Annotated in this window: 57 protein-coding genes and 1 pseudogene (2 of these 58 only partly in view); 26 read left to right on the forward strand and 32 right to left on the reverse strand. The window is 47.3% G+C overall.

Going from position 1 to position 57671, the window contains the following annotated elements; genetic code table 11:
- From ovoA to P8P30_03300, 4 genes are all read left to right on the forward strand, one after another.
- On the forward strand, window positions 1-251 hold the 3' portion of the coding sequence (ovoA, locus tag P8P30_03285) for a 5-histidylcysteine sulfoxide synthase (GenBank protein ID MDG1286570.1). The gene continues 1123 nt to the left of window position 1, outside the view; 251 of the gene's 1374 nt are visible here — the last part of the coding sequence; its start codon lies beyond the left edge, outside the window; the stop codon is at window positions 249-251.
- Between the two features lie 6 nt (window positions 252-257).
- Entirely contained in the window at window positions 258-767 is a 510-nt protein-coding gene (locus P8P30_03290; GenBank protein ID MDG1286571.1) for a GNAT family N-acetyltransferase, read from the forward strand.
- Between the two features lie 951 nt (window positions 768-1718).
- Entirely contained in the window at window positions 1719-2333 is a 615-nt protein-coding gene (gene umuD / locus P8P30_03295) for a translesion error-prone DNA polymerase V autoproteolytic subunit (protein ID MDG1286572.1), read from the forward strand.
- Between the two features lie 31 nt (window positions 2334-2364).
- Window positions 2365-3573, forward strand: a complete 1209-nt coding sequence (locus P8P30_03300) for a Y-family DNA polymerase (GenBank protein MDG1286573.1) — start codon at window positions 2365-2367, stop codon at window positions 3571-3573.
- A gap of 624 nt (window positions 3574-4197) precedes the next feature.
- Here the strand turns inward: P8P30_03300 and P8P30_03305 are convergent.
- Window positions 4198-5049 carry a hypothetical protein gene (locus tag P8P30_03305; protein MDG1286574.1) on the reverse strand — a complete coding sequence of 284 codons (852 nt, stop codon included), beginning with the start codon at window positions 5047-5049 and terminating at the stop codon, window positions 4198-4200.
- 466 nt (window positions 5050-5515) lie between these two features.
- Here P8P30_03305 and P8P30_03310 point away from each other — a divergent pair, with 466 nt between their 5' ends.
- Entirely contained in the window at window positions 5516-5722 is a 207-nt protein-coding gene (locus P8P30_03310) for a hypothetical protein (GenBank protein ID MDG1286575.1), read from the forward strand.
- Between the two features lie 18 nt (window positions 5723-5740).
- On the opposite strand, the gene P8P30_03315 is transcribed toward P8P30_03310, so the two are convergent.
- The 4 genes from P8P30_03315 to P8P30_03330 all read right to left on the reverse strand — a co-directional run bounded on the left by P8P30_03315 (window position 5741) and on the right by P8P30_03330 (window position 9600).
- Complete coding sequence (locus tag P8P30_03315) at window positions 5741-7519, reverse strand: hypothetical protein (GenBank protein MDG1286576.1); 1779 nt, start codon at window positions 7517-7519, stop codon at window positions 5741-5743.
- A 109-nt stretch (window positions 7520-7628) separates the two neighbouring features.
- Window positions 7629-8780, reverse strand: coding sequence for a site-specific integrase (locus P8P30_03320; GenBank protein ID MDG1286577.1), 1152 nt, complete (start codon window positions 8778-8780; stop codon window positions 7629-7631).
- Window positions 8781-8886: 106 nt separating this feature from the next.
- On the reverse strand, window positions 8887-9135 hold the full coding sequence (locus P8P30_03325) for a hypothetical protein (protein MDG1286578.1): 249 nt from the start codon (window positions 9133-9135) through the stop codon (window positions 8887-8889).
- A gap of 192 nt (window positions 9136-9327) precedes the next feature.
- Window positions 9328-9600, reverse strand: coding sequence for a hypothetical protein (locus P8P30_03330; protein MDG1286579.1), 273 nt, complete (start codon window positions 9598-9600; stop codon window positions 9328-9330).
- A 160-nt stretch (window positions 9601-9760) separates the two neighbouring features.
- Between P8P30_03330 and P8P30_03335 the strand changes: the two genes are divergently transcribed.
- Together P8P30_03335 and P8P30_03340 are read left to right on the forward strand one after the other, a co-directional pair.
- Window positions 9761-12046 carry an AAA family ATPase gene (locus tag P8P30_03335; protein MDG1286580.1) on the forward strand — a complete coding sequence of 762 codons (2286 nt, stop codon included), beginning with the start codon at window positions 9761-9763 and terminating at the stop codon, window positions 12044-12046.
- Between the two features lie 69 nt (window positions 12047-12115).
- Complete coding sequence (locus P8P30_03340; protein ID MDG1286581.1) at window positions 12116-12733, forward strand: TRIC cation channel family protein; 618 nt, start codon at window positions 12116-12118, stop codon at window positions 12731-12733.
- Here P8P30_03340 and P8P30_03345 read toward each other — a convergent pair.
- The 11 genes from P8P30_03345 to P8P30_03395 form a co-directional block, all read right to left on the reverse strand.
- Entirely contained in the window at window positions 12730-13530 is an 801-nt protein-coding gene (locus tag P8P30_03345; GenBank protein MDG1286582.1) for a succinate dehydrogenase iron-sulfur subunit, read from the reverse strand. The genes P8P30_03340 and P8P30_03345 overlap by 4 nt on opposite strands.
- Window positions 13531-13574: 44 nt before the next feature.
- Window positions 13575-14384, reverse strand: a complete 810-nt coding sequence (locus P8P30_03350) for a M48 family metallopeptidase (GenBank protein MDG1286583.1) — start codon at window positions 14382-14384, stop codon at window positions 13575-13577.
- Entirely contained in the window at window positions 14381-15193 is an 813-nt protein-coding gene (locus P8P30_03355) for a M48 family metallopeptidase (GenBank protein ID MDG1286584.1), read from the reverse strand. Before P8P30_03355 ends, P8P30_03350 begins: the two co-directional genes overlap by 4 nt.
- 32 nt (window positions 15194-15225) lie before the next feature.
- A complete protein-coding gene (sdhA, locus tag P8P30_03360; GenBank protein ID MDG1286585.1) occupies window positions 15226-17025 on the reverse strand; it encodes a succinate dehydrogenase flavoprotein subunit in 1800 nt (599 codons plus the stop codon).
- On the reverse strand, window positions 17022-17420 hold the full coding sequence (sdhD, locus tag P8P30_03365; GenBank protein ID MDG1286586.1) for a succinate dehydrogenase, hydrophobic membrane anchor protein: 399 nt from the start codon (window positions 17418-17420) through the stop codon (window positions 17022-17024). The genes sdhA and sdhD overlap by 4 nt, the downstream gene beginning before the upstream one ends.
- Window positions 17417-17815 carry a succinate dehydrogenase, cytochrome b556 subunit gene (gene sdhC / locus P8P30_03370; protein ID MDG1286587.1) on the reverse strand — a complete coding sequence of 133 codons (399 nt, stop codon included), beginning with the start codon at window positions 17813-17815 and terminating at the stop codon, window positions 17417-17419. Before sdhC ends, sdhD begins: the two co-directional genes overlap by 4 nt.
- 219 nt (window positions 17816-18034) lie before the next feature.
- Complete coding sequence (locus P8P30_03375; GenBank protein ID MDG1286588.1) at window positions 18035-19069, reverse strand: aspartate-semialdehyde dehydrogenase; 1035 nt, start codon at window positions 19067-19069, stop codon at window positions 18035-18037.
- Between the two features lie 11 nt (window positions 19070-19080).
- Entirely contained in the window at window positions 19081-19479 is a 399-nt protein-coding gene (locus tag P8P30_03380; GenBank protein MDG1286589.1) for a hypothetical protein, read from the reverse strand.
- A 2-nt stretch (window positions 19480-19481) separates the two neighbouring features.
- The gene (gene leuB, locus P8P30_03385; GenBank protein ID MDG1286590.1) at window positions 19482-20594 is read right to left on the reverse strand and encodes a 3-isopropylmalate dehydrogenase; all 1113 of its coding nucleotides are present in this window, start codon (window positions 20592-20594) and stop codon (window positions 19482-19484) included.
- Window positions 20594-21193 carry a 3-isopropylmalate dehydratase small subunit gene (leuD, locus tag P8P30_03390; protein ID MDG1286591.1) on the reverse strand — a complete coding sequence of 200 codons (600 nt, stop codon included), beginning with the start codon at window positions 21191-21193 and terminating at the stop codon, window positions 20594-20596. Before leuD ends, leuB begins: the two co-directional genes overlap by 1 nt.
- A 143-nt stretch (window positions 21194-21336) precedes the next feature.
- Window positions 21337-21672: a 5-carboxymethyl-2-hydroxymuconate Delta-isomerase gene (locus P8P30_03395; protein ID MDG1286592.1), complete on the reverse strand. Its 336-nt coding sequence runs from the start codon at window positions 21670-21672 to the stop codon at window positions 21337-21339.
- 55 nt (window positions 21673-21727) lie between these two features.
- Here P8P30_03395 and P8P30_03400 point away from each other — a divergent pair, with 55 nt between their 5' ends.
- The 3 genes from P8P30_03400 (at window position 21728) to P8P30_03410 (ending at window position 24849) form a co-directional block, all read left to right on the forward strand.
- Complete coding sequence (locus P8P30_03400; protein ID MDG1286593.1) at window positions 21728-22681, forward strand: RluA family pseudouridine synthase; 954 nt, start codon at window positions 21728-21730, stop codon at window positions 22679-22681.
- 86 nt (window positions 22682-22767) lie between these two features.
- A complete protein-coding gene (gene rpoH, locus P8P30_03405) occupies window positions 22768-23643 on the forward strand; it encodes an RNA polymerase sigma factor RpoH (GenBank protein ID MDG1286594.1) in 876 nt (291 codons plus the stop codon).
- Between the two features lie 348 nt (window positions 23644-23991).
- A complete protein-coding gene (locus P8P30_03410) occupies window positions 23992-24849 on the forward strand; it encodes a hypothetical protein (protein MDG1286595.1) in 858 nt (285 codons plus the stop codon).
- Window positions 24850-24933: 84 nt separating this feature from the next.
- On the opposite strand, the gene P8P30_03415 is transcribed toward P8P30_03410, so the two are convergent.
- Window positions 24934-26256, reverse strand: coding sequence for a calcium-binding protein (locus tag P8P30_03415; protein MDG1286596.1), 1323 nt, complete (start codon window positions 26254-26256; stop codon window positions 24934-24936).
- Between the two features lie 381 nt (window positions 26257-26637).
- Here P8P30_03415 and hppD point away from each other — a divergent pair, with 381 nt between their 5' ends.
- The 8 genes from hppD to P8P30_03455 all read left to right on the forward strand — a co-directional run bounded on the left by hppD (window position 26638) and on the right by P8P30_03455 (window position 34183).
- Complete coding sequence (hppD, locus tag P8P30_03420; GenBank protein MDG1286597.1) at window positions 26638-27717, forward strand: 4-hydroxyphenylpyruvate dioxygenase; 1080 nt, start codon at window positions 26638-26640, stop codon at window positions 27715-27717.
- A 97-nt stretch (window positions 27718-27814) separates the two neighbouring features.
- Window positions 27815-28963, forward strand: a complete 1149-nt coding sequence (locus tag P8P30_03425) for a homogentisate 1,2-dioxygenase (protein ID MDG1286598.1) — start codon at window positions 27815-27817, stop codon at window positions 28961-28963.
- Entirely contained in the window at window positions 28941-29264 is a 324-nt protein-coding gene (locus P8P30_03430; protein ID MDG1286599.1) for a DUF4286 family protein, read from the forward strand. Before P8P30_03425 ends, P8P30_03430 begins: the two co-directional genes overlap by 23 nt.
- A gap of 32 nt (window positions 29265-29296) precedes the next feature.
- Window positions 29297-30289, forward strand: coding sequence for a fumarylacetoacetate hydrolase family protein (locus P8P30_03435; GenBank protein ID MDG1286600.1), 993 nt, complete (start codon window positions 29297-29299; stop codon window positions 30287-30289).
- A gap of 128 nt (window positions 30290-30417) precedes the next feature.
- Window positions 30418-31080 (forward strand): maleylacetoacetate isomerase, encoded by a 663-nt coding sequence (gene maiA / locus P8P30_03440; GenBank protein MDG1286601.1) that lies wholly within the window; start codon window positions 30418-30420, stop codon window positions 31078-31080.
- 71 nt (window positions 31081-31151) lie between these two features.
- Window positions 31152-31526: a response regulator gene (locus tag P8P30_03445; GenBank protein MDG1286602.1), complete on the forward strand. Its 375-nt coding sequence runs from the start codon at window positions 31152-31154 to the stop codon at window positions 31524-31526.
- A gap of 3 nt (window positions 31527-31529) precedes the next feature.
- Window positions 31530-32903, forward strand: a complete 1374-nt coding sequence (locus tag P8P30_03450) for a PleD family two-component system response regulator (protein MDG1286603.1) — start codon at window positions 31530-31532, stop codon at window positions 32901-32903.
- 116 nt (window positions 32904-33019) lie between these two features.
- Entirely contained in the window at window positions 33020-34183 is a 1164-nt protein-coding gene (locus P8P30_03455) for a hypothetical protein (protein MDG1286604.1), read from the forward strand.
- Here P8P30_03455 and phaC read toward each other — a convergent pair whose 3' ends face one another.
- Window positions 34184-35941 carry a class I poly(R)-hydroxyalkanoic acid synthase gene (gene phaC / locus P8P30_03460; protein MDG1286605.1) on the reverse strand — a complete coding sequence of 586 codons (1758 nt, stop codon included), beginning with the start codon at window positions 35939-35941 and terminating at the stop codon, window positions 34184-34186. It abuts the gene before it with no gap.
- 177 nt (window positions 35942-36118) lie between these two features.
- Between phaC and P8P30_03465 the strand changes: the two genes are divergently transcribed.
- The 4 genes from P8P30_03465 to recJ are packed head-to-tail and all read left to right on the forward strand — an operon-like array spanning window position 36119 to window position 41585.
- Window positions 36119-37264 (forward strand): hypothetical protein, encoded by a 1146-nt coding sequence (locus P8P30_03465; protein MDG1286606.1) that lies wholly within the window; start codon window positions 36119-36121, stop codon window positions 37262-37264.
- 37 nt (window positions 37265-37301) lie between these two features.
- The gene (locus P8P30_03470; GenBank protein MDG1286607.1) at window positions 37302-38516 is read left to right on the forward strand and encodes an LL-diaminopimelate aminotransferase; all 1215 of its coding nucleotides are present in this window, start codon (window positions 37302-37304) and stop codon (window positions 38514-38516) included.
- Window positions 38513-39811, forward strand: a complete 1299-nt coding sequence (locus P8P30_03475; GenBank protein MDG1286608.1) for a homoserine dehydrogenase — start codon at window positions 38513-38515, stop codon at window positions 39809-39811. The genes P8P30_03470 and P8P30_03475 overlap by 4 nt, the downstream gene beginning before the upstream one ends.
- Complete coding sequence (gene recJ, locus P8P30_03480; GenBank protein ID MDG1286609.1) at window positions 39804-41585, forward strand: single-stranded-DNA-specific exonuclease RecJ; 1782 nt, start codon at window positions 39804-39806, stop codon at window positions 41583-41585. The genes P8P30_03475 and recJ overlap by 8 nt, the downstream gene beginning before the upstream one ends.
- Here the strand turns inward: recJ and P8P30_03485 are convergent.
- From P8P30_03485 to P8P30_03530, 10 genes and pseudogenes are all read right to left on the reverse strand, one after another.
- Complete coding sequence (locus P8P30_03485) at window positions 41582-42412, reverse strand: ATP-binding cassette domain-containing protein (protein MDG1286610.1); 831 nt, start codon at window positions 42410-42412, stop codon at window positions 41582-41584. The genes recJ and P8P30_03485 overlap by 4 nt on opposite strands.
- Window positions 42409-43179, reverse strand: a complete 771-nt coding sequence (locus P8P30_03490) for an ABC transporter permease (GenBank protein ID MDG1286611.1) — start codon at window positions 43177-43179, stop codon at window positions 42409-42411. The genes P8P30_03485 and P8P30_03490 overlap by 4 nt, the downstream gene beginning before the upstream one ends.
- A gap of 22 nt (window positions 43180-43201) precedes the next feature.
- The gene (gene alr / locus P8P30_03495) at window positions 43202-44308 is read right to left on the reverse strand and encodes an alanine racemase (GenBank protein MDG1286612.1); all 1107 of its coding nucleotides are present in this window, start codon (window positions 44306-44308) and stop codon (window positions 43202-43204) included.
- Window positions 44309-44310: 2 nt separating this feature from the next.
- Window positions 44311-45228, reverse strand: coding sequence for a mechanosensitive ion channel (locus tag P8P30_03500; GenBank protein ID MDG1286613.1), 918 nt, complete (start codon window positions 45226-45228; stop codon window positions 44311-44313).
- Between the two features lie 160 nt (window positions 45229-45388).
- Window positions 45389-45784: pseudogene (mscL, locus tag P8P30_03505) on the reverse strand (large-conductance mechanosensitive channel protein MscL).
- Window positions 45785-45846: 62 nt separating this feature from the next.
- Complete coding sequence (locus P8P30_03510; GenBank protein MDG1286614.1) at window positions 45847-47307, reverse strand: replicative DNA helicase; 1461 nt, start codon at window positions 47305-47307, stop codon at window positions 45847-45849.
- 501 nt (window positions 47308-47808) lie between these two features.
- Window positions 47809-48507, reverse strand: coding sequence for an SURF1 family protein (locus P8P30_03515; protein ID MDG1286615.1), 699 nt, complete (start codon window positions 48505-48507; stop codon window positions 47809-47811).
- Window positions 48508-48858, reverse strand: coding sequence for a DUF983 domain-containing protein (locus P8P30_03520; GenBank protein MDG1286616.1), 351 nt, complete (start codon window positions 48856-48858; stop codon window positions 48508-48510).
- Window positions 48816-49631: a cytochrome c oxidase subunit 3 gene (locus P8P30_03525; protein ID MDG1286617.1), complete on the reverse strand. Its 816-nt coding sequence runs from the start codon at window positions 49629-49631 to the stop codon at window positions 48816-48818. Before P8P30_03525 ends, P8P30_03520 begins: the two co-directional genes overlap by 43 nt.
- A 3-nt stretch (window positions 49632-49634) precedes the next feature.
- The gene (locus tag P8P30_03530) at window positions 49635-50204 is read right to left on the reverse strand and encodes a cytochrome c oxidase assembly protein (GenBank protein ID MDG1286618.1); all 570 of its coding nucleotides are present in this window, start codon (window positions 50202-50204) and stop codon (window positions 49635-49637) included.
- A gap of 306 nt (window positions 50205-50510) precedes the next feature.
- Here P8P30_03530 and P8P30_03535 point away from each other — a divergent pair, with 306 nt between their 5' ends.
- Window positions 50511-52160 carry an alanine/glycine:cation symporter family protein gene (locus P8P30_03535; GenBank protein MDG1286619.1) on the forward strand — a complete coding sequence of 550 codons (1650 nt, stop codon included), beginning with the start codon at window positions 50511-50513 and terminating at the stop codon, window positions 52158-52160.
- A gap of 120 nt (window positions 52161-52280) precedes the next feature.
- Here the strand turns inward: P8P30_03535 and P8P30_03540 are convergent, their stop codons facing one another.
- From P8P30_03540 to P8P30_03555, 4 genes are read right to left on the reverse strand one after another with little or no spacing between them, the layout of a single operon-like run.
- Entirely contained in the window at window positions 52281-52481 is a 201-nt protein-coding gene (locus P8P30_03540; protein ID MDG1286620.1) for a hypothetical protein, read from the reverse strand.
- A 4-nt stretch (window positions 52482-52485) separates the two neighbouring features.
- On the reverse strand, window positions 52486-53778 hold the full coding sequence (locus P8P30_03545; GenBank protein ID MDG1286621.1) for an HlyC/CorC family transporter: 1293 nt from the start codon (window positions 53776-53778) through the stop codon (window positions 52486-52488).
- Window positions 53779-53790: 12 nt separating this feature from the next.
- A complete protein-coding gene (aroB, locus tag P8P30_03550; protein MDG1286622.1) occupies window positions 53791-54858 on the reverse strand; it encodes a 3-dehydroquinate synthase in 1068 nt (355 codons plus the stop codon).
- The gene (locus tag P8P30_03555) at window positions 54855-55391 is read right to left on the reverse strand and encodes a shikimate kinase (protein ID MDG1286623.1); all 537 of its coding nucleotides are present in this window, start codon (window positions 55389-55391) and stop codon (window positions 54855-54857) included. The genes aroB and P8P30_03555 overlap by 4 nt, the downstream gene beginning before the upstream one ends.
- Window positions 55392-55463: 72 nt before the next feature.
- On the opposite strand from P8P30_03555, the gene P8P30_03560 reads away from it, so the two are divergent.
- The 3 genes in view from P8P30_03560 to P8P30_03570 are tightly spaced (each overlapping or abutting the next) and all read left to right on the forward strand, a layout consistent with a single transcriptional unit that may run on beyond the window.
- Window positions 55464-55613 (forward strand): hypothetical protein, encoded by a 150-nt coding sequence (locus tag P8P30_03560; protein MDG1286624.1) that lies wholly within the window; start codon window positions 55464-55466, stop codon window positions 55611-55613.
- Window positions 55591-56907 carry a hypothetical protein gene (locus P8P30_03565; GenBank protein MDG1286625.1) on the forward strand — a complete coding sequence of 439 codons (1317 nt, stop codon included), beginning with the start codon at window positions 55591-55593 and terminating at the stop codon, window positions 56905-56907. Before P8P30_03560 ends, P8P30_03565 begins: the two co-directional genes overlap by 23 nt.
- Window positions 56904-57671 carry the 5' portion of a tyrosine recombinase gene (locus P8P30_03570; protein ID MDG1286626.1) on the forward strand. Its footprint extends 138 nt past the window's final position, so only the first 768 of its 906 coding nucleotides appear in the window; its start codon is at window positions 56904-56906; its stop codon lies off the right edge, out of view. The genes P8P30_03565 and P8P30_03570 overlap by 4 nt, the downstream gene beginning before the upstream one ends.

The raw sequence follows: 57671 nt of genomic DNA on the forward strand, positions 1-57671 counted from the left end.
TTGCTGATGGGTTCTACGATATTATTGGCAATGTGTGGCAATGGACGGCTACTGAGTTTGATGGTTTTGAAGGCTTCGAAGTGCATCCTGCTTATGATGATTTTTCAACTCCAACATTTGATACGAAACATAATGTATTTAAAGGCGGTTGCTGGGCATCTACCGGTAATTATGCCATCAAAGATTCTCGCTATGCTTTCCGGAGGCACTTTTTCCAGCATTCCGGTTTACGCTATATTGAGAGTGCGTAGCCTAGTATGAATTTTGAGATTATTGAGCCAAACGAAGTTGATTTGTTAGCAATCTCTGATTTGTATCGTGAATGTTTTAAAGCACCCGACAAAGGTGAAAATTGGACCAAAGAAAGTGCTTATCAGTATTTTCAGGAACGTTTGTCTGAGAAGTCAATATTTGCAGTTTTGAAGAATGAAGTAGAAGAAATAATAGGCGTCTGCTGTGGAAGTCTTTTCTTGGATAGCTTTATTTCTAATGAAATTACGGTCGAGGATGTTGATTCATTTTACATTTCTCTTATTGCTATTTCACCTGCCGAGCAAGGTAGGGGATATGCTACAAAGATGGTTCAACGTTATTGCAGAATGTTACGCCAGCAAAAGCATACAAGTCTTATCGTGAGGTGCAGAGTAGAAAATCTACCTATTCAAAGTATTCTTCAAAAAAATGATTTTGTTGAATTTAATCGATATCAAGCAGAATTAGGCGGTATTGTATGTGAACGAGTAATGCTTATTAATCAGTTTTCTTAACTTGAAAAGTTGCTGGAAGTATAAGCAGCTGAAAATTCTATCTTTTATATTAAGCGCGTCCGAAACTGCCTAGCGATGCGCGGGTTTTTCGATGTAATCATGAGCAAAATGCGTCTGAAACTTCCCACTCTTGCGCGACATCCATATAGTCTCTCAGGCGAGCTTGGCTCTTGCTTTTAACGTGTTTTAATTATAGTAATTTCAATACACCTTGCCCTTGATGGCACACAGTCACTTCTTAGAAGTGACTGAAACTTTCTGCCCATACGTACTTGAAAAAAACATGAGCTGTATGTCTAGACAGGATAGACTTTGTGTGGTCGCAAAAGTCCAAAACATATTCATATTTTGATGACCACAACATGACTTGTGATGAAGATTTAAGTGTGAGTTAGGCCGTCTCAGTCGTATGTTAAGTGCGCCCGGAACTGCCTACCTATGCGCGGCTATAGTGACATTGTTTAGAGCTTCCTGCGTCTGAAACAGCCTATTGATGCGCGGCAAAATAATTGAAAGATATCATTTCTATATTTACCGCGTCTGAAACTGCCTACCCATGCGCGTTTATGTTTGATAGGTTTATTATAGCTTCCCGCGTCCGAAACTGCCTACCGATACGCGGCTTTTAGAGGTAATCATGAGCAAAGCGCGTCCGAAACAGCCCACCCATATGCGGTAAATTCATCAATCGCTTATGTTTTGAAGCTTACCGCGTCTGAAACTGCCTACCCATACGCACTTGAGAAAATATGGTGTATATGTCTAGACAGGATAGACTTTGCACATTGGCAAAAGTCCGAAACACCTTAATGTTTTAAGCCTCACAACATAACTTGTGAATGAGAGGAGTAGCTCTTTTCTAGCCCTAATTATAGAGCCTGCAAAGCTAGATAATTTAGATTTATATCTTTGTAACTTGATTGTTGGCCGTAATTCAAAGTAGATAGAATCATGTCAAAAAAAATACATGGTGGAAAACGTAAAGGAGCAGGGCGGAAAGCTGGTTCTAATAAGTTTGGCGAGCCCACATTACGAATGCGAATCCCTGAATCAGCAAAACCGACAGTCGATAAAATCTTAGAACATGTGATTGAGATGAATAAACCTCAACCTAGCAATATCGAGTTAGTTACTCCCGCTATTGCTAGAACTGCTGTTTCTAGGCCGCTTTTTAGTTCGCGCGTTCCTGCTGGTTTCCCATCACCTGCCGATGACTATGTAGAGTTGCACCTAGATTTGAATGAATATGTTGATGCAGATAATCCTGCAGTTTTCTATTGCTGGGTTGTCGGTGAAAGTATGACAGGCGCAGGAATTTTCGATGGAGACTTGCTAGTGGTCGATAAAAGCTTAGAGGCGAAGCATAATGATGTAGTGGTTGCTGTCGTCAATAACGAGTTAACCGTAAAGCGATTGTATAAGCGCGGCGGAGAAATTTCCCTACATCCTGAAAATCCTAATTTTCCAGTTATCACCTTCAGTGGTGATATGGAGCTAACGATATGGGGGGTTGTTTCCAATGTCACACGCAAGTTACGTCGCTCCGAGACGAATCGCCCTAGTTGATTGTAATAACTTCTACGCATCATGTGAGCGTGTGTTTAGGCCAGATTGGGAAGATAAGCCCATTGCGGTTCTTTCAAACAATGACGGCTGCATTATTGCGCGTTCAAACGAGTTAAAAGCCGCTGGCATTCCAATGGGTGCGCCTTACTTCAAATTCAAAGAACAGCTTGAGCAGATTGGAGCGATTGTCGTCTCTAGTAATTATACGCTCTACGGTGATATGTCAGCGCGTGTAATGAATATGCTAGGCCGATACACCCCAGACCTCGAAATCTACTCTATAGACGAGGCTTGGCTCGATTTAACGGGGTTTGATACTGCCACGCTCGACGCTTATGGCCGTGAGATTGTAAATGCCACCTATAAAAGCACAGGCATTCCTGTTTCAATGGGAATTGCTCCCACCAAAGTTTTGGCGAAGCTAGCTAATCGAATCTGTAAGAAATCCACCTTGTCAGGTAGAGTGTTTAACCTCGGCAGCGCAGATAACATTGAAGAAATACTAGCCGAGTTTGAAGTAGGCGACGTGTGGGGCATTGGCCGCCGTTTAGCAGAAAGGCTAAATGCACATGGAATTTACTCAGCGTTGGATTTACGTGATGCTGATGCCAAAGAAATGCGGAAGCGTTATAGCGTGGTGATGGAACGACTTATTTTTGAGCTGCGCGGCATACCCTGTTTAGAATTTGAAGCACCCGAACCAAAGCAAGAAATTATGGCATCACGCTCTTTTAGTCAGCGTGTGACAGATAAGGAATCGCTTATTGAGTCAGTTTCTTTTCACGCCACTCGCGCCGCTGAAAAACTTCGTAAGCAAGGTTCGGCCTGTGGAGTGATGCGGGTTTCGATACGCTCTGGCCGACATAATCCGAATGAGCGATATTTTGCCAAGGATGCAGTCGTGCGTTTCCCAGTTCCAACCGCAGATACGCGCCGCATGATTGCTGCCGCGCGATTATGTATCGAGCAGATATATCGACCAAATGTTCGCTACGCAAAAGCAGGGGTTTCAATCATGGATATTTGCTATGCTAGCGAAGTGCAGGGGAATATCTTCGAGCGCCCAGATGATAGTAAATCACAGTCGCTAATGACCGCGCTAGATAAGCTAAACGGTGAATATGGGAAGCGTACCCTTCACTTTGCAAGTGAAGGGATTAAGAAAACATGGGATATGAAGCGCGATAGAATGACTCCTGCTTATACGACCCGCTGGGCTGATGTTCCGAGTGTGAGCTAACTGATATAGTAAGTCTTCACACCTAGGTCTACGTTTAATGGAAAATGGAGTAATTAATTGCTAGACAGGATAGACTTTGCGTAGGCGCAAAAGTCCAAAACATGTTCATATTCTGATTCTCACAACATAACTTGTGAGAAGGCTGAAGTACGATTTAACAACCTGCTTTAGGGGGCTGATACGTCGGAGAATGCTAACCTAAGTTTCCAAGCGCGTCCGAAGCAGCCCACCCATGCGCGGTAAATCCATCAATCGCTTATGTTTTGAAGCTTCCCGCGTCTGAAACTGCCTACCCATAAGCGACATCCATACAGTCTCTCAGGCGCGCTTGGCTCTTGCTTTTAACGTGTTTTAATTATAGACATATCAATACATCTTGCCCTTGATGGCACACCGTCACTTCTTAGAAGTGACTGAAACTTCCTGCCCATACGTATTTGAGAAAATCATGAATTTTATGTCTAGACAGGATAGACTTTGCATGGGTGCAAAAGTCCAAAACATGCTCATATTTTGATGATCACAACATGACTTGTGATGAACTTTAAGTGAGAGTGAACCCGCCTCGGTTGTACGAACTATTTTTATAGTTAATACTATATCTCAAAAGCGTTAGGTGAATGCTTAGTCATCGTTTTTAGACTCCATAACAGTTATTTTATCCGACAGTGATTGACTTGCTTTTTTTCTGCCATTTGAGGCGGACGTTTTAGTTAAATATACTGTTTCAGCATTAAGCATATTCTGAATATCACTTTTATTTGTATCTACAGTCCATCTAAGCCCTTTGAGCATTCCATTTTTGTTCATAAAGAGCAGGAAGTTTACATGGTCAGGTGGCCGATTGGTTGAAAAAAGTAATGGGCTACTAAGTAGACCTAGTCCTCTGGTCGAAACTTCACCTGATTGAGTTAGGCTATTCATGTCCAAGCTAGCCTGTATTTCTAATATACCATCCTGATAAGTAGATTCTGTTGAGTATTTCGCTTTTTTGAAGTCTTGATTAGATGTGTGGAGTGTTATTTCTAAAATATCTTTGTTAGGAATGACAAGAGAAGATGTTTCTCCACCAATTCCCCAAGACCCTGAAAAGTCACTGCTGGCAAGGTCTTGTGGTAAAGATGCTGCTGATGCAAGAGCTTCATTCATTAAATTCCGTTGAAGAGAAATAGCCTCTGCAAGTTTTTCATTAACTGCTTCGTTATTCTTTTCCACTGACTCAATTTTTTCATAAGCTCCAATTACTATGGTTTCTCGTTGTTGCTCCTTAGTTAAATGTTCCAAACATTTTTTTGCTTTTTCTATGAAGCCAGCGTCAGCATAGGCTTTAGCTAAATTAGCGCTTACATATGAGCTATCTTTCTTATTGTGAGCACCATAGAGTAATGCAACTTGCTCGCCATTTGCGTCGAGGCTGTCATAAATTGTTGATAGATTGTTAGAGGTGATTGAATCAACAGGGCTTTGTCGCCTCAAGATAAGGTAATGGTGATACCAAGGCAGCTTTTACAGGTACAGCTTCAGCAGCATTGCTGGGAGCTTTGTATACCGCAAAAACTCATATAGAAATTATGCACTTACCGTATACGCAATGGTCTAGTTTTTCGTGGTTGGGAATTGTTGCTACTTTCTTTCTGAGTATTTCAATAATAATGTCATTGTTGGCTATCCGTCCTCGATTGCGAAGCACTCAATCTAAAGGGTATATATTTTGGGGGAGTATAGCTGCATACAAAGAGATGAACGAGTTGCGAACCTCATTTCATTCTCAATCTGCGGAAACTCTAAACGACCACTTGTTACATCACCTATTTGATCTTTCTACCAAAGTTGCAGTTCCTAAATATCGCTCTATTTCTTTGTGTATTGCTGCGTTAGGTATCGGAGGAGCCATGACTATGGCTACATTACTGGTGGTACTGGCAATGATATTTTCGTATTTATGAACAGCACCACAGGCTATCACACCATCACTGACTTCCAGCAAGGTGATACGTTGAGCATTCAAGGCCAAGATTTCTCAAACCTCATAGGTGCTGCTGTATCGGATGCTAACGGCACGTTTCTGTTGTTGGGTGATGATAGTGGAATTGTGCTCGCTGGGGTGAGTGTAGCTGAATTGGGGGTGGGGGATTTCTTCTTCTTTTAGGATGTGTGTGAAGATAAGTTAGGCGCCACGGTCAAAGCCACCAATGCCGTTGCCTAGGCTGCCAATGTATTTTGCCGTATGTTTGCCGATAATAGAGCTGTCACCTCGCACAACAGCATCAACGGTTAATAATGCTGCAACTGTTGCGACGATACGTGCAAACCATCGTTTTTTAGGCTTGAATTCTTTGCCTTGAGATTCAGCTTGTTGTTTCTTTTCGGCTGTTTCCTTTTCACCACCAGCAACAGCGTAGGTAGCGCTTCCCAGACCAATCGCTCCGAAGAGCACTTGTTTTACATTTAAAAAGCCTGAATTAGAGGTATCTTTTTCTTTCTTAGGCTTCTTCGGGGGCTCCGTAGCTTTAGGGGGTTCTGTAGCTTTAGGAGGTTCCGTAGCTTCGTCATTCCCGCTGGCTGCTTCAGCAAGATCGGGCGAAGTTTGTGCTAGGGGAGTTGTCGCTGCCTTAAAGTCTGCCTTAATTTCTTCAATCTTGGCATCATTTTTAGTGACACTATCGTCCCAGAGCGCGTCGTTATATTCTTCTGAGGAGGGCGGAATATCTAAGTTTGCTTCTGAGGGCGTTGGCTGCTCCGCCTGCGATTTTTTGGGCTTCTCAATCACAAGCGAAGGGTCATCTATTTGTGCTTTTAGTTGGTTTAGATCGATAAGTTCTAAATCCTTAATTTTCGGCTTGAACGCATCGATATGCGCGCGTAACTCTTCCTTTTGCTCGGTATTATGTTTGAGGTCAATATCGACCAGATAGTGAAGTGCTGGTATAAGCGTTTCTTCAAGGGGTAATATATTTCCATCTTCATCAAGCCGTTTGGAGTCCAACTTATCCCTTAGGTCTCTCCAATAGATGGAGGCAAATCCAAATTCATCTATATTTGCTGATTTAAATAATTCATTAAGAGTTACTTTAATATTATTGTGATCAGCCTCATAAAGGGGTTTATATTTTTGATAAAGCTCTCGCTTTTCTTCATCAGATTCTAAATGTTGACTGTAATAATCAGCAGAGTGATTAAGCGAAAATCCCACACTAAAAAGGTCACTGGCGGTACTCTTACCACCCATTGACCCTATATAATCTAGTTTTTTGCCATCTGTATGTGTATAAAGGGTTAAATAGAGGTCACGTAAATGGCTTTGTACTGGCCAGTTTCTGTTACTTTGAGATGCATCTTTTAATTTTGGGTCAAGTTTAGTTGCTAGGTCAAATTCTTTATCGAGCCCTTCTGCAACCTGGTTTCGTACGTCTAAATAATATTGACCCATTTCTGGCTTGGAGGCGGCTTGTCTATCCAATAAATGTAAAAGCAGGTGGGCGTCTTTTAGGTAAGATTTTTCACCTTCTATGAAAAACATATCATACTCTTTGACGGCTTCATAATGTCCATCTTTATTGGGATAAGAGTCTGTAAAGTCGAGCTCCTTGTTTAAATCTTTGAGATAGTTTTCAAGTGGCCTTTTAATTGGAGGATGGTCAGTTTTTGATGAGGTGTCGCCCAATAGTTCAGTTTGCAAAACAAAATCTTTGGGGAGTAGGTTTTTAATTCTATTTCTGGTTAAGCTTCCAGCTTTATAATTTTCGTAATGTTCGGTTAGATAGGCGTCAATCTTATCTATACCGCGAAGTTCATTCGTTGCAGGTTTGGAGTTTTCAACTTTAGGTTCCTCTGGCTTATCCACCGTAGGCTTCACCATCTCTTTAGGTTTCTTCTTAAATCGATCCCCAAAACTCATAGACTTCGCTTTCTTTGTTTCAGAGGGCAGGGGGGAGAGTCTTTCCATCACCCTTATTAACCTCAGATTTTTCGCCAATGTAATAATAGTAGCAGCTGTAGGTTACCGTTTGATGACAGAAAAGGTTCTTTGGGAGGGTTTCTCAGTGGTGCCTATTCTAGGAGGTGTATTTGTCAGCTGTACCGCAAAGATTATGAATCGATTGTACTGCTTCGCTCATTGATTTCCGAACTGGCTCAACCGTTAGGCGTGAATATATTTGAGTGGCTACAAGGCTTTTATGACCTAGCGATTGCCCTATAATATGTAGGCTTGTTCCGTTGATTGCCTGATAACTACCTAAAGTTCGGCGTAAATCATGCAATCTTAAATTCTCTATACCTGCGCGCTCCAAAATACGACTCCAACCCTTCTTTGGGTCGTGTAAGTGGCCAGTTTTACTATTGGCTGAAAATACATATGGCGAAGCCGTTTGGCGGCTCTTCTCACGTTCGTACAAAATGCTTAATGCTTCATCAATGAGAGGGATACGAAGCACTTCGCCGTTTTTAGATTCTTCGATGCGCCAGACCCCTCGTACTAAATCCAAATCAGCCCAACGCAATGATAGTACATTCTGACGCCTCGCACCTGTGTAGAGGCTCAAATAAACGTAATCTCGTACATCAAGATTACCTTCTTCTTCGAGTGCTTTGAAGAAACGAGGAATCTCATCTTGCAGTAAAAACCTGTCGCGTGATTTTTCTTTAAATTGTTTTACACGAACAGCAGGATTAATACCCTCTAACAAGCTCCAATGAATGGCTTTGTTAAAGACTGTTTTAAGCAACGCTAAAATACGATTCGCCATATAAATTTTTGTTTTACCAACAGTCGTGTGAATCTGCGTAATATCACTCACATTTATAGCCGAGAGCCTTTTTTTGCCGAGGGTCTTAGTGATATGATTCGTATAACATTGCACATCACCCTTTACAGAATATGGCTTCTTATGTGGAATTGCATGACGCTCTAAATAAATTTCGAAAAGTTCATCTAATGTAAGTTCTAGCTTCTTCTTATTACGTTCTGCAAAAGGGTCATCACCTTGGGCGATTGTGTTTTTAATATCGAGTGCCATATTACGCGCGTTCTCAACCGATAGGTCGGGATAGTTGCCAAGGCGATAGCGCTTGGATTCTCCTTCAATTTTCTTTCGAATGTAGAATGTTTTTGTTCCTGTCGATGTTACAACAAGGTTCAAATTTTCTAATCTCGTATCGTGATATGTCTTACGTTTTCCTTTTGGCGGTAAAGTCCCTAACGGCACCTTTCTGTCGGTGGGTGATAGTGGTGGGGTTATTTTAGCTGGGGTAAGTGTGTCTGAATTGGGTGTGGCAGATTTCTTCTTCTTTTAAGAGGCGTGTGAAAATAAATTAAACGTTGCGGCCAAAGCCACCAATACCATTGCCTAAACTGCCGATATATTTTGCCGTATGCTTTCCAAGGATGGATTGATCGCCACGCACGACTGCGTCGATAGTTAACACTGCTGCCACTGCTGCAACGATACGTGCAAACCAGCGTTTTTTGGGCTTGAATTCTTTACCTTGAGATTCAGCTTGTTGTTTCTTTTCGGCTGTTTTCCTTTCGCCGCCAGCAACAGCGTAAGCGGCACTTCCCAAGCCAATTTCTCCGAAGAGAACTTGCTTTACATTTAAGAATTCCGAGCTAGGTTTTTCCTTCTCGGGCTCCTCTTTCTTAGGCTTCTTAATCTCTTCCCATGATTTCTGAGGTGATACAAGATGCGTGCCTGTTTTTGCGCCCGTTTTACTATCGGGAAATTTGAAGCAATGGTTATCCCAATCAATAAAACTCTATTTTAGTGTGAGTATTTCTGATAGGCGGCAGCCCGTGAATAAAAGCAAGCGGATGAGGTTTGTCACGCTTAGCATTTCCGTTCGATTTTGATCGCATTCATCCAGTAAAGCAAAGAGACGATCAATCTCTTCCTGATTTAAAAAGCGCTCTCGTGATTTCTCAGGATACTTTTTTATCGGTCTACATGGGTTATCTTTGGATGGAATCCATTCTTGCTCAATCGCGCAATTGATGCTGCTACTAATGGCCACCAACAGACGATTTGCCACATAAGGTCGGTCTATGTCCCCCCCCTGAGTGTTTTAGTTAGTTAACTTATTATAATTACGAAAAAACCGCTTTCTGATTGAACTTCAGCATACTAGAGAGTAGCTTTCACTCCATAATAATTAAAGTTATTTTAAGTGAAATGTTAGGACAACAGCGAAAATGGCAGAAGTTATTTATCAGTTTGAAAATAAAGAGAGAAAATTGGAATCTGATTCTGATAGCCCAATAGACATAAGAGATGTCATTGCTACTCTGCACCGTAATCAAAAACTGATTGCAATATGTGTTGCTATCACCTTAGTGATTGGCGCTTTTTATGTTGTTGTCACTCCTTTGAAGTATGAAGCCACGGTCTCGATTCTTATTGATCCACGCCAAAAAATGGTCGTTCCAGACATGCTGAAAGAAGTGATGAGCTTTAAGGAAAACCTTATTTTGGATAGTCAGATTGAGATAATGCAATCAGATCGGCTAATCGAGAAAGCCGTTGAGCGCATCGGTCTTTTTAAGAGCAACCCAGAAGAAGAAGAAAATCGAATCAAATATAAGGGTGCAGTATCAGGTGATGTTTCAGATAAAAAAGTAACCGAAGAAAACATGCGTATACAAAATACGCTTGATGAATTCCGTGGCGGTTTGAATGTATCACGTGAAGGGAAAACTTATATCTTGAAGGTTAGTTATACGTCGCAACATCCTGAAATGTCTACTGCACGTGCAAATCTTGTTGCAGATACATATTTAGAAAATGAGATGGCTATTCAATTTGAAACATCCAGACGAACTCATACATGGCTCGACGAGTGGGCAGAGAAAACACGAAATGAATTGAGTGCGGTCGAAAAGGAAATAGACAACTATAAAACACAAAGAAATATTGTAGAGGCACACTGGAGTGATTCTGTATCTAGCCAGCAGCTCTTAGAGTTAAATAAGAATTTATCTGATGTGCGCATTGAAGCTGCGCATGCTAAAGCGCGTTATGAAACTTTAATGAAGGTTATTGAAGTAGGCGATACTGATACGATAACCAGCGATTTGGTAAAAAACACTGTGATTAATGACTTACGCAACAAGTATGTCTCCCTCTCGCAGAGCGCAGCTAATATTAAGCGCAGTGGAGGAGGGGATTACAAACCCTATAAAAGTTTGATACGGCAGATGAGTGATGTGCGAAAGTTCATGATCGAGGAATATAAGCGTGTCGCGAAAGGGTATAAGAACAAACATGAAATTGGGTTATCAAAACAGCAAGTGCTACAGAAAGAATTGGATATGTTGACGAGTAGCTCTCTCGTTAATCAAGAAAATCACATTGAGTTAAGGCAACTGCAGTTACGCGCCGAATCGATCAAAAATCTGTATACTAAACTACTCAATAATCTAAATGAAAAAACCGAGCTTCAGTCTGCTCCCTTTGCTCCAGGACGTGTCATTAATTATGCAAAAATTCCACGCAAAGCAAGTTGGCCCAAAATACCAGTCATCATGTTTTTTGCTGCTGCTATTGGATTACTAATGGGAATCAGTTTGGCGTTTGCTAAAGAATATTTAAACAAATTTATCTGGAGGGTGGAAGAGCTTGAGCAAGCAACGCATCGGACTTGTTTTGGCCTGTTGCCAAAACTTGATCTGAATGAGAAGGAAAAGGGGAGGGCAATAACGCTCGCTGATTGCAGAGATGAACTCCAGCAAGGGCGCCCGTCGTTTAACTCAACCGCTTTTGATGAACTGACGCAAATAATAGAACAACAAACCAGTGTCACAACAGAAGTTATGAGAAAGGTGCAATTGGCTATTAAAAGTTTTGCTCCGGAGAAAAGTGGAAGTGTCATCTCATTTGTCTCCGCTAATCCAGGGGATGGAAAATCATTCACGTCCTGTTTTCTTGCTAAGCATCTCGCAAACTCAGGTGCAAAAGTCGCGTTGATTGATTGCGATTTTAGGCGACCTACTCTTACAAACATGCTGTTTCCCACTGCCGAAATTGGCTTTTACGAAATGGCTTCACAAATGGATAGGGGGGAGAGAGTTAAGAGCGATCAGGACATTACCTCAATATTCCATAAAACAAGCACAAAGCAGCTTTTCTTTGTTCCGGCAAAAGGTGCTAGCACCAGCGTTACCAATCTAGATATGATTTCCTCTAATAGAATGCAAAACCTGATTACTCTTTTGAAACAAGAGTTTGATTATGTGTTGATTGACCTTCCACCCGTTGTCAACACTGTCGATGCACGCGCAATTTCACATGTAGTTGATCATTTCATCTTTCTCGCGCGTTGGGGGAAAGTCCACTATCATACGGTACATGGTGCATTAATGCGTGCGCCAGAAGTATACGAAAAGACGGTAGGAACATTACTCACCCAAGCAGATCTCTCATTGGCAAACCGATACGGTTATGGTTACGGGTCTTATGATAATTACGAATCACATGGCTAGTTATTGTCTTTTGAGGCATAAATTGGGAGTCGGCCAATTAGGAGAAATAAAGTAGGCGTTATATCGGATATGTTGGATATTTTTGTGATTGCCTCGTTTATTGGCACGGTTGCGTTTGCCTTAAGTGGCTTTTTAATTGGTGCTTCTAAAAAGATGGATTGGATGGGAGTGTTTATTCTCGCCATGCTGACGGCCAATGGGGGTGGGGTGATTCGTGATGTGCTGGTCAATCAAACACCCAAGCTTCTGACCGATCTATCTGGATTCTTCATTGTAGTTGTGGTGTTCATCGTGGCGCTCGTGTTTAAGCTTGGACGTTCTGCGAAGATTGAGAAAAGCCGCTTATTTGTGTTGAGTGATGCACTGGGGCTGGTCGCCTTTAGTATGACGGGTGCATTGGTGGGCGTTGAAGCTGAGCTTAATGCGTTTGGCGTCGTAGTGCTTGCCTTCATCACGGCAGCGGGCGGCGGCATTATCCGTGACGTTTTGGTGAATGAAGTGCCCGCGTTATTCAGTAGTGATTTCTATGGCAGTGTCGCCATCCTGGCGGGGCTAGGCGTGTATTTTCTACATTATTTTAACGTAGCCAATAACCTGACACTAGCCGCGTTGCTTGCTGGAGCGTTGGCGCTTCGCCTTTGTGCCTATGTCTTTAAATGGAAATTACCGCGAATATCAGGCAATTAAATCTGACGCTCTACCAGTAGCTTTTTGATTTCAGTGATCGCCTTTGCCGGGTTTAATCCTTTAGGGCAAGCCTTGGTGCAGTTCATGATCGTATGACAGCGATAGAGCCGGAAGGGATCTTCCAAATCATCGAGGCGTTCGCCTGTGAACTCATCACGGCTATCAGCGATCCAACGATAAGCTTGAAGCAGGATTGCAGGGCCGAGGTAACGGTCTGAATTCCACCAGTAGCTTGGGCAAGAGGTTGAGCAGCAGAAGCAGAGGATACATTCGTACATGCCATCTAACGCTTCACGGTCTTCAGGAGATTGTAGGCGCTCAGAGCCGGATGGGGTAGGGCTTTGTGTTTTGATCCACGGCTCGATGCTTTCATATTGCGCGTAAACATGTTTGAGATCTGGTACCAGATCTTTCACCACAGGCATATGCGGCAGCGGATAGACTTTGATATCGCCATCGATTTCATCAATGCCTTTTGTGCAGGCGAGCGTATTCGTACCGCCAATATTCATCGCACACGAACCACAGATACCTTCACGGCAAGAACGGCGGAAGGTTAGGGTGCTGTCCACTTTATCTTTAATATAGATCAAGGCATCTAGAATCATGGGACCACATACATCGAGATCGACTTCGTACGTGTCGATTCGTGGGTTTAGCGGTTCGCCATCTTCATCCACATCATCAGGATTCCAGCGGTAAATATGGAATAATTTGATTCTTTTCGCCTCGCGAGACGCTTCAAAATATTCACCTTCAACGGGGCGGGAGTTTGTGGGGAGTGTAAATTCAGCCATAAGGGGTACTTTAGAGGGGGTTGCGTTAATTTTATACTAAAATCTTAGCCTTCTTCAGGTTTAAAATCAGGCAAAAGGGTCTGACCATTTTTTTGTTTCGTTTTTATCTCAGATGCGGTCTTGCCGAGTAATAGATAACGCTCTGCAGTCGTTGGATGAGAGCTGCCAACATAAATCCCTTTTGGGTTTAATGTAGCCATACGGCGCCATAAATTAGCGGCTTGGTCAATATTGAAACCGGAACGTTTAAGGATATACATACCGATATAATCGGCTTCTTTCTCGAAGCCTTGGCTGTATTTCATCACCGCGCTTTGTGCGCCAAGTTTACTAAACATGCCGCTTGTATTCATGCCTTGTGAATTTGCCAATGTATCGACGGCAAGGCCGAGTAGGCCGCCAACGGTCGCATTTTGCCCGGCTTTGCTTGGATGCGCCATAATCGCATGCGCGTATTCGTGGCTTAGCACGGTTGCGAGTTGGTTATCCGTTTTAGCGAAGGCCATCATGGCGGGAGTTACCACGATTTTTTTGCCATCGGTATAGGCGTTTACGGCGTCTGTTTCTTTATCTTCTAAGTGGAAGGGAAGGTTGCAGGCTTTTGCGCCGAGCTCTCTGCAGACGGTGCTACCGGCATTGAAGATCGGCTTAGCTACGCGCTTTAGGCGTGCTTGCATCGCTGCAGTTGCTTTCGTAGCGGTCTGCGTTGGGTTGCGTGTTTCCGCATCGATAATGCGTTTTTGCGCCGCTTGTTCACGCGCCAGCTCAGCTTTTGAGATGGTGGGCGTTTGGGAGGTGGCGGAAGCACAGGCGGTCAGTAAGAGCGCAAGTGCGAGTGTGGTTAAATGTTTCATGAGTTATCGGAGCCTTTATCATTTTTCATGCGTGGGAGCAGCGCTTCCCCTCTTTTACGCCTTTGTTCAATTTCGTCGACTGTTTTCTTCATCATCACGAAGCGTTCTGGCGAGGTAGGGTGGGTGGTTTCGGTATAAATAGCATCAGGGTTGACGGCTGACATCAAGCGCCAAACTTCACCGGCCTGGCCAATTTTATAGCCCGCGCGGTTGAGGATATAGAGGCCAACATAATCGGCCTCATTTTCATAATTTGCTGAGAAGGAGAGCAGGCTCATTTCAGCGCCGATTTGTCCGAAGCCGCCGCTGGTGTTAATCCCTGCACCTGCTGTAGCGGCATCGAGAATGGAGCCCAAAATCGTACCACCCATGATGTTCGTTTCCTGATCATCCAAATGCCCCATGATGCTATGCGCGAATTCGTGGGCGATGATGAAGCCGAGCTGATCATCGCGTTTGACAAGTTGCATTAAGCGACGGCTGATGACGAGTTTATGGCCATCTGCATAAGCGTTGATGGAATCATCTTTGCTGGCGCCAAGTTCGACGTGAAAAAGGCAGCGCTGGTCTTTCTCAATTGTCTCTTGTTTCCGCAATGTGTTGCAGAGTTTGATTGCTGCAGGGCCCACGCGTTTAGCGATACGAGAGAGACGTTGATCGAGTTTCGTCTTCGTCGGCAGGCGGTCGTAAATATGTGAAAAGTCATTCTCGTAGAGATACTTTTCTTGATAGGCTTTTTCAGCTTCGATATCGGCAGTGCTAATTTCAGGCAATAGTGTTCGTGGCTGCGCACAGGCAGTGACAAGCATTAGAAAGACTATGCTGAGAGAAAAGCGAGGCATTAGTAAACCCGTTTCTTCGGCGGAACGACCTCTACTTCATCGGTTAGGGTGTTCATATGTACAGGGCGGAAATCGATCTTCACGTTTCCTTTGCCATCAAGCCAAGTCAATGTGTGCTTATGCCAATTCTCATCGTCACGATCTTGGTAATCATCGCGAGCGTGCGCGCCACGGCTCTCTTTACGGTTAAGCGCAGAATCCATCGTCACCACGGCTTGAGAGAGTAGGTTATCTAGCTCCAGCGCCTCGACAAGATCAGAATTCCAAATCATGCTCTTATCAGACACATTGATGTCATCAAAACTCTGCCAGATTTCAGCAATCTTGTGAGAACCTTCGGCCATCGTGTCTTCGGTACGGAAGACGGCGGCGTGTTTTTGCATGGTTTGTTGCATGCTATCGCGAATCTCTGCTGTGCGAAGCTTGCCATCCGCATGACGGATTTTATCAAAACGTTGCAGGACATAATCCGTCGCATGCGCGGGTGCGGGTGGTAATTTAGCACCGGGTTTGATAATTTCTTTCGCACGTATTGCGGCTGCGCGACCAAATACAACGAGATCAAGTAGCGAGTTTGAACCAAGGCGGTTCGCACCATGAACCGAGATACATCCAGCCTCACCAATCGCCATCAAGCCCGGAACAACCGCTTCGGCATTTCCTTTTTGCTTCGTGACAACTTCGCCATGCATGTTGGTTGGAATACCGCCCATATTGTAATGCACGGTTGGGATAACAGGGATTGGATCTTTGTTCACATCGACACCGGCGAATACTTTGGCTGTTTCCGAAATACCCGGCAGACGCGCTGCTAGCACTTCAGGTGCTAAGTGGTTTAGATGCAAGTTGATGTGATCTTTCTTCGGGCCGACACCGCGGCCTTCTTGAATTTCCATCGTCATCGAACGGCTGACAACATCACGACTTGCCAAATCTTTGGCAGACGGGGCGTAGCGTTCCATAAAGCGTTCGCCCTCGGAGTTGGTGAGGTAGCCACCTTCGCCACGCGCACCCTCGGTAATCAGGCAACCTGCGCCGTAAACTCCGGTCGGGTGGAACTGAACGAATTCCATATCTTGTAGCGGCATTCCTGCGCGAAGCACCATACCGCCACCGTCACCGGTGCAAGTGTGAGCTGACGTGCAAGAGAACCATGCGCGGCCATAGCCGCCGGTTGCAAGTACGACCATTTGTGCGTTAAAGCGATGCAGCGTTCCGTCATCAAGGTTCCACGCCATCACGCCACGGCATGAGCCATCATCATCCATCAATAAATCCACCGCGAAATATTCGATGAAGAACTGCGCTTGGTTTTTAAGCGCTTGTTGGTAGAGCGTGTGTAAGATTGCGTGACCGGTGCGGTCAGCTGCGGCGCAGGTACGAACGGCTGCTGGGCCTTCGCCATACTCCGTCGTCATTCCGCCGAAGGGACGTTGATAGATTTTACCTTCAGCCGTACGCGAGAAGGGCACGCCGTAATGTTCCAGCTCAATCACAGAATCCATGGCGTTTTTGCACATATATTCGATCGCGTCTTGGTCGCCGAGCCAGTCAGAGCCTTTGATCGTATCGTAAAAGTGCCAGCGCCAATCATCTTTGCTCATATTGCCGAGCGCTGCGGATATTCCGCCTTGCGCCGCTACCGTGTGGCTACGCGTGGGGAATACTTTACTGATACATGCCGTTGAGAGGCCCGCATTGGCCATGCCAAATGTTGCACGTAAGCCAGCGCCACCGGCGCCAACGACAACAACGTCAAAATCGTGATCAATAATTTCGTAAGATTGGGGAAGGGTCATACCGGAACTTCGTTAAAGAAATGGAGTTGAATTACGGCCATCAAACAGATCAGGCCAAACAAAATATGCAGCGCTTTGCTAAGGATGAGCAAACTGTTGCGTGAGAAAGCTTTATGCACGTAATCTTCAATCACGACTTGGATGCCCAGCTTAGAGTGCCAGAAGCCAAAGATGATGAAGAGCGCTAAGAAAGCCGCGTTAAAGGGCGATTTAAGCCAAATATTGAGTGCCGTACTATCATGCCCCATCGCCAGGCAAATAAGGCTGACCACAAACCAAAGGCCTAGGGGAATGAGTGCCAGTGCCGTCGCGCGTTCGGCAATAAAATGCGAAGTGCCAGACTTTGCCGAGCCTAAGCCGCGAGCTTTTTTGATATCAGAACGTAGGTTGCTCATACTGTGCCTCCCATAAGGACATAAATCCATGTCGCAGCGGTGAGGCCGAGGGTCACACCCAGTACGAGGAACCCGCCACGTTGAGCATCTTCAATTTCGAGCATCATGCCTGCATCCCAAATGAGATGGCGGATGCCGTTAGCGAGGTGGTAATAAAATGCCACGCTCCAGCCAAATAGGAATAACATACCGATAACGCTACCAGCCATGTCGTAAAAGCCATCCAATCCAGCGGGGTTGTAAGCCGCATGGTAGAGCCAGCAGGTAAGCGGCAACAGACCAAGACTAAGCGCAAAGCCAGTCATACGGTGAAAAATCGAAAGGATCGAAGTCATTTGCGGTTTGTAAATCTGCAAATGCGGCGAAAGCGGGCGAGATGATGTTGTTTTTGTCATTGTCCGCGCAGCATAGCTAAGGCAAACAAAGTTACAAGTCAGGTTTTTAGGATAAACGAATGTAACTTCAACTTTCGCGAGTGGTGATGTTGAGATGTCATGGAAAATGGAATGCCCATAAGTAATGTCATGCCGTCGCATGACGGCATCCAGAAGCAATTTTATGGCTCTCCATTTGTCCCTGGACCCCGTCATGCGACGGGGTGAAAATCATCTGAATTAGGCAGCGGCTTGTGGCTGCAATTGATATTTAAAGATGAGTTCTTCGGCAATTTGCACGGCGTTGAGGGCTGCGCCTTTGCGGAGGTTATCGGATACGACCCACAGGGCGAGGCCGTGCTTAACGCTCTTATCTTCGCGCAGGCGGGAAACAAATACGGCATCTTCGCCAACACAATCAAGCTGCGTTGCGTAGCCGCCATCTTGCATGCGATCGACCAGCATTATGCCATCGGCTTCGGATAGGATATCGTGCGCTTCCTTAGCGCTGATGGGTTTTTCAAATTCGACATTGATAGATTCGCCGTGACCTACAAATACGGGCACACGCACACACGTCGCTGAAACTTCAATATCTGGATCGAGGATTTTCTTGGTTTCGACAATCATTTTCCACTCTTCTTTCGTATAGCCATCATCCATGAAGCTATCGATATGAGGAATCGTGTTGAAGGCAATACGCTTGGTGAAATTCACCGGATCTTGCTGCTCATGCACATAGATTTTCTTGGTTTGTGTGTAGAGCTCGTCCATCGCGCCTTTACCTGCGCCGGAAACCGATTGGTACGTGCTGACCACGATACGTTTGATTTTCGCGACATCATGCAACGGCTTTAGGGCGACCAGCATTTGAATGGTCGAGCAATTCGGATTCGCAATGATATTACGTTTGCTGAAACCTTTAAGCGCCGTTGAATTTACTTCAGGTATGATAAGTGGAACATCTTCGTCCATACGGAAGTGGGAGGTGTTATCGATCACGACACAGCCCGCTGCTGCCGCGCGAGGGGCGTGCTCAGCCGAGATTTTTCCGCCTGGAGAGAAAAGCGCGATATCTGTATCAGAGAAATCATAATCTGTAAGAGATTGCACTTTGAGAATTTGAGTCTCGCCGTAGCTGACTTCTTTTCCTTTAGAAGCAGAGGAAGCGAGCGCCACCACTTCCTTCGCCGGGAAGTTGCGCTCGGCAAGCGTTTTGAGGATTTCGCGGCCAACGTTACCGGTGGCGCCGACGACGGCAATTTTATAAGACATAATTCTCTCTTCTATTGGTCACAAATGTGGATGGTGTCGTCCAATGCGAGTGCATTGGCAGCTTTAAGTTGGGCCGCAACGGCGCGTGAACAGCTTTTGACTTTGCGGATGATAGGGGCGTTCATGTAGCGTTTTCCTTCGCTGCGCATGAGGGCTTGGGCTTTGTCGCGTTTCCCTGCCTCACAAAGTTGGGCAATCTGTTGATGAAGCTTTTGGCCCTTTTGCTCAAGTTCAGACAATTTCGTATGATCAATTGTTGCGCAATTTTTCATCTGGTCGATTTGCTTATTGAGGTCGCCTGCATCCATGCCTTGGAGCTGCTGAATTAGCTGCTGCTGTAGGGCGGGGCGTTCCTGCGCATTCACTCCAAAGGCAAAGAGAGCGAGTATGGCGATAAGAAAAACCTTCATGATTATGCGGCTTTCTGTTGCTTGTTGGCAAGGGCTTTGAGGATGGTGTCGCCCATTTCCTCGGTGCCTAATGGCTGCATTCCATCTTGCATGATGTCGCCGGTGCGGTAGCCATCAGCCAGTGCGCTATCGACAGCAGCTTCAACCGCATCCGCTTCTGCCATATAGCCGAAGCTATAGCGAAGCATCATCGCGAAGCTTAGGATGGTGGCAATTGGGTTGGCAAGGTTTTGGCCTGCAATATCCGGTGCAGAGCCATGAACAGGTTCATACATGCCGGGCGTTTTTCCGTCTTTTTCTGCACCCAGAGAGGCAGAAGGCAGCATACCAAGTGAGCCCGTGAGCATTGCCGCGCAATCCGATAAGATATCGCCGAACATATTGCCGGTGACCATCACATCAAACTGTTTAGGATTGCGCACGAGCTGCATCGCGGCATTATCGACATACATATGGCTGAGTTCTTGATCGGCATATTCGGATTTATGCAATTCGATCATTTCTTCGCGCCACATTTCTGTGCATTCGAGCACGTTGGCTTTATCGACCGAGCACACACGGCCATCACGTTTCTTCGCGAGGTCAAAAGCGACGCGTCCGATACGGTGGACTTCATTCGTGGTGTAAGTGTAGGTGTTATAGCCCATGCGTTGGCCGTCATTGAGGGTTTTTACGCCGCGAGGTTCGCCGAAATAGATACCGCCTGTTAGCTCGCGCACGATCATAATATCAAGACCGCTAATCACCTCATGCTTGAGTGTAGAAGCTTCAGCTAAGGCTTCAAAGCACATAGCAGGGCGTAGGTTGGCGAAAAGTTCAAGTTCTTTACGTAAACCGAGGAGGCCTTTTTCAGGACGAACGGCAATCGGTAGCGGTTCCCATTTAGGGCCACCAACGGCGCCAAGCAAAACAGCGTCTGCTGCTTTGGCCGCATCAAGCGTGTCTTGCGGAAGCGGAGAGCCGCTATCATCATAGGCTGCGCCACCGACGAGCTTAGTCTCCGTCGTGAATTGTTTATCGGTATTGGCGTTGAGCCAATCAATCAATTTGCTAACTTGTGCGCAAACTTCAGGGCCGATGCCATCACCGGGCAGGAGGAGGATATGTTTTGTCATTATGCTGCTAACCAAGGTTTACGAGTCGTTTCATAGGTGGCGATGTGAGAGACTTTCTCCATCGTTAGGCCGATATCATCAAGACCTTCCATCAGGCATTTTTTGCGGAAGGGGTCTAGCTCGAAAGAGAAGCGGTGGTTGCCGGCAATCACTTCCTGAGTTTCAATATCAACACTCATCACAGGATTCTCTTGCTCCGTTGCATAGGCCATCAACGTATCTACCTGATCTTGCGGTAAGCGCATCGGCAGCATACCGTTTTTGAAGCAATTATTGTAGAAAATATCGGCGAAATCTGGTGCGATAATGCATTTGATACCGAAATCTAGCAAAGCCCAAGGCGCGTGTTCGCGTGATGAACCACAACCAAAGTTATCCGCACCGATGATAATACCCGCATTGCGGTAAGGTTCGTTATTTAAAACGAAATCAGCCACTTCGTTACCGTCATTATCAAAGCGCATTTCGTCAAATAGATTGATACCCAAACCAGTGCGTTTTACCGTTTTGAGAAACTGTTTGGGAATAATCATGTCAGTATCGACATTCAAAATGGGCAGCGGGGCGGCAATCGCCTCTAATGACTTAAGTGGTTGCATGGGTCGTATCCTAAAATTTAAAAAAGGTTTTATACATATATTCTACGCTAGAGGCAAGGCCAGCAAGGCTGGCTCATCAGATTTCTGATCTTGTATGGAGTGAGAGCTGACTCCCGCTTACGCGGCGCTTCAGCACTTATATATTAACTCTTCTGATAAGTTTCAGCATCCATTTCGCGAATTTCAACAGAAACTTTATCCGTAAAAGGGACGAGAGCCTTCGTAATGCTGGAAATGGACTGTGCTAAGGCGCGGCGTGTTTCAACCGTGCGACCAGCCAGCATGGAAAGCGTAATATGCAAGAAGCTCTCATTATTGCCTGTGATCACGACTTCATCATAACCAAAACTTCTTGATTTTAAAGAGGATTTGTCAAAAATCCCTGATGTCTCAATGGTTTTGTGGAGCTGTTGTAAAAGCTCACTTTCGTGAACGTGAGTGCTCAGGTTCTTTGAATATTCAACTAATAGATGTGGCATAAAATAGCTTCTATCTCAGCTTGTGCGGATAGTCCATACTGTTTAAGAGTTCTGCATGCATAAAATTGAAATTTCTGAATCCGGCTATGGTCAACGTCTTGATAAATGGCTCTCGGGCGAGCTTGCTGAAATATCGCGAAGCCAAGTGCAGCGCTTGATAGGTGAGGGAGCTCTCACCCTTGATGGTCAGATTTGTAAGGACGCATCATTAAAATTGAACCCGCAGCATAAAGAGCTGACGCTTATTATCCCTGAACCGGTGGAGATGGATTTGTCTCCCGTTGAAATGGATTTGGATATTCTGTTTGAGGATGATGATCTGGTTGTTATCAATAAACCTGCCGGGCTTACGGTGCATCCAGCACCCGGCGAGCGTAATGCGACATTGGTACATGGTTTGCTTGCGCATTGCGGCGATACGCTTTCCGGTATCGGCGGGGTGCAGCGTCCGGGCATTGTGCACCGGTTAGATAAGGATACGAGTGGCGCGATTATTGTGGCTAAGCATGATGTGGCGCACCAATATCTGGCGGCGCAGCTGAAGGATCGCAGCTTAAGTCGGACCTATCATGCGCTTTGCTATGGCTGTCCGATGCCGATGAGCGGCGTGGTGGATGCACCAATTGGCCGCTCCAGCCGTGATCGTAAAAAGATGGCGGTGGTGGAGAAGGGCACCGGCAAAGAAGCGCGTACGCATTACAAAGTGCTCCACCGATATGAGGGAGGATTAAGCTTGTTTGAATGTAAGTTGGAAAGCGGTCGTACGCATCAAATTCGTGTGCATCTGTCGCATCTAGGGCATCCGTTGGTGGGAGACCCGACTTATGGGCGGGCACGTAAATTGGCGAATAAAGAGTTGCAGCAGATCATCGCGCCGCATAAAAAGCAGATGTTACATGCGGTGGGAATTGCCTTTTTACACCCTAAAACAGAAGAGCTTATCACGCTGAAAGCCGCCTATCGTCAAGAGTTTTCCGAATTAGTGCAGCGGCTTACTCTTGCAAACTAACGGGATTTTGCCTATAGTTATGGGGCAAGGGTTGAAAATAAGAATTTTTGTAATATTTTTCTCTTGCTGACGAAGGATAGATTATTATGGCTACAATGAGTTTACCTGCAATATCACCCGAATCCGGTCTGCGCCGGTATTTGGATCAGATTAAGCGTTTTCCTATGTTGGAAGCGGATCAGGAATATATGCTCGGTAAGCGGTGGAAAGAACATGAGGATGCGGATGCGGCTCAGCAACTTGTCACCAGTCATTTGCGCCTTGTCGCGAAAATCGCCTTTGGCTATCGCGGTTATGGCCTGTCCCTCGCAGAAATTATTTCCGAAGGTAATATTGGTCTCATGCAGGCCGTAAAGAAATTCGAGCCGGACAAGGGCTTCCGTCTTTCCACCTACGCTATGTGGTGGATTCGTGCCTCGATTCAAGAATATGTGCTAAAAAGCTGGTCGATTGTGAAAGTCGGCACGAGTGCGACGCAAAAACGGTTATTCTTTAACTTAAAGAAAATGAAAGCCCGTTTAGGCGCTTACGAAGATCATGCGCTCACCCCAGAGCAGCTGAAAGAAATCTCCGAAGAGCTGAATGTTCCGATCAAAGACATTGATGCGATGAATGCGCGCATGGTTGGCGGCGATCACTCACTGAACAAAAAGATCGGTCATGAGAGCGAAGATGAGTGGATTAACTTGCTCGCCGATGATGATATCACGCAAGAAAATGCGCTCTCGCAAATTCAGCAAAGCAACATCCGTCATGAAGCATTGGGCACAGCGATGGCTGATTTGAATGAACGTGAACAGGATATTATTGCGTTGCGTAAACTGTCTGAGCCTGTGGTGACATTGGAAGAATTGAGCCAAAAATACGGTGTGAGCCGCGAGCGCATTCGCCAAATTGAAACCCGCGCGATGGAGAAACTCCAATCCGCAATGCTTCCCGCTCCTGAGTTAGAAGACGCTTAAATTGTAGCGAAATAAGCGAATCGTCACAAAAGATTAATAAATATTAATATTTATTCTACTGTAATGAATGGGTTCTATTGCTAGGTTTGTGCGGGAAATACGCGCGTAAACCCGGCCATAGGCCACGAGTTTATTTTGATCCTTTATACCTAATGGTATGCGCATCTACACCCCTCTTACTCTTGAATGAGATTGAGGTCTGAATTTCAAAGTCAATTCTCTCCCCCAAAAGCGGAGATATTGTATGGTTTAAAATAATAAAAGCACTTCATCTTGAAGTGGTATGTTGCGTAAGCGATGTATATTTAACTTCTTAAACTCTAAAAAATGAGATTATTAAGAATACCCATGGGGATAGTATTTATCTGCTTCCTCGTGGTCAACTTGCAAGGGCAAGTGGATTCTACAGATTTTCAAACGCAGGTGGATACAACCTGCATCACTCCACCATCTGGTCAATCTAAAGCCGGTCAGATGAAAAATCTAAAGGGTGATAAAGAATCAGGGGGAACGGAGATCGAAAGAGTAGTGGAAGAGTTAACCGGATTTCCAACGGTTGCGTTGCTCAAAGATCACGCAGCTCGGAAAATGCTTACTCCAGCAACAGGTGGAGCCATTGTTAATGGCGATCAGCCTGGCAAGAGAGGTCCGGAAAAGATTTTCTGGCGCCCGAAGGCTGATACAGTTGGGGTAGCAGGGATTAAAATGGCGAAAGTTATTAAATTCCAGTACGAAACCGTCCTTGAAGAAAAGGGCGGAGTGGTTTTACCCAAAGTGCCTTGGTTACAAGGCGAAAGCGATATCTCAGCTTTTCTACGCGCTGACAACATCATGGAAGCAGTTGCCATCTACAAGCGGGCAACAAAGGCGTTGTTCGATTATGTTGAGCAGGAGGTGGGTGTGCCGATTGACTATTTCATCGTGTTGACGGGTTTTCCCGATTCAACAGGAATGGTAAACAGAGGATACTCGCAGAAGTTTATCAATAAGATGAACCATGCCACCGCATTGTTGCGGGATGCTCAGCGTGAGTTGATCGCTGAGAATGGTAATATCCATTACGGTGGAGATACTGACGGTATCGAAACCGCTAGAGAAGCCGACCCTGAAGGTAAGCCTAAAGATATCTGGCACCTCTCAGCTGAAGGCTGCGAAGAGGCAGGACGAAGGATCGGTGAGTGCATTGCCGAACAGATGAGGCTCTAATACCCCATCTTACCAAACTGCCAAAGGGCTGTTTCTGGTGTTTATATTGAAAAATATAAACACGGAAGCAGCCCTTTTAGTTTTTCAGGTGGGGATTCCTAGGTCGCTGATAATTTGAATATCGCTTTCGATCAGGCTTGTAATGCCTAGTAGGGTGATACTATTGCCTGAGCCGAGGTTAATGATCGCGCCGCCATCGACAAAGCTAGCGGCGGCAATCACTTCTGCCGCAGTATCAATGGCTGAATTATTGAGATTGGCCAGAATATGTAACTGGTCTCCACCGACTGCGCCCGCGCCTTCAAAACCTGCGACGAGGTCTTGACCTGTGCTATAGCCGAATACGAAAATATCGTCGCCAGTGCCGCCATTGAGCGTATCATTGCCGATTTGCCCGAACAGGGTATCGTTACCAGAATTACCGATAAGGGTGTCATTTCCGGCGCCGCCAATGAGGCTGTCGTCGCCATCCGTTAGATCGCTAAGGCCTGTGCCGCCGATTAAAATATCATCGCCACCATTGCCAAAAATCGTATCGTTACCGGCGCCACCATAGAGGAAATCACCGCTATCGGTTGGGTCAACGCGAGTGCTGCCGCCAAAGAGAGTGTCGGTACCCTCACCGCCGAGAATGTTATCAATACCATCGCCGCCGAGTAGGGTTTCTGCGATCGCCCCTGCTGCGCCTTGAAGAAGGTCGCCGCCTGTGCCGCCGGTGAGGGTGGTGATTAAGCCGTCCCCACTAAGCGTAAGGCCGCCCGCTGCCGCTGCAACAGCGGCTAATGTAGGTAATACGAAGTCAGGCAATGTTGCTGTGCTTGTTGTGCTGCTGCCAGTGCTGGTAGTATCGGTTCCATCGCCGCCAGAGGTCGTTTCTTCCGCCGGTGTTGTGAGGGGGCTAAAGGTGAATGAGTCAGCTGTTAAGCTATCTAAACCGCTTGTGGCCGAAACTTCCAATGTAAGGTTTGCTGTCACATTGCTGATTTGAGTGAAGTTGCCTAGCGTGCCACTCGTATTGGGTGAAAGGGTCAGGTCACTAAAACTGGCAATCTCAAACGCGGAGAGATCAATTTTATCCAAACCTACCTCAAAATCTAAGATGCTGCCATCTTTGAAGCCTGAAAGGAGGGTGTTATTGGCGATGATAAAGGTATCGCTACCCGCGCCCCCAAAAAGAAGTGCATTGCTGCCAGTATTGTCGATGAGGTCATCTCCACCAAAAGCGAACACATAATTGGTATTAGAGGGAGCGGTGAAGGTATCATTGCCATCCGTACCATCGGTAATGGTGGTGGGGAGCAAGGCTCCGCCGCCGATGTTAAGGTTCTGGATTGCCGTGGTGACACTATCAGCAGCGGTAGGGCTTAAGCCTAGAGTCGATCGGGTGGAAGTATGAATAACTGACATAAAATGAGATCCCTTGATTGAGCCCTTAGTTTAGCGGTGAGAGCTTAAAGAATGTTTAAGTTTTGCGAATAGGCGAGCGCGTCTTGCAGTATCAGAAGTGCGAATAGAGGCGAGGAGAAACCAGTCGACAGTAACGATTGAGCGTGACAGATGGCTAGATTTTGTGTATATAGCCTGCATGCAACATCATTCAAACTCTGCGTGGAACGCGCTCCTACCCTGGTCTAATACCAACCGATAACGCATTGTTTTGCGCCCGCTATCGCGACTGTTGTCGTTCACATAGCGCGCCACTTCGTGGGCTGATGGCTCACTTGGCCTACCGGCCTCATTATATCGATTAATTTGCCAAGTAATGGCAACAATATTTAGGAACTGAACATGACTGATTTATTTGAAAACCCAATGGGAACTGATGGCTTTGAATTCGTAGAATATGCGAGCAAAAACCCAGAAGAATTAGAAAAACTATTCACGGACCTCGGCTTTACCGAAGTGGCTAAGCACAAAGCTAAGAACGTGACGCTATGGCGCCAAGGCGGCATCAACTTCATTCTCAATAAAGAGACTGATGGTCAGCCGCGTGATTTTACCGAAACGCATGGCCCGTCAGCGAACGCGATGGCATTCCGCATCAAGGACGTGCCAAAAGCAATGGCGCGTGCAAAAGAGCAAGGCTACGAGATTGTTGAAAGCAATGCTGGCCCATTGGAATTAACGATTCCAGCGCTTAAAGGAATCGGCGGAAGCTTGGTGTATCTGGTGGATACTTACGGCGATGCGGGCGAAATTTACGATACAGATTTTGACTTCCACGCAGGCGTTGAGCGTCACCCTAAAGGTGCGGGTCTTTATGAGATCGATCACCTGACGCATAATGTAAGCCAAGGTAACATGGATAAATGGGCGAATTACTACACGGATTTGTTTAACTTCCGCGAAATTCGCTATTTTGATATTGCCGGTAAAGTCACAGGCTTGAAATCTCGTGCGATGACGTCGCCTGATGGCAAGATTCGTATTCCAATCAACGAATCTTCTGACGATAAGTCGCAAATTGAAGAATATCTGCGTGAGCATAATGGTGAAGGTATCCAGCATATCGCACTTGCTAGTCGTGATATTTTTGAATCTGTTGAAAGCTTGCGTGCTGATGGTATGGAGTTCATGGATACGCCAGATACTTACTTTGACCGTATTGATGCACGTGTGCCTAACCATGGCCATGATGTCGAGCGTATGCGCAAAAACCGTATCCTGATTGACGGCGAAGGTATTGATAAAACGCATGAAGAAGAGCTGCTATTGCAAATCTTTACTAATACGGTGATTGGGCCGCTATTCTTTGAAGTGATTCAACGTAAAGGCAATGAGGGCTTTGGTGAGGGTAACTTCCAAGCCTTGTTTGAGTCGATCGAAGAAGATCAAATCAAGCGTGGCGTTATCGAAGCAACAGGTTAATTGTCGCCCCGCCTTTGCGGGCGGGGTGCTTCCATTCGTCCCTAAATTACCGAAATAGCCTCGTGATAAATACGGGGCGACATGAGGAGTAGATATAATGAAAAAGCACATTAGTTTCCCCCGTATTGAAGGCGATGCCGCACGCCAAGCGCATTGCGATTTGCCGGAAGGTACCTATGAGCGTGAGTTTGGCAAAGAAGGCTTCTTCGGCCCTTGCTCTCACTTAAGCCATGCCAATCCGCCAACCGGTTGGATCAATTGGGAAGGACCGTTGCGTCCGCAAGCCTTTGATCTGAATAAGCTAGAAGGGGTGAGTAATACTCCCTGGAAAGCACAACGTATTATGCATAATCATACGCTTGATTTCCGCATTTGGAAAACGAGTGGAAAGATGGACCATCTTGCCTGTAATGGCGATGGCGATGATCTGCTGTTCGTGCATAGCGGCGAAGGGAGTCTATTCTGCGATTTTGGTCATATGACCTTTAAATCGGGTGATTATATCGTGCTACCACGTGCGCTACGCTGGCGTTTGGAATGCAAGGGTGAAGCGACCATCCTGTTGATGGAAGCCACGAATGACTATTTCCAACTGCCGGATAAAGGCATGGTCGGCCCGCATGCGATTTTCGATCAAGCGATGCTCGATGTGCCTAAAATTGACGATGCCTATAAAGCGCAAATGTCCTCTTCTGAAGAATGGAACGTAGTGATTAAAGCGCGCGGTGGTTTATCGACGGTGACGTTCCCGTTTAATCCGTTGGATGTGGTTAGTTGGCATGGTGATAACTTGCCGGTCAAAATCAACTGGCGCGATATTCGTCCGCTGATGAGCCATCGTTATCACTTGCCACCAAGCGCGCATACGACCTTCATGACGAGCCGCTTTGTGGTCTGCACTTTTGCGCCACGCCCGGCTGAGATGGACCCCGGGGCGCTGAAAGTGCCTTTCTACCACTCCAATAACGATTTTGATGAGGTCATCTTCTATCACGAAGGCGAGTTCTTCAGTCGCGATAATATCCACCCAGGCATGCTCAGTTTCCATCCATGCGGTTTCCCGCACGGTCCACACCCGAAAGCGTTTAATATCGCTGCAGAAGCTGATAAAACACGTAAAATGACCGATCCTCCAAAGATGTTGGAAGAGGTGGCGGTGATGATTGATACGCGTGACGCAGTCGAGCTGGATGATGGCATCGCCGATACTGAGTGGAAAGGCTATGTTGATAGCTGGAAAGGCTAGAAACGTGCTTTATCAGGTTAAAATCTCGCTCTTGCAGCCCGTTACTCCGCCTTATGGTGAGTGGTTGAAGCTGCATGTGCAGGAAATGCTGGCGCTGAAAGGTGCTCGTGGTGACGCGCTATTCGTGACGGCTAATATTCAGCAGGCAAGCGATGTGTTTACGGTTTCGTACCAAATCACTGAAGCTAATTTCGCTTCTTATGAAGCGACTTATGCGGATGAAATGCGCAATGCTTTTAAGGAAACCTACGCCGCCCAAATTTCTGCTTTTGCCTTCGAGCGAAAGACGATAAAAGGCTAATATCTAATCTATATTCAAACAGAGGAATTCTCATGAGACTCGGAACATTAAAAGAAGACGGTTCACGCGATGGTGTGTTGGTTGTGATCAGTAAGTGCCACAGTAAATGTGTGACGGTGACAGATATCGCTTATACGATGCAAGAAGCGATGGATGATTGGGACGAAGTTGCGCCACAGCTTCAAGAAGTGTGCGATAAGCTTTGCGCCGGCGAATTGGATGCTGACGTGATAGAATTTGATCCGGCAAAGATGCATTCCCCACTGCCGCGTGCATTCCAGTGGGCCGATGGTTCGGCTTATGTGAATCACGTTGAGCTTGTGCGTAAAGCGCGTGGTGCTGAGATGCCAGAAAGCTTCTGGACAGATCCTCTCATGTATCAAGGCGGCTCCGATCAGTTTGTTGGTCCTCGTGACGATATCGAAGCGGTGAGCGAAGGTCATGGTATTGATTTTGAAAGTGAAATTACGGTTGTAACGGGTGATGTTCCAATGGGTGTGAGTGCGACGGATGCGTTGCAACATGTCCGCCTTATTATGCTCGTCAATGATGTATCACTGCGTAATTTGATTCCGGGTGAACTCGGAAAAGGCTTCGGTTTCTTCCATAGTAAGCCGGCTTGTGCCTTCTCGCCAATCGCGGTGACGCCGGATGTTCTTGGCTCGGTATGGAAAGACGGAAAAGTGCATTTGCCATTGGTGACGACACTTAACGACAAAGAATTTGGTCGCCCGAATGCGGGGGTCGATATGACCTTCCACTTTGGCGAGTTGATCGCTCATGCCGCAAAAACGCGCCATTTGGGAGCGGGTACATTGATTGGTTCCGGTACGGTTTCAAATGTGGATCGCTCAACCGGTTCTTCATGTTTGGCAGAGCGCCGTATGATTGAGAAAATCGAAAATGGCGAAATGACGACGCCGTTTATGAGCTTTGGTGATCATGTGAAAATCGAAATGTTTGACGAAGAAGGTAAAACAATCTTCGGGTCGATCGAACAAAAAGTGGTTGAATATAAAGGGTAATGATGATGCATAGAATAATTATTGGCTTGGTTCTTTCTCTCTTTTTACTCTCTGCCTGCAATACGGTTCAGGGTATCGGGACGGACATTAAGAAAGCCGGTCAAGGTCTTGAAAAGGTTGGGAGATAGGTGAGTCAATCTATTAAGAAATTCTACTCCTATTTTCGTTCTTCGACGGCTTATCGGTTACGTATTGCGTTGAATTTGAAAAATATTGTCCCGCAAGAGACGGTATTTGTGAATCTGCTTAAAGGCGAGCAGCATGGGGATGCCTATAAGGCGGTGAACCCCGCCGGCGCAGTTCCGGCTTTCGAGCTGGAAGATGGGACGATTCTAACGCAATCGGCAGCGATGCTCGAATGGTTGGAAGAAAACTATCCTGATACGCCACTATTATTTGCTGATTATGTGTTGCGAGCGAAGGTTCGCGCCTTTGCGAATGTGATATCGTCGGAAATGCATCCGATCAATAATTTGCGTGTTTTGAAATATCTGGTGGGTGAGTTATCGCTAGAAGATTCGCAGAAGATGCAATGGATGCATCATTGGATGCATAAAGGATTTTTGGTGTGTGAAGGCATGTTGGAAGGTCAAAGCGGGGAATTTTGCTTCGGAAACACGCCAAGCCATGCAGATATTTGTTTAGTGCCACAAATATACAACGCGCTGCGGTTTAAGGTGGATATGTCAGCCTATCCGCGGCTTATGGCCGTGTATGAATATGCGTTGCAGCACCTCGCTTTTGATGCAGCGGCACCCGAGAAACAACCTGATTGTCCGAATCCCTCTTAAAAGCAGGGGTTGTAAACACTATATTAACATTTATGGTGCAGATTAATGACTGCCCTAAAAGGACAGGAACTATGGCCAAAAAAATACTGATTATTGAAGATAACGATCTTAACCTAAAGCTCTTCCGCGATTTGCTGGAAGCGAATGGTTACATCACGGTTGAAACTAAGGAAGGGCTTAATGCTCTCGATTTAGCCAAGCGCGAAATGCCGGACTTGATTTTGATGGATATCCAGCTACCAGAAATCTCTGGTTTGGATGTCACGCGTCGTATCAAAGCGGAACCCTCTGTTGCAGATATTCCGATCATTGCGGTGACGGCGTTTGCGATGAAAGATGATGAAGAGAAAATCTTACGTGCAGGGTGCGAGGCCTACATTTCTAAACCTATTTCCATCACGAGTTTCCTAGAGACAGTGAAGCAATTCTTGGATGCGGCGGCGTAATAAATGAGTGCTAAAATACTCGTTGTTGATGATGTCCCTGCCAATGTAAAGTTGCTCGAAGTCAAACTGATGGCTGAGTATTATGACGTGATCACGGCCGAAGATGGCTTTAAAGCGATTGAACAAGCAAAAGAGCAAAAACCCGATTTAATCCTCCTCGATGTGATGATGCCGGGTATGGACGGCTTTGAATGCTGCCAAAAACTGAAAGCAGATAGTGAAACTTCTCATATTCCCGTCGTGATGGTCACGGCGCTGAACGAAGTTCATGATCGCGTCAAAGGGCTGGAATCCGGCGCGGATGACTTCCTGACAAAGCCGATCAATGATGTCGCACTGATGGCGCGTTTAAAGTCTCTCGTGCGGACTAAAATGTTGGTGGATGAATTACGTTTACGTGATCAAACAGGCACACAGATGGGAGTTAAGAATCCTAGTGATGCCTTGCTTTCCGATGTAACTGGCGCGCGCGTGTTATTGATTGATGATGATTTGGCGCAAATCAAGCGTATCCGTGAAAACCTATCGACTGATTACGACGTCGATAGCGTCAATGAACCTGAACATTCGCATAATGTAGCGCTGGGTGGGAATTTCGATGTGATCGTGATTTCAACGATGTTGGAAGAGGTGGATGGTTTGCGTTTGGCGACGCAATTTAAGAGCCAAGAGGCATTGCGTCACGTTCCAATCGTGATTTTGGTGGATGAATTTGAACAGCATATCGTGCTTAAAGGGCTTGATATGGGGGTGAATGATTATCTGGTTGTACCGGCTGATCCAAGTGAATTACGCGCCCGTATTCGTACACAAGTGCGCCGCAAGCGCTACCAAGAGGCGCTAAAATCGAATTATCAGGAAAGTATTTCCATGGCGATTACGGATGGTCTAACTGGCCTACATAATCGTAACTATTTGGATGCCCACTTGGAAAATATGGTGCGCAGTTCATTGGCTAGCTATAAGCCATTATCCTTGATGATTATGGATATGGATCATTTTAAGCTCGTGAATGATGATTATGGTCACGATTGTGGAGATCAGGTTTTACAACAACTTGCTAAGTTGATTAGTGCTGAAGTGCGTACTTCAGATTTAGCCGCTCGTTTCGGCGGAGAAGAGTTTGTGATTCTTATGCCGGGCGCTAAATTACAAGATGCTATCGAGGCTGCGGAGCGTACCAGAGCAGGTATTGAGCGAACGCCTTTTACCATCACACATGAGGTTGGGCAGATCAATAAAACAGCGAGTATTGGCGTGAGTACCCTCAATCCGATGGGAGATACGGGGGCAGAATTGCTGAAACGCGCGGATACTGCGCTTTACCAAGCCAAAGAGCAGGGGCGCAATAAAGTGTTCGTTACGCCAAATGAATAATTGCTAACTTATTGATTTGTATCAATAGTGAATTTCCAAATTCACACAACCTTAACATTTCTTTGCACTCTTTTTCGGTAGAATAAGAGTGGGGCATTACGCCTCATGGAGAAACAATGGTTTATAGTGCTCAACATGCAGTAGACGAAGCGGCTTATCAGTTAAGCCGTGGAAAGCGCTATGCTGGTGGTATGGCCGCTCGCTTAATGCTGCGCTTGATGACTGCAGCCGGAGCTGCTACGGCTGGGATGTCGGGTGGTGCGGGAGTGTTCTACGCAAGTGGCTTGCTGGGTGTGGGGACCGGGATCGGTCTTCAGGCCTATCTGAACCAAAAAGATTATGAGCACAATAAGGAGCAGCTTGCCGGAATGTATCGCAAGGAGCTCTCCGCTGTGTTCCAAAAAGACGGTCATTCAGTAAGCGTTGATGATTTAGAAAATTTGGCAACTCAAAACCCAAGTATCAAGGAACAGCTAGATAGGGAAAAAACAAAACGCAATGTCAGTACGGGTATTTGGCTAGCTGCTGGTGTGTTTGGTTTTGCTGCTGCGGCGATGGTGATAGCGTCAGTGGCTGCACCTGTGGGAGCGGCCGTTGTCGCGGTTGGTGCTGGAACCAAAATAGCAGCCGCTATCACTGGGCTAGTTTCGTTTCAAATTGCTCGTCCAATAGTCAAAATTGCTGCCGAAAAGCACTATAAGATTGATACACCAACAACGGTTGAACTGGTTAAATCTCTCGAATGGCAGCGCACTAAGGGTAAGCAGCTAACCCACGCCCAGGTGCTTGAAGCTTATATTGCGGCCAACCCTCAAATGGGGGATCTGATTCAGCAGAACTTTGGTGCACCACTTGCACAGTTAAGCCCGGTGGATCAACAGCGCGTAGCACTGCAATTTGGTGAGCGTATCAAGCTAGATGAGATTACTACGGCGATTAACGAAGACCGCATGAATGCGCGTGAACTGGTGTTTGCGGTACACGGAAAACGTTCAGGCGCCTATGCGGATGTCAGTTATAAGCAGCAATGGGATGATGGCGTGGCTCAGGTGAAGGAGAAAGCCAGAACCGTTCAAAATAATATGAAAAGAAGCGGAACGAGAGCGCTGAATAACGTGACGCAAACAGGGACTAAAGCCCTCAATAGTGTGAAGCAGTTTGTTGGCTCTGGCCAAACAGATAATGTTCCCGAAGCGGCAGAAGTAGAATCTACCGCGTGGAGAGATTATGAAAGTGCTCGCAAAGCCGGGCGCGATGGGCCCAAGCAACCGGGAATGTAGTTAAACACGCACCTTTACGTAGCTTCCAGGTGCATCCTCAAGAGATTCTTTAATTTGCCGCGCTGGAATGCTCTCATCACTTTGCGAGCGTAACCAATCGGCCCAATCGTCCCACCATGAACCTTCATGCTGCACGCTCTTTTCGAGCCACTCACTTGCTTCAGCAGGTAGGCTATCAGCACTACGCCATCCATATTTCTTTTTATAAGGTGGATTGACGACGCCGCCAATATGGCCGGAACCTGAAAGTATAAAGCGTGTCTCGCCTTTATAGAGCTGTGTGCTGGCATAGGTTGCGCGCCACGGCGCGATATGGTCATCCTGTGCGGAAATCATGTAGCTTGGCGTTTTGATACAGCTGGGTTCGATTTTTTCGCCTGATAGAGTGAGCTTGTTTTGAGCGAGGCTGTTATTGAGATACATTTCACGTAGGTAGAATAAATGCATCTTAGCTGGCATGCCTGTCACATCGCCATTCCAATAGAGGAGGTCGAAAGAGAGCGGCGTTTTACCCATCAGGTAATTACTGACCACAAACGACCAGATGAGGTCTTGTGGGCGTAGTGCGTTAAAGATGGCCGCCATCTCGTTACCTTCAAGGTAGCCGCGCTCTTCTAATCTTTCTTCTAGTGCGTGAAGTTGCGATTCTTCTGTGAAAATTTTGAGATCGCCCGCTTTTTCAAAATCGACCATGGTGGTGAGGAAGGTGGCCGAGGCGATGCAATCGGCTTTACCCTTTGCTTCTAGCCATGCGAGCAGACAGCTCGTAAGGGTTCCGCCTAAGCAATAGCCGGTAATATGGAGCTTCTTTGCGCCCGTCAGCTTGAGCACTGTTTGTACGGCTTCCCACGCACCCAGCATTAGGTAGTCATCGAAGTCAATATTCTGATGCTCTTTATCGGGGTTCACCCACGATATCATAAAGACGGTAAAGCCTTGATCCGTGAGCCACTTTACCAATGAATTCTCAGGCTGTAGGTCGAGGATATAGTATTTATTGATCCATGCGGGGGTAATGAGTAGGGGCGTTTTTTGTACTTTATCGGTCGCCGCTTCATACTGAATTAGCTGCATGAGTTCATTTTCATACACCACCTTTCCGGGGGTGGTGGCGATATCTTTGCCGAGTGTGAAGGCGTCTTTAGGTGTCATGGTAATGCGACCTTGTTCAAGGTCGTGCATCAAGTTTTCTAAGCCATCAATAATGCTTTCGCCATTGGTCTCTATCGCGTGATTAAGCACTTCAGGGTTTGTCCACGGATAGTTGCTCGGCGATAAGGCATCACGCCATTGTTTTCCGTAAAATTCAACGAGGTGAGCACTGCGATCATCCAAATTATCATTGGCTTTATCGAGCGTACTATCAATGAGTTTCGAGGTGAGTTTATACTGCTCTTTTAGGTTTTCATAGAAGGGGTTAGCGCTCCATAAGTCACTACGAAAGCGGCGGTCTTTTTCGACTTCATTAGAGGCTTTTTCAGAAGGAGAGAGAAACTGCTGAAACTGTTTTTGACCAAGGGTAAGCGACTCTGTCCACCACTCAAATCCTGCTTTGGCTAGTTCATCGGGGGATTGCTGTAAGAGGCTGTTTTGAAATGCTAAAAAAGCTTGAGTGACCTCTTGCGATAAAGGGTCATTCGTTTGTTTGCTGTCGGAAGTGAAAGAAGAAAATTTCTCTAAAACCTGCGGCCATAACTGCGTGGCTTTCTCCATGTTGCGCAAGAAAGCTTCATTATTGTAACCATCATCATTTTTCATCGAATTTCTCATTGCGTTTCATTGTCATTGGATTATGTTTCTGTGGCGTATTTACACCGTGACGCTGAAGAGACTACCATAAATTGTAAGTTTATGCATTTCCCTTTGTTGCTGCGGTAAAAATAGCGCGAAAGAGCAAAAAGAATACAAAAAATAAGAACAAAACAGGGTATCGTCATGGCATATTCTCTAAAGTCTCTCTTGATGTTGAGCGTCGCTGCGTGCGTAGGTCTTTCGGCCTGTAATAAGCTTGGTTATGGCGAAATACGCACCGCACCGGTAGGGCAGGCCATGCTCGGGGCAAAGCGTATGCCGCAAATGAATGGTGCCGAATTACAAAAACAGCGAAGCATGCAGGGTCAAAATCAGCAACAGGCGATGCAGCAGCGTCCACCCATGATGCAGATGCAGCCACAACCGATGATGCAGGTGCCGCAGCAGCCTATGATGCAGATGCAGCCACAACCCATGATGCAGATGCAGCCACCGACACAGCAAATGGCGCCGCAAATTCCAGCAGATTATCCGGTAACGCCAACGCCTTACAGTGCGAGCCCGCAGAGCTATCAGCCGCAACCTGCGCCGCAGCAGCCTGAGGCGCAATCTTATATGCAAGGGCAGCAGCCCGCCGCAATGCAGCAATCGGCTTATGATATGCCTTATGCTTACGCGCCGGGCAGTTACCATAATACCGGTTCAACCGGTCTTGCACGAACGGTGAGTGCGACGGATTATTATGCGCAAGATAGCGCCCAGCCGCATTCGCAAGCGGCGGTGATGGGTGCTGGAGGGCAGCAATGGTATGCGCCTGCTGCACCGGTAGGCGACGTCTATGGTGGTCAGCTTCCTGTAAGTGCACCGGGCACTTACAGTGCGGGTTACGGCATGGATGCGGTCTATGGTCGTTATCAGGCGCAGCCTGTGCCGGTGATGCCGCAAGAGCCTTCATTCTATCAACCCATGACAGCAAACCACGCGGCAAACCATCCTGCACGCGATCCTTACGCGGTTGAAACGATGGAGCCACAATATAATAACTTTTATTACGGTGGAGAGGGTATGCCGCAAGGGCAAGTTCAGGGACAAAATCCGAAATTTTCTCCTAATTTTGATGCAGCCGGACAAGGCGCAGCCTTTACCAATGGTTTTGGACAACGTGCGGGCGGCATGATTAGCCCTGTTTCAAGTCAATATTATGGCGAAACAGCGAATGCGCCGATTCGTCGCGCGTTAGAAGAGCCGCCAATGTTATCGCGCGAGTCGATGTTACCGAACCCGAATGCCGCTTCTGGCGTGTATTATGGCGACGGTGGCTATCAATAAGCTTGCATCTTTTAACCTAAACTAGCACAACAGAATTATGTCAGAAGAATTCCCGCGTATCGGGCGTTTACCGCCCTATGTCTTTGCTGAAGTCAACCGTATGAAAGCGGAGGATCGCGCAGCAGGTAAGGATATTATCGACCTCGGCATGGGGAACCCCGACATGCCGCCGGCGCCGCATATTATCGCCAAACTTACCGAAGTGGCCGCGAATCCACGTGCGCATGGGTATTCGACTTCGCGTGGTATTCTTGGATTGCGTAAGGCGCAAGCGGCTTATTACGAACGCCGTTTTGGGGTAGAGCTCGACCCGGAATCTGAAGTGGTAGTCACCATTGGTTCCAAAGAAGGACTGGCGAACCTAGCCTCCGCGATTACCGGCGCGGGCGATACGATGCTCGTGCCAAATCCGAGTTATCCGATCCATCCTTATGGTTTCATCATTGCCGGCGGGAGTATCCGCCATGTGCCAAAAACCGATGATCAGCCGCTGATTGAAAAGCTAAAAGATGCGATTAAACATACGTCCCCCACGCCAAAAGCGCTGATTCTCAATTACCCTTGTAATCCAACGGCAGAAGTCGTGGATCTGGAGTTCTATGAGGAGATTGTCGATATTTGTCGTCATCACGGTATCTATATTCTCTCGGATCTGGCTTATGCAGAGATCTATTTTGGCGATACGCCGCCGCCCTCGATTCTACAGGTAAAAGGTGCGCGTGATATCGCCGTTGAGTTCACCTCATGCAGTAAAACATACTCGATGGCCGGCTGGCGTATCGGCTTTGCCGTGGGTAACAAGAAGCTTATCGGCGCGCTGACCAAGATTAAATCCTATCTCGATTACGGTGCTTTTACGCCGATTCAGGTGGCTGCGACGGCCGCCCTTAATGGCCCGCAAGATTGCGTGGAAGAGGTGCGTGGCATTTATAAAGAACGCCGTGATGTGCTGGTGGAAGGCCTTGCGCGCGGCGGCTGGGATGTTGATATCCCTGAAGCAACCATGTTCATCTGGGCAAAACTTCCGAAAGCCTACGAGCGTATAGGCTCCATGGAATTTGCAAAAATTATGCTCAAAGAAGCCGAGGTGGCGGTCGCACCCGGTATTGGCTTCGGCGAATATGGCGATGGCCATGTGCGTATCGGCATGGTGGAAAATAAACAACGCCTGCGCCAAGCAACACGCAATATCCGCCAGATGCTGGCCCAAGATGCAGAAGCGCTAATTGCAAAATATAAGGATGTCTCATGAGTGAACCATTAAAAGTAGGTATTGCAGGTCTCGGAGTCGTTGGCTCCGGCGTGGCGAAAATTTTGATCGAGCAGGCGGAGCTTATTGCTGGCCGTGCAGGTCGTGATATCAAAGTGACGCGTGTTTCTGCGCGGGATCCGTATAAGGATCGTGATTTCCCGATTGAGGGGATAGAGTGGGTGGATGATGCCCGCGAAGTCGCAACAGCCAATGATGTGGATTTAGTGGTTGAAGCGATTGGTGGTTCGGAAGGAATTGCTAAAGAGATTGTTGAGATTGCGCTGTCTGCGGGCAAGCCTGTTGTCACGGCAAATAAAGCTTTATTGGCAGAGCATGGCCTCGCTCTAGCCGAATTGGCCGAAGCAAATGGCGTGACTTTAGCCTATGAAGCAGCGGTTGCGGGGGGGATTCCTATCGTTAAAGCATTACGTGAAGGTCTGGCAGCTAACCACATTGAAAAGGTTGTGGGAATTCTAAATGGAACGTCCAATTTTATCCTCACTCATATGCAAAATGAAGGTTCTGAATTTGAAGATGCTCTGGCTGAAGCAAGCCGGTTAGGTTACGCCGAAGCGGACCCGTCTTTCGATATTGATGGCATTGATGCGGCGCATAAATTGTCGATTCTCACGGCGCTCGCCTTTGGCTGCAAGCCCGATTTTGACAAGGTGCATATTGAAGGCATTCGTCATATCGCCAAACAAGATATGAAGTTCGCGCAAGAGCTCGGTTATAACATCAAGCTGCTCGGTATCGCGCGCCGCACAGAAGATGGCCGTGTGGAGCAACGCGTGCACCCCTGCATGCTTTCGGCATCATCACCGATCGGCGTGGATGACGTGTATAATGCGATCGTGATTGAGGGCGACTCCGTCGGTCGGTCAACGCTCGAAGGACGTGGGGCAGGCGGCGGGCCAACAGCTTCCTCTGTGATTGCGGATATCATGGATATTGCGCGGGGGGTAAATTACCCTGTTTATACGCTGCCACTCTCTAAATTGGCTGATGTCGAATTCACGCCAATGGATGAGCTGAAAAGTGCGTATTACCTGCGTCTTTCTGTATTAGATCAACCGGGAGTGCTCAGCCAAGTCACACAGATATTCTCCGATAATGATATCTCGCTTTGTTCTTTTTTGCAGAAGTCTCGCCAGCCAGAACAGGCCGTTCATCTCGTGATCACGACCCATCAAACGCAAGAGTCACATTTACGCAAAGCCGTTGATGCGATTAACGCGCTAGATTCAGTGGTGGAGAAAATCCATCTCATCCGTATTGAACATTTCGATGAGTGAAAACTGGCTTAGCGGTACGCAATGGCAGCTTCGTCCGAGCGACGAATCCTATGCTCTCGCTGCCGCTCAGCGTTATGGTATTGCTGAAAGTATTGGCCGTCTATGCGAACAGCGTGGCGTTCTGCTGGACGATCTAGAGAGTTATCTAGCGCCGTCACTGCGCGAATTGCTACCAGATCCGATGCATTTTAAAGGCATGGCGCAAGCGGTCACTCGTTTAGCCGCTGCGGTACAAGCGGGTGAGATGATCGGCGTTTTTGGTGATTATGATGTGGATGGCGCGACATCCTCGGCCATTTTGCTACGATACTTGCGTGCATGCGGCGCTGAAGCCGCCGTGCATATCCCTGATCGTCAAAAAGAGGGCTATGGCCCTAATCTCTACGGGTTTGAACGTCTGAAAGAGCAGGGCGCGAATTTGATTGTTACGGTAGATACGGGCGCACTAGCGCATAGTGTATTGGCCGAAGCTGCGACAAAAGGTTTTGAGGTCATTGTATTAGATCACCATCAAGGCGAGCTAGAATTGCCTAAGTCAGTGGCCGTCGTGAACCCGAACCGGTTTGATGAAACGACCGAGTACACTTATCTCGCGGCTGTTGGCGTGACGTTCCTCGCACTCGTGGCGCTGAATAAGCATTTACGCGAGGCGGGTTTCTTTACAGGGAAACAAGAGCCTGATCTGAAGGCCTTGCTAGATATTGTCGCGCTCGGTACGGTCTGCGATGTGGTGCCGTTGGTTGGGCTTAATCGCGCCTTTGTGACGCAAGGTCTCAAAATTATGGCACAAAAGCATAATGCGGGCATTAGTTGCTTGCTCTCGGTCGGTGGTGTGGAGGATGCGCCATCGCCTTACCATCTGGGTTTCGTGATTGGCCCGCGCATTAATGCTGGTGGGCGTGTGGGGCAGGCTGATCTGGGTGTGCGTTTGCTGACCGAAGATGATTTCAGCACAGCCCATGAGATGGCAGAGCAGCTCGATCACTATAATAAAGAGCGGCGGGCTATTGAATCTCAAGTACAAGAAGAGGCTATGACACAAGCCGAAGCGCAGCTAGCCGCAGGCGAAAATAGTATGCTCTTTGCCGTGGCAGAACATTGGCATGAAGGCGTGATCGGCATTGTTGCAGGGCGTTTGAAAGAAAAATTCGGACTACCAACCGCGGTCATTGCTTTGAATGACACGGGTATGGGCAAAGCCTCTGCTCGTTCGGTCAGTGGTGTGGATATGGGGCAGATGGTGATCGCCGCACGGCAAGCCGGCTTGCTAGAGGCAGGCGGCGGGCATGCGATGGCGGCTGGGTTTTCCGTCTCGGCTGAAAAGCGTGATGAGTTTATTGCCTTTGCCCGCGCACGCCTAGCACCGGCTGTCGCAGAGTATCAGCAACATTATGTACGTGAATATAGCGCGCTTATTCCGCTGACGGCAGCCTCGATAGATTTCTGCGAGTTGATGGAAAAAGTTGGCCCTTTCGGCGCTGGTAATGCGGCTCCACGTTTTCGTATGGATGGCGTGCAGCTCGTAAAAGCCGATGTGATTGGCAAAACCGAAGAGCATTTGCGCCTAATGGTAGCAGAGCCACAATCCAATGTGGGGCGCTCTACCTTGAGCTTAAAAGTGATGAGCTTCGGCACGGCGAAAGAACAATTAGGCCAACAGCTTATCGCAGCTAAAGGTAAGACCATCTCGTTGATTGGTCGTTTGAAGCGTGAAGAATGGAGAGGCCGAGTTTCGGTCAGTTTGATGTTGGAAGACGTGATGATAGAAGCTTAGGCTTCTTCTTTATCCGCGGGTTCATTTTTAACGGTTTCTACATCGCCTATGCCAGCTTTAGCATTATCATCCGTAATTGGGCCATCTGCACGGCCGTGCACGAACTGATCTACGTAAGGGTTCTTACTAGCGTAAACTTCCTTCGCTTTGCCTTGCCAGATGATCTCCCCTTGATAAAGCATCGCCACTTTATCGGCGATTTTCACGGCAGATTGCATATCATGCGTGATCGTCATGGTGGTAGAGCCAAGCTCCTTCGTACATTTGACGATAAGATCGTTAATCACATCGGCCATGATTGGATCAAGACCAGTGGTGGGCTCATCGAAGAAGATAATTTCAGGATCGCCGCAAATCGCACGGGCGAGGGCAACACGTTTTTGCATCCCGCCTGAGAGTTCGGCTGGAAATGCATCCGCTTCACGTTCGCTTAAGCCCACTTGTTCTAGCTTTTCAACGGCCAGTTTGTAAGCCGTGTCCTTATCCATTCCACCATTAAAGAAAGGCGCGAAGGTGATGTTTTGCCAAACGGGGATGGAATCAAATAGTGCGCCGCCTTGGAAGAGCATGCCGAATTTACTCATGTAACGCATACGTTTACGGTTGCTCATGTTATGCGGAGATTCGCCATCCACCAAAATAGTGCCGCTCGTTGGGGGCATCAGGCCGAGTACGTTCTTTAAGAGAACGGACTTTCCTGAACCGGATCCCCCGATAATAACTAGTGATTCACCCTTGGCGACTTCAAGGTCAATACCCCTAAGGACTTGCTTGCTAGCAAATGATTTATGGAGATCGGTGATTTGAATTTTAGGCGTTTCACTCATGCGAAGAATAGCTCCGTCACAATATAGTTGGAGAGTAGAATAAGCACGGAAGCAGAGACCACGGCATTGGTCGTGGCAATCCCCACTCCTTGTGCGCCACGGCCTGAGAAGAAGCCATGATAGCAGCCCATGAGCGAGATAATGAAACCAAAGACGGAGGCTTTGACTAAGCCAGAAATTACATCAGGTGCTTCCAAAAACTCGAACGTACTGTTGAGATATGGCCCCGGCGCAAAGCCAAGCTTATGGACACTGACGAGATAACCGCCATAGACACCAATAATATCAGCGACCAATACGAGTAGGGGTAGCATAAGCACCCCTGCGATTAAGCGCGGGAATACCAGGTAAGCATGTGGGCTGGTCGAAAGCGTTTCGAGTGCGTCAATTTGTTCGGTGACACGCATCGTGCCAATCTCCGCAGCGAAGGAGGCGCCGATACGTCCTGCAACCATTAAACCTGCCAATACAGGGCCTAATTCACGCGTGATAGACAGTACAACAACCGTTGCGATTGAACTCTCTGCGGAAAAGCGAGAGAAGCCAGAATAGCTTTGCAAGGCAAGTACTGCACCTGTGAAGATAGCGGTAAGGCCAATGACTGGTAGCGAGTAAAAACCGATCTCGACCATCATCCGCCAAATTTGGCGCCAATACCAAGGGCCACGAACGCCTGCAAGCATACCGCGCCCAGCGAAGAGACTCAAGCGTCCAACGACTTCAAAGAAACTGAGGGCAATCGAGCCAATGGGGATGAATGGGTTCATAGAGGAGTTTGTTTTAACAGAACTAATTGCTCTGTCCATAGCCATGATAATGTCTTTTTACGCGTGGTGAAATACTGGTGAGAATTTCATAGCCGATGGTCTGTGCTGCATCGGCCATGGCATTCACATCTTGCTTGGCGTTGAGGAGCTCAACACTGGTGCCTTCGCTTAAGGCATCACGCGGAATATGAGTCACATCTAACGTGATGAGATCCATCGAGATTCGCCCGATAATCGGTGCGGCATGCTCGCCAATGTAGCCGTGCAGGTTGCTACCGGAAAGAATGCGGTGCAAGCCATCGCCATAACCTATTCCGACGGTCGCAACGCGGGTGCCTTTGGGGACCGTGGCATCCCCCCCATAGCCTACCGGCTCACTCTCTGCCGTCGTCGTGCGGAGTTGTAGAATAGGGGCGGTAAGCGTGACTACCGGTTCGACCGGATTAGGGCGATCTGTGAATGGGTTGATACCATAAAGCGCGCAACCTGGGCGGGCGAGGTCATGATGAAAGTTTGACCCTAAAAAGACGCCAGCAGAGTTGGATAAGCTAGCAGGTAGGTTCGGGAAGCAGCGGCGAATATGACTGAAGCGCTCCAGTTGTTGCTTGTTGAATTCGGAATCAGTATGGCTCGCGCACGCTAAGTGGCTCATGATAAACCGAATTTGCGCAGCATGCAGGCGCTCCTCTTCCATGGCGAGCTTTTCAGCCTCATCCACTGAGATCCCTAAGCGGTTCATACCCGTGTCGATATGCAGAACGGAGGCGGCAGCTTTGGTGTCTTTAGCCACTGCCTCCCAACGTTCAAATTGCGGCATCGAATTGAGCACGGGAATGATGTTATAATCGAGGAACCCTTCGACTTCACCGCCCTGAACTCCTGCCAAAACATAAATAAATTGGCTGGTTAGTACTTCACGTAATTCGATCGCCTCGTCTAAGGTGGCAACGAAGAAATGCGGGCAGCCCGCATCGGCCAAGGTAGCGGCAATTTCTTCCATTCCCAAGCCGTATGCATTGGCTTTGACCACAGCTGCGCAATCATGATTTCCATGAGTTTGGTTTAAAAGCTTCCAATTGCGCAAAATGGCGCCTAGGTCGACTTCTAAAGTAGTAGAACCAGAATCCATTCTTAGGCAGACTTCCTCTTAGTCGTCGTTGCTTTTTTTGCCGGAGTTTTTTTAGTAGTTACCTTTTTTGGTGTTGTCACTTTAGGTGCGGGAGCCGCTAACATATGCACATCGCGCTGTGGGAATGGGATGGAAATGCCTTCTTCATCAAAGCGATTTTTAATGGCTTCGGTCAATTCAAACTTCACTTCGAAATAATCCTCAGACTTCACCCATGGGCGTAAAATAAGGTTCACGCTGCTATCTGCCAATTCAGAAACGGCAAGGTTGTAAGCAGGTTCTGCAAGAATTTTATCTTGCGAGGTGACGATATCTTTGAGTACTTCCTTTACGTGAGAGAGGTTCTCGTGATAAGCGACGCCAATCACCAAATCGACACGACGTTTTTTCTTCTGTGAGTAGTTCGTGATATTGCCTGAAATAATAGTGCCATTGGGAATAATGACAGAGCAGTTATCAACGGTGACGAGATGGGTGGTGAAGATATTGACTTCCTCCACCGTGCCAGCCACGCCGGCAACATCGATATAATGGCCGTTGCGGAAAGGGCGGAACATAATGATCATTACGCCGGCTGCAAAGTTAGAAAGCGAACCTTGCAGTGCTAAGCCGATGGCGAGGCCTGCGGCTGCAATAACAGCGGCTAGTGAGGTAGTTTCGACTCCCAAGGCACCAATAGCCGAGATAATAACGATACCAAATAAGATGTAATAAATAATGTTGGAAAGGAAAGAGACAATCGTGGAGTCGAGTTTGTTTTTTTCCAGCACTTTGCGAATGAGGTTGCTGATACTTCGTGCAATTACTTTACCAATTAAAAAAATCAGAATCGCGCTAATAATCGCTGTTCCATATTCAATAGCATAACCGACTAAAAATTCAGTATCGATTTGTGCAATCCATTCGTTCATTTGATCCATTTTAGTTCTCTCTATTTAGGTGTAAAAAAGGCGGCCCTATAAAGACCGCCTTTTTACGTTTTAATCAAGTAAGAATAGCTTACTTTTTCTTCGCCGGTGCTTTCTTTGCAGGAGCACGTTTTGCAGCAGGCTTTTTCGCCGCAGCTGGCTTCGCAGGAGCTTTTTTCAAAGCGTCGCGAATTTCTTCAAGAAGAACTTCTTGGGCCGGCTTCGCAGCAGGTTTCGCAGGAGCCGCTTCTTCTTTTTTCTTCATGCCGTTAATCACTTTAACTGCCATGAAAACAGCCAGTGCAACGATAGCGAAGTCGATAACGGTTTGAACAAACTCACCATATTTAATTGCAACTTCAACGACATCGCCATTTGCTTCTTGAATCACATGTTTAAGGTCTGCGAAGTTAACGCCACCCATCATTAGGCCTAGTGGCGGCATAATCACACCATTTACAAAGGCGGATACGATCTTACCAAAAGCGGCACCAATAATGATACCAACAGCCATATCGACAACATTGCCTTTTATGGCAAAGTCTTTAAATTCTTTCATCATACTCATATTCAAATCTCCTAAAGTTTCCTAACTTATTGGAGTTTCAAGAGAGTTTTACAAGGGAATCGTTAGTAATTGTCTTTTTCGAGGTCAGAAAAACGTGCCATCTCGGCCTGAAAGGCACAGGTGATGTTCTGAATGCCACCATGTCTGTTTTTCGAAACGATCACTTCGGCCAAGCCATGGATCTTATCCATCTCTTCTTGCCATGCCATAAACTTATCGACTTCTTCTTCACGCGGCATGGTGCGCATGAGGTAATATTCCTCACGATACACAAACATCACGATATCCGCATCTTGCTCAATCGAGCCGGATTCGCGAAGGTCAGCCAGTTGTGGGCGTTTATCATCACGGTTTTCAACCTGACGCGAAAGCTGTGAAAGCGCGATCACGGGGATATTCAATTCCTTGGCGATAGATTTTAAACCCATCGTAATTTCAGACACTTCCTGCACACGGTTATCCCCGGATTTTGCCGAGCCGCGCATAAGCTGCAAATAATCGACCACTAAGAGGGAAAGGTTATGCATCCGCTTCAAGCGCCGAGCGCGGGCGCGCATGGAAGAAATACTGACGGCTGGCGTATCATCAATAAAGAGCGGCAAGCGTGCGATGTTATGGCTGCTTTCGACCATCGTTCCGAATTGGTCTTGGTCGAAGGTACCGCGGCGAATGTCGGAGGCGTTGATGCCAGAGTCACTCGAAAGTAAGCGTCCAGCTAATTGCTCCGATGACATCTCTAATGAGAAGAACCCGACCGATGGCATTTTCGCTGTGCTACCGCTGGCATTATGTTGATGCTCAAAATGTTTCGCCACATGATGCGCCATCGAAAGGGCGAGGGCGGTTTTACCCATCGAAGGACGACCGGCCAGAATAATCAAATCAGAATTTTGGAAGCCGCCGAGCAGTTTATTTAAACCACTCAAGCCTGTTGGTAAACCAACGGTTTCGCCACTATGTTTAAAGGCGCGTTCAGCACTTGCTACCGCATCTTTCACCGCACCACTGACCGGCGCGAATGATTTATTGGCGATACCTTCAGAGGCTAGGCTGTAAAGGCGTTGCTCCGCCTCTTCAATATGTTCGGTTGCCGTGCGCTCATCGTCGGCCACGTAAGCTTCATTGACGACATCAGTGCCGATACTGATCAGCTCCCGTTTCTTGGCAAGGTCGAGCACCAGCTGGCTATATTCTTTCACATTGATGATCGACACCGCAGAGACGGCGAGTTGCCCAAGATATTCCCCGGCATTGCCGTCTTCCTGTACGAAGCCGTGTTTGAGCGTGACCGCATTGGCAATCATACCTTTTTCGTGATGCAGGCTGATACTGTGAAAGATCTTTTGATGCAGCGGCTGATAGAAATGCTCCGATTGCAGCGAATCAACCACATGATGCAACGCTTCGTTATTTTGCAAAATAGCGCCAAGCAGTGCCTGTTCCGCTTCAATATTATGCGGCGCCTCACGAGACAAAGCCTCTGAGTTATTATCCGTATCAACGAGTTGCGGGAGAGCTTCCACTATATGCGTTCTTCTTATTGTTATGTGAGCGGAGAATTAGAATAGCGAGTTTTGAGCTTACGGCAAGCCTGCTTGTTAATAAAGTTGTCACAGAACTGTAACTTTACTCATCGAGGCTCTGTCCGTATATTCATCAGGTATTTCGTAATCTGTATTTTATATTTATTATTTTATTTATTTATAACCTAGATTGTTTGTGATCCTATTATTCACGCCGACAATTCACTACAGATTACGCGTTAGTGTGATGAGTTTGTGATCAAAAAATCTTTAATACCTTTATACTACGCCAATCAAAACTGGTAAAAAGAAAGAAGAGAAGAAAAAGAAAAACACGGAAGAGATTCTAAAAGCTAAAGCCAAAAAGCTTGGTAAACAAAAGCCGAAGATTCTCACGAAAAAACAAAAGAGGACTTTTGTGAAGACAAAGTCGACGAGGTAGGTTTTTTCGATTATTAAAAGACAGCAGCATGCACGCAGTGTGCTGCTGTTCTTTTTTGTCTAATTTTTGGGTTGGCGTAGAACTCGGGCCCAGAACATGATGAGGGCGCCGAGGGCTAATGCATACCAGGTGAGGGCATAGCCGAGATGATCGTTGCGGAAAACACGCACGCCATCAGAAGGAATAGGAAAGGCGTTAATATCGGGTTCGGCTTCGATGACTTCTAGCATCACGGGTTCAGGTGTGACGCCAGTAAATTCAGTGATCGCGGGCACATCCACCGTGAACCAAAAGTTCTTTTTTGGATGATTCTCCGGCGTGAAAAGTTGTGCTTGTTTCGGGATGCGCAGCACAGCCGTCAGGCTCGCGTGCGATTGGGCGATAGAATCAGCGCGCTTTTCCTGATCTTTCAGTTCAAACGGAATCCAGCCACGATTGACGAGAAAGATTCGACCATCCTTCATCTTCATTGGGGTGAGCACTTGGTATCCGGTTTTGCCGTGCCAGCGACGGCCACCTAAATGCACCTCTTTATCATGCATAAACTTACCGCTGAATTTTAGGTGGCGGTAGGCATTGTTATTCAAATCTTGTGAAGCGATGGCGCTTAGTTCAAGCGCGGGCAAGGTCTTGCCGGTTTCATATTGTGCAAGCAGCTGATCTTTCCATGCAAGGCGCTGCATTTGCCAGCTGCCAAGCCCAACCAACACACCAACCGTACCGGCAATAAAGATCCAGGGAATAAGACGTTTCAGCATTTAATCCTCATTTGTCAGGGTATATTGATAATTGATCAGCCAGCCTTTGAGATAGCGCAGCATAAAGGGCGAGCCAATACAGATGGCCGGAACCCAGAGTACGGCATGTATCCAGTAAGCCGGTTCGTATTTTAGTTCAACCCAAGCAGCTAATCCGCAAATCAGAAATCCCATAATGGTCATCACTAAGAAGGCGGGGCCATCGGCGGTTTCGTGCTTATCTAGCTCATACTCGCATTCAGGGCAGTGCTTATGTACGCTTAGAAAACCCGAAAAGACAGAGCCTTGCTTGCAATGTGGGCAGTGGATCAACCACCCCACCAGTAAACAAAGATGAACAGGAACAACCATACGACATCGACAAAGTGCCAATACCAAGCCGCAAATTCAAAACCGAGATGGTTCTTCTTCGTTAGCTGACCTTTGCGGGCACGAACCAAGCACACGGCAAGGAAGATCGTTCCGATAAGTACGTGCAAGCCGTGGAAGCCAGTCGCCATGTAGAAGGTGCTGGCATAAATGCCATCTGTAAAGCCAAAGGCTGCGTGAGAATATTCATACGCCTGCAGCAGGGTAAAGCTTCCTCCGAGGAATACGGTCCAGCTAAGGCCTTTAATCAAGCCGTCGCGGTCATCATCTAGCAATGCATGATGTGCCCAAGTCGCCGTGCAGCCTGAAAGAAGGAGGATCAGGGTGTTTAGGAACGGGAGGCTAAATGCGTCGAAGGTTTCGATACCTTTAGGCGGCCAAATGCCTTCTGCCATCGTCCAGACATCTTCCAAAGGAAGGACAGGATACATGCTAGCATTGAAGAATGCCCAGAAGAAGGCCGCAAAGAACATGACTTCAGACGTAATGAAGAGCGCCATACCTGCGCGTAAGCCGAGCTGTACCGGTGCCGTGTGAACGGGATCTTTCGTAGATTCCTCAACAACATCACGCCACCAGCCATACATGGTGTAAAACACACCGAGTAAGCCAAGAATGGCAAGGGCTTTACCAAAAACGACATCATGCATCGCCATCGCCATGCCAAGTGTGAATGCGAGTAAGCTCATTGCGCCGACAAACGGCCATGGGCTCGGGTCTACGAGGTGATAGGGATGTGCAGGTTTTTCAGCCATGATTCATGAGCCTTCATTAGAAGTTTGTGTATTGGCATTTTTTACCGGAAAAAATGTGTAAGACAAGGTGATTGTGGTAACATTTTGCGCATCATCGTCATTTAGCATGTCTGGGTCTATGTAAAATGACACAGGCATATCCATGGACTCACCGGGTGCAAGTGTTTGTTCATCAAAGCAAAAGCATTGAATTTTAGCGAAATATTCGCCCATTTTATGGGGGGTCACATTATAAGTCGCCATTCCGGTCGTCGGTTGGTCGCTTAAGTTGGTTGCCTTGAAAAAAGCGAGTTTATGTTCGCCGACTTTCATAGGGATGGAGTTTTGCTTTGTTTCAAACTTCCAAGGCAGCCCGTCAAAGGTGATAGCATTAAAGCGAACCGTGATTTCGTGATCGGATGGTTTTGTAGGGATATCGGCTAGCGTGACTTCGGTGGTGGTGCCACCATAACCGGTGACCTGGCAGAAGAGGCGATAAAGCGGTACCGAAGCGTAACTCAGCATTGTCATGCCCACAACGATGGCAACAAGACTCAAAACCAGAGAATTGTTTTTATTTTTAGGAGCGCTCATGTTTACTTCAAGTCGCTCGAGCCACCGTTTCACCGAATTTAATGAAGCTCATCGAGTAAAGAAGCAGCATAAAACCTAAGAGAAGGGCGAGTAATATCCAATTTTTAGTGCGGAGAGCTTTGCCGCGGTCAGTATCATTTTCCATGCAGCTCTTATAGACAAATGAAAGGGTTTTGGCGAGCGTAATCGGAATCATAGCTTGCAGTTTCTTACATCCCTGATAGAAGGTTTTGAAATAATACAAAAATATCAGGGTAATTAAATATGACCTCTTTTTCTAGAATTTTCGTTGTTTTATCAATGGTTATGCTGCTCTCAGTACCGTTTGCGGCTTCGGCACAAACGTTAGATGAGCAAGTGCAGCTTTGTAAGGCTAATCTCATTGTATATGCGGCTGAGGCGCCTCCAGGTGAAGCTGAAATAGCCGATGATCTGATAGAAGCTGCAAAGCATAACACAGAAGAGCTCGCGCTTGTTCGCGGTTTTAAAACAGGCTTCGGCGCTGTGATCGATGTGATGGACACGGTTTTATTCTACGAGCTCTTCCCTGAAACCATTGGTTTCCCTGAAGTGGATGAAGATTGTGAAGTCGTGCAACGTGGTTTCCCTTTCGTAGTGTTCTGGCTCATTCTTGGAGGTGCGTTCTTCACCTTCCGTTTATCTCTCATTAACTTGCGTATGTTCGGTCACGGCCTCGCTGTGGTAACCAACAAATATCTTCGTAAAGAAGATGTAGGACAAGTGACTCCCTTCCAATCTCTTGCAGCTGCGGTTTCAGGTACGGTTGGTTTGGGTAACATTGCTGGTGTAGCGGTTGCGGTTACCATGGGTGGCCCGGGTGCTATCTTTTGGATGATGGTCGCAGGTTTTCTCGGCATGTCGACGAAATTTGCTGAAGTAACCTTGGGCCATAAATACCGTCGAGTCGATGAGAATGGTGCGGTTTCCGGTGGTGCGTTCTATTACTTACGTGATGGTTTGAAAGAACTTGGAATGGCGAAACTTGGTAAGTATCTTGCCGTATTGTTTGCGTTTCTTTGTCTCTGTGGTGCGTTTGGTGGTGGTAACATGTTCCAAGCGAACCAAATGGTTGCCTCCCTTACGCATACTTTCTCACTAACGGATATGGATTGGGTGATTTCACTCGTCATGGCGGTAGCGGTGGGTATTGTGCTTATCGGTGGTGTATCGCGTATTGCATCCGTTGCAGAAGCGATTGTTCCGTTAATGGCATTGATCTACCTTTCAGCCGCGATGGTCGTGCTTATTGTGAATGCAGATAAAGTTCCAGCCGCTCTAGCGTTGATTATGGATCTGGCATTCAGCATGGAATCGGCAGCAGGTGGTATCTTTGGAGCGATGATTATGGGCTTCCGTCGTGCGGCCTTCTCGAACGAAGCCGGTGTGGGTTCTGCACCGATCGTGATGGCGGCAACGAAATGTAACGAGCCTGTGCAAGTGGGTTCGGTTGCGATTCTCGAGCCGTTCATCGATACGATGGTGATTTGTTTGATGACCGGTTTGGTGATTACCGTCACTGGCGTTTACCAAGATGGTACGGCAGATGGTGTTATCCTAACGAGCCAATCTTTCGCAACCGTGATTGACTGGTTCCCGGTTGTACTTTCCATCGCAGTATCGCTCTTTGCCTTCTCTACGATGTTGACATGGAGTTACTATGGTGAACGTGCGTGGAACTACCTGTTTGGTAGCGGAAAGATTCGTCTTTATCATGTGCTCTTCTGTGCGGCTGTATTCTTTGGTGGCGCAATGCAAGATGCGGCGAATGAAGGCTTCAACTTGATTGTGAACTTCTCTGACCTAGCGCTCCTAGCGATGTCTGTACCGAACCTGATTGGTATGTACTTGCTATCTGGTGTGTTGAGCAAAGAAGTGAAAGAGTACCGCGCGCGCTTGAAAGCGGGTAAGGTGAAGCTCAATAATATGAAAGACTAGTTAGCAATAGCTTAGTTGATCTAATCAAGCGGGTGGGTTCTTTTGGATTTACCCGCTTTTTTTATGCTATATTGGTAAGAGAAATAAAGGGCTGAGGAAAGAAGTGAGGGGAGTCGTGCTCTAAGTGTTTGAACGCTTCTTGATAACGTAAGCAAGCCTCTTAATGGCAAGCTCTTGCAGCGTCTGCTCTGGCGCCTTAGGGTCGCCGACAATACTCGCCTCAATCCCTGTGACAGGGTCAATGGCTGTCACCTTCACATAGCGACCTTGGTGAATGAATTCAATGATAGCTTCGCCGTTAAACTCGGTTCCTTTAGGCATGATCTTACTCGTCACCCTCAGGGGGTGTTTCGAGCTTTTCAATACGCACGCGTGTAATTTGTGTTGGCGTACAAGCTTCGACAATAAAACGACAGCCAGCTGTCTCAAACACTTCGCCCTTCGTCGGAATATCGCGGGCTTCTTGCAAAACAAGGCCCGCGATCGTATTGGCATCCTCGTCGGGTAACTCCCAATCAAGGTGGCGGTTAAGGTCGCGGATACCGGTATTTCCCTCAACCATCCATGTGTCAGACGAGAGCTCGACAATACCGCTAAGGTCAATCGTATCATATTCATCATCGATCTCGCCGACGATTTCCTCGATCACATCTTCGAGTGTCACAATACCTTGGAGATCACCATATTCATCGACCACGAGCGCGAAATGCTGACGTTTCTGACGGAAAGCGTAGAGTTGTTCTTTTAGGCTTGTTGTGGAAGGGATAAACCATGGCTTCAGTAGGATGCTACGAATGTCTTTGCGCGTAATATTGGCTCTCCCACGTTTATGAATAAGGCGTAGAAGCGTCTTCAAATGTAAGATGCCTACGACATTTGTATATTCGCCTTCATAAACGGGTAGGCGGCTATGCGGCGAATTGATGGCCGTATCAATGATTGTTGAAACCTCCTCTGCAATATCAAGTCCTTCTACCTGCTTGCGGTGAACCATCACTTCTTCAACTTCGATTTCCTTAAGCTCAAGGATACTGTCCAGCATATCACGATCTTGTTTTTCCATCTGGCCTTCGCGGTGATGCATCTCAATCGTGCCGCGCAGGAGGTCCGTCGCGGGCATTAGGGCGTTTTCTTCACACACATCAATGCCAAAGAGAGCAAATATCTGCGTGATAAACCATTTCACAGCTAAGGTAACGGGAGAGAAAAGTGTCACGCAAATTGCAATGACCGGAGCAACAGCTAAGGAGACTTGTTCCGAGCGTTTAATGGCAAAGGTTTTAGGAAGCACCTCGGCAAAGACAAGCACCAGTGAGGTCATAGCGATCGTTGCATAAACAACACCGACTTCTCCCCAAAGCGAGATCGCCAGGCTGGTGGCAAGGGCAGAAGCTAGGATATTGACGAGATTATTGCCGAGTAAGATCGCGCCAATCAGGGATTCTTTCTCCTGGCGTAATTTACCGACTAATTTGGCGCGTCGGTTATTCTCTTTCATTAGTTGGAAAATTCGCGCACGCGAAACGGCGGTTAAACCGGTTTCTGACCCGGAGAAAAATCCAGAGCAGAGGATCAGCACAAAGATGGCTAATAAATGTAAGCTAGTTTCTAAGTCCATTGACGTTACGTTCTAATTTTGCCCGTATTTGCGTAAAAAATCAACCATGCTGGCACAATCAACCTGCTTCTCGATAAAACAATCGCCGATAGTGCGGGCGAGAACCAACGTTAACTCACCATTTTCTGCCTTTTTATCCTGCTGCATGTGCGCCAGTAGCGTCTCGGCTGTGGGCCAATCATGGGCGGTGACAGGCAGGTCAGAGCTTTCAATAAGGGCGATGACTCGTTTTGCATCTACTTCAGAACAGATGCCTTGGTTCGCACAATAGGTAAATGCCATGGCCATACCAATGGCCACCGCTTCGCCATGCACTAAGGTTCCATCGTAGGCGAGCTCGACTTCTAGCGCATGGCCGAATGTATGGCCTAGATTGAGTAAGGCTCGCACCCCTGCCTCGCGTTCATCCTGTTCGACAATAGTCGCTTTGATTTGCACTGACTGTGTAATGGTGTGGGTGAGGGCCGCAGTATCTCTGTTTAATATAGCAAGGTGGTTCTTTTCTAACCATGCGAAGAAGGTTTCGCTGTGAATACAAGCAGCTTTGATCACTTCCCCAAAGCCAGCGCGTAATTCACGATCAGGCAAGGTAGAGAGCGTGTCTGGATCAATGATCACGGCTTGGGGCTGATAGAAGCTACCAATTAGGTTTTTGCCATACTCACTGTTAATGCCCGTTTTGCCACCAACCGAGCTATCCACTTGCGATAGTAGGGTGGTGGGGATTTGGACGAATGGTACGCCGCGCAATAAGATGCTCGCTGCAAAGCCGGTAATATCACCCACCACGCCGCCGCCAAGGGCAATAAGGAGAGTCTTGCGGTCGGGCTTTAAGCCAAGCAGTTCATTGAGGAGCTGTTCCAGTAAATTAAACGACTTGGTCGCTTCACCTGCTGGCAGCACGATCACGTCAAAGCCAATATTTAGATTCTCCGTCAGACGGTCAAGCCAATGCGGCGCGACATTCTCATCGGTAATGATGATCGTGCGTGGTGCATCGATCAGTTCACCGGCTTTGGCGAGTAAACCTTGGCCGATATGGATCGGATAGCTGCGCCCATCGGGTAGAGCAATTTTCATATAAATAGGCCCGGTTGTTCTTTCTTGAGGCGTTTGACGATGGTTTTAACCACATTCTCATGCGCGCCTGTGCCACTATCAACAATCATGTCAGCCTTTTCATAGATAGGATAGCGCTCCTTGATCAGCTTTGAGAGGATCTTCTGCTTGTTACCTTTGGCGAGTAAGGGGCGGGTATCGCGACGGTTCACGCGTTCGAGTAAGACGTCTAGATCAGCGCGAAGCCAGATAGTGAAAGCCTTCTTTGCAATCATCTCACGAATAGGGGGTTGCATATAGGCACCGCCACCCGTTGCGAGGATCTGATTGTGGGTGCCGAGTAAGCGTTTAATGACGCGTTTTTCCAAATCACGGAAGACTTCTTCATCATAGATGGCAAAAAGATCGGAAATTGAGCACCCGGCAGATTCTTCAATTTCGCTATCCGAATCGACAAAAGGCAGCTTCAGCGCTTGCCCTAGGCGAGCACCGATAGTCGATTTTCCCGCTCCCATCAAGCCGATGAGAACAATTGGTTTGGATAGGCTTGCCATTTGCGTCGAGTACCACTAACTATCTGTCTGAACACAGAAACTAACAAAGAACGAAATAATTGCAATAAAGTGATGGCAGAGAACAAACGAGTAGCAGTATTTTTTTTGATTATCATGGTAATCATAGCGGCATTTTTAATGTGGCTGATGATGTTTCAGCCAGAACCTCAACAGGCAGAAGTGGTAAAAGAAATCCCTCATGAACGCGTATTTACGAAATAGCCTAGCGCTTCTCGCATTTATCTTCGTGTCATCTTCTGTCTTGGCGCAAGAAGTTGACTTGTCGGAGCCTCCGGCGGAGTTGGCCGACGAGACCATTGCAGAAGAAGGCGATGACATTACTCCGGAAGAAGAAGTGGAGTTGATGGCCAATGAACCCGGTATTGAAATTGCAGAGTTTGAAGCGCCGAAAAGTGGTGGTTTAGGCCTTTGGTCCGCGAGTCGGCTCGGGGTGCCGTATAGTTTGTGGCAGGGGATTGATGAAAAGCAGGTGTTACCCCTCCTAGCGCAGATACCTGAAGCAGTGGAAAGCCCGGCGATCCGTAACGTACGGACGCGCGTGTTGGTGATGGAAACTGCGCGTAGTGACTTTAGCGAGGCCGTGTTAATGGCCCGCGTGAATGCGTTGTTGAAGATGGGGCAGGCCGTACTCGCTACGAAACTGTTAGAGAATGTACCTGAGAGTATTGCTTCCGATGCGTTGCGCAAACAGCTGTATCTGTTGAAAATCTTGAGCGCGGATTCGAATGAAGCAGTCTGCCAGCAGGCAGATGCTCAACAAGCTGATAAGCCCGAAGCATTCTGGCAGCGCTTTCAGGTCTTGTGTTATACGCTAGCTGCCGAAACGTCTAAAGCGCAGTTGAGTGTCGAACTCTTACGTGAACAGAATCACGCATCGGAGTCATTTACTCAAATTATTCAAGCGATTATCGATAAAAAGTCGCTGGAAGTAGACGTGCAATCATTGGAGCGCGAAGAACTTGCATGGGTCAGCCTTGCGCAGAAACTACCCGAAGAGCTAGAGGGGCTATCTATAGAGACGCTCGCTCTTGTGGCGCTGAATGGTAAGCTAAAGGGCGAACTTGCCAAGCAAGTGAAAGTCCAAAACCTTAATGTGGATAGCGTTGCAGCGCCGAAAGATAACTCTCCGGATGTCCCACTCGCTTTCATGCGTTTGAGCGGCGATGCGGCGATGTCTGACGTAAGGCGCGCTCTCATGGCGGCGGCAATGCGCCGTGCTTGGGGAAAACCCATCTCGATTGAAATGGAGGAGGCGCTGCTTGCGCGCAGTTACCGTGCCGAGCTCAACGAGCTTTCGGTGATTTGGCAAGAAATGGCCACGAAGATGCAGGATAATGAGCAGCGCTTAGAGGCATTATTCCTTTTGCTCCGCCCGATGACGGATGAGCTCTCGCGCTATACTGTGGGCGATTTAAACTTCTTGGTGGGGGAGTTGAAATCCCTAGGGCTTAATCATGATGCAGCCGCGATTGCGCAAGAAGCCCTTGGAAAGTGAGTCGCTACTCACGCTTTATTGATGATTTCCTCCAGATGATGGCAGCTGAGCGCGCGGCCTCTGCTAATACCCTTGCTGCGTATAAGCGCGATCTTATTGCCTTGGAAGAGGCGCTTTCTTCACCCTTAGAACGAGGCAGCGCTAAAGCGGTGGAGAAAATTGTCAGTGGTTTTCATCCAGAATTCTCGCCGCGCACGATCGCCCGTAAGATTTCGACCTATCGGCAGTTCTTTGGGTTTTTGCAGGAAGAGAATATTCGCGCCGATAATCCTGCGATGGCCATTCCTTTGCCAAAACAGCCGAAGCCCTTGCCTAAATTCCTTTCCGCCTCACAAGTGCGAGCATTACTGGATGCCGTGGCAGAAGATCGCTCGGCTGCTTCGATCCGTCTCTATGCATTGATTGCCTTACTGCATGCGACAGGGCTGCGTGTGACAGAGCTTGTGACGATCAAATTATCGGCGGTGGAGCAGATGATTAATTCCGGTGAACCGCTATTGCAGGTCATGGGTAAGGGTAATAAGGAACGCTTGGTCCCAGTCAATGTGCAGGCCTTAGACGCATTACAGGCCTATTTAGAGGTGCGCAAACAGATGAAGTCGCCTTACTTATTCCCCTCCACCAGTAAGGACGGGCACCTCACAAGACAAAACTTTGCTATTTCACTGAAAAAAATGGCCGGTAAGGCCGGTTTGGATGCATCGAAGGTGTCGCCGCACGTATTGCGTCATAGTTTTGCGACCCATCTATTGGCCGGAGGCGCG

It is taken from the genome of Rickettsiales bacterium, assembly GCA_029252805.1.
Lineage (GTDB): Bacteria > Pseudomonadota > Alphaproteobacteria > Rickettsiales > JALZUV01 > JALZUV01.

Coding starts and splice junctions, on each gene's coding strand:
- phaC (MDG1286605.1), bottom strand. CDS start 35,941: ATGAAAAATGATGATGGTTACAATAATGAAGCTTTCTTGCGCAACATG.
- sdhD (MDG1286586.1), bottom strand. CDS start 17,420: ATGAGCAACCTACGTTCTGATATCAAAAAAGCTCGCGGCTTAGGCTCG.
- P8P30_03545 (MDG1286621.1), bottom strand. CDS start 53,778: ATGGACTTAGAAACTAGCTTACATTTATTAGCCATCTTTGTGCTGATC.
- P8P30_03555 (MDG1286623.1), bottom strand. CDS start 55,391: ATGGCAAGCCTATCCAAACCAATTGTTCTCATCGGCTTGATGGGAGCG.
- hppD (MDG1286597.1), top strand. CDS start 26,638: ATGACTGATTTATTTGAAAACCCAATGGGAACTGATGGCTTTGAATTC.
- P8P30_03515 (MDG1286615.1), bottom strand. CDS start 48,507: ATGCTGAAACGTCTTATTCCCTGGATCTTTATTGCCGGTACGGTTGGT.
- rpoH (MDG1286594.1), top strand. CDS start 22,768: ATGGCTACAATGAGTTTACCTGCAATATCACCCGAATCCGGTCTGCGC.
- P8P30_03310 (MDG1286575.1), top strand. CDS start 5,516: ATGAACAGCACCACAGGCTATCACACCATCACTGACTTCCAGCAAGGT.
- P8P30_03540 (MDG1286620.1), bottom strand. CDS start 52,481: ATGCCTAAAGGAACCGAGTTTAACGGCGAAGCTATCATTGAATTCATT.
- P8P30_03375 (MDG1286588.1), bottom strand. CDS start 19,069: ATGTCTTATAAAATTGCCGTCGTCGGCGCCACCGGTAACGTTGGCCGC.
- P8P30_03395 (MDG1286592.1), bottom strand. CDS start 21,672: ATGCCACATCTATTAGTTGAATATTCAAAGAACCTGAGCACTCACGTT.
- alr (MDG1286612.1), bottom strand. CDS start 44,308: ATGGATTCTGGTTCTACTACTTTAGAAGTCGACCTAGGCGCCATTTTG.
- sdhC (MDG1286587.1), bottom strand. CDS start 17,815: ATGACAAAAACAACATCATCTCGCCCGCTTTCGCCGCATTTGCAGATT.
- P8P30_03380 (MDG1286589.1), bottom strand. CDS start 19,479: ATGAAGGTTTTTCTTATCGCCATACTCGCTCTCTTTGCCTTTGGAGTG.
- leuB (MDG1286590.1), bottom strand. CDS start 20,594: ATGACAAAACATATCCTCCTCCTGCCCGGTGATGGCATCGGCCCTGAA.
- P8P30_03535 (MDG1286619.1), top strand. CDS start 50,511: ATGCTGCTCTCAGTACCGTTTGCGGCTTCGGCACAAACGTTAGATGAG.
- P8P30_03415 (MDG1286596.1), bottom strand. CDS start 26,256: ATGTCAGTTATTCATACTTCCACCCGATCGACTCTAGGCTTAAGCCCT.
- P8P30_03400 (MDG1286593.1), top strand. CDS start 21,728: ATGCATAAAATTGAAATTTCTGAATCCGGCTATGGTCAACGTCTTGAT.
- P8P30_03455 (MDG1286604.1), top strand. CDS start 33,020: ATGGTTTATAGTGCTCAACATGCAGTAGACGAAGCGGCTTATCAGTTA.
- P8P30_03490 (MDG1286611.1), bottom strand. CDS start 43,179: ATGAACCCATTCATCCCCATTGGCTCGATTGCCCTCAGTTTCTTTGAA.
- P8P30_03335 (MDG1286580.1), top strand. CDS start 9,761: ATGGCAGAAGTTATTTATCAGTTTGAAAATAAAGAGAGAAAATTGGAA.
- P8P30_03465 (MDG1286606.1), top strand. CDS start 36,119: ATGGCATATTCTCTAAAGTCTCTCTTGATGTTGAGCGTCGCTGCGTGC.
- P8P30_03525 (MDG1286617.1), bottom strand. CDS start 49,631: ATGGCTGAAAAACCTGCACATCCCTATCACCTCGTAGACCCGAGCCCA.
- P8P30_03530 (MDG1286618.1), bottom strand. CDS start 50,204: ATGAGCGCTCCTAAAAATAAAAACAATTCTCTGGTTTTGAGTCTTGTT.
- P8P30_03425 (MDG1286598.1), top strand. CDS start 27,815: ATGAAAAAGCACATTAGTTTCCCCCGTATTGAAGGCGATGCCGCACGC.
- P8P30_03485 (MDG1286610.1), bottom strand. CDS start 42,412: ATGAGTGAAACGCCTAAAATTCAAATCACCGATCTCCATAAATCATTT.
- P8P30_03560 (MDG1286624.1), top strand. CDS start 55,464: ATGGCAGAGAACAAACGAGTAGCAGTATTTTTTTTGATTATCATGGTA.
- P8P30_03500 (MDG1286613.1), bottom strand. CDS start 45,228: ATGGATCAAATGAACGAATGGATTGCACAAATCGATACTGAATTTTTA.
- umuD (MDG1286572.1), top strand. CDS start 1,719: ATGTCAAAAAAAATACATGGTGGAAAACGTAAAGGAGCAGGGCGGAAA.
- aroB (MDG1286622.1), bottom strand. CDS start 54,858: ATGAAAATTGCTCTACCCGATGGGCGCAGCTATCCGATCCATATCGGC.
- P8P30_03290 (MDG1286571.1), top strand. CDS start 258: ATGAATTTTGAGATTATTGAGCCAAACGAAGTTGATTTGTTAGCAATC.
- P8P30_03340 (MDG1286581.1), top strand. CDS start 12,116: ATGTTGGATATTTTTGTGATTGCCTCGTTTATTGGCACGGTTGCGTTT.
- P8P30_03315 (MDG1286576.1), bottom strand. CDS start 7,519: ATGGAAAGACTCTCCCCCCTGCCCTCTGAAACAAAGAAAGCGAAGTCT.
- P8P30_03355 (MDG1286584.1), bottom strand. CDS start 15,193: ATGCTTGTCACTGCCTGTGCGCAGCCACGAACACTATTGCCTGAAATT.
- recJ (MDG1286609.1), top strand. CDS start 39,804: ATGAGTGAAAACTGGCTTAGCGGTACGCAATGGCAGCTTCGTCCGAGC.
- P8P30_03430 (MDG1286599.1), top strand. CDS start 28,941: ATGTTGATAGCTGGAAAGGCTAGAAACGTGCTTTATCAGGTTAAAATC.
- P8P30_03410 (MDG1286595.1), top strand. CDS start 23,992: ATGGGGATAGTATTTATCTGCTTCCTCGTGGTCAACTTGCAAGGGCAA.
- P8P30_03470 (MDG1286607.1), top strand. CDS start 37,302: ATGTCAGAAGAATTCCCGCGTATCGGGCGTTTACCGCCCTATGTCTTT.
- P8P30_03345 (MDG1286582.1), bottom strand. CDS start 13,530: ATGGCTGAATTTACACTCCCCACAAACTCCCGCCCCGTTGAAGGTGAA.
- sdhA (MDG1286585.1), bottom strand. CDS start 17,025: ATGACCCTTCCCCAATCTTACGAAATTATTGATCACGATTTTGACGTT.
- P8P30_03435 (MDG1286600.1), top strand. CDS start 29,297: ATGAGACTCGGAACATTAAAAGAAGACGGTTCACGCGATGGTGTGTTG.
- P8P30_03475 (MDG1286608.1), top strand. CDS start 38,513: ATGAGTGAACCATTAAAAGTAGGTATTGCAGGTCTCGGAGTCGTTGGC.
- P8P30_03445 (MDG1286602.1), top strand. CDS start 31,152: ATGGCCAAAAAAATACTGATTATTGAAGATAACGATCTTAACCTAAAG.
- P8P30_03520 (MDG1286616.1), bottom strand. CDS start 48,858: ATGGTTGTTCCTGTTCATCTTTGTTTACTGGTGGGGTGGTTGATCCAC.
- leuD (MDG1286591.1), bottom strand. CDS start 21,193: ATGCAACCACTTAAGTCATTAGAGGCGATTGCCGCCCCGCTGCCCATT.
- P8P30_03350 (MDG1286583.1), bottom strand. CDS start 14,384: ATGAAACATTTAACCACACTCGCACTTGCGCTCTTACTGACCGCCTGT.
- P8P30_03450 (MDG1286603.1), top strand. CDS start 31,530: ATGAGTGCTAAAATACTCGTTGTTGATGATGTCCCTGCCAATGTAAAG.
- P8P30_03565 (MDG1286625.1), top strand. CDS start 55,591: ATGAACGCGTATTTACGAAATAGCCTAGCGCTTCTCGCATTTATCTTC.